We start from the raw sequence: 57,671 nt of genomic DNA, 5'->3' as shown, positions 1-57,671 counted from the left end.
AGCGAAACAACATCTGGAGGCGAAAAAGCTATCGATTTTCAAGAGGCGAGATTTGCAGGAAATAACGAAACTTTTTTAACTATTCCTTTAAGTCAAGTCGCTGCTGGAGATTATGAATGGGTTCGTGTGTCTTTGGCGTATCAAGAAGGAGATATTGATTTTTTAGGAGAAGATGGAAATGATTATACCGGAACACTGGCGAGTTTTGTTGGCTATAACACCTATGTTTCTACTTTGAATTTAAACGGAAGTACTATTGCAATAAACGCAAACAGATTACAAGGTTTTTGGGCTTTTGAAACTTTAGGGTTTACGGCACAAGGTCAAGCACCGGAAGGAGCGACAACAGTTCCTAATCCGTTGTTCGATTCGTCACCAATTCCGCAAGGTTCTTGTGTGGTAACTGGAGAATTTGAAAACGGTTTAACTATTTCAGGTAATGAAACCGAAGATGTGGTGGTAACCTTATCCTTTTCCACAAATAATAGCTTTGAGTGGACTGAAGTGCATGCCGACGGGAAATACGAGCCAAGTGCTGGAGAGCAAGTAGTAGATATGGGGCTTCGTGGCCTGATACCTAGCGTCAATTAATTAAATCCATTCTAAATAAATTTATAAAAAGCATTTTCACTTGCTTGCGTTAGCGTTGCTTGTTATATTTGTGTAATTATAATCTAACTACACAAAATAATGAGCGGAATTTTAAATTCTTCGATTGGAAGAAAGTTTGCCATGGCACTTTCGGCACTCTTCCTAATGATTTTCTTATTACAACATTTTGCAATTAACCTGTTGTCTGTCTTTAGTGCAGATACTTTTAATGAAGTTTCTCATTATATGGGAACCTTTTGGGCAATTCAATATGTGATGCAACCTGTATTAATTTTTGGTGTTATTTTCCATTTTGTAATGGGATTTGTTCTAGAGATTAAAAACAAAAAAGCACGAACAATAAGCTATGCCAAAAATAATGGTGCTGCTAATTCTACCTGGATGAGTCGTAATATGATTTACAGCGGACTAGCAATTTTAGCTTTTATCTGTTTACACTTTTATGATTTTTGGTTGCCAGAAATAAACACAAAATACATTCAAGGCGATATGTCTGGATTACTTGCCAATGGCGAGTTTAGATATTTTGAAGAGCTACAGCATAAGTTTGTAGATATCTGGAGAGTAGCATTATATTGTATTGCTTTTGTATTCTTAGCATTACACTTATTGCACGGGTTTAGTTCGGCATTCCAATCGGTTGGAGCAAACAATAAATATACAAAAGGATTAAAAGGATTCGGAAAAGCATATGCGATTATCATTCCATTAGGATTCATTTTCATTGCATTATTTCATCATTTTAATCACTAAAAAATATCTAATATGGCTTTAGATTCAAAAATACCAAAAGGTCCAATTAAAGATAAATGGACAGACTATAAAAATCATATCGACTTAGTAAATCCTGCAAACAAGCGTAACATAGATGTTATTATTGTTGGTACAGGTTTAGCTGGTGGATCTGCTGCTGCTACGTTAGCAGAGCTTGGTTATAACGTAAAAGCATTTTGCTTTCAAGATTCTCCAAGACGTGCACACTCTATTGCAGCACAAGGAGGAATTAACGCAGCAAAGAACTACCAAGGAGATGGAGATTCTACATATAGATTGTTTTACGATACTGTAAAAGGTGGTGATTATCGTTCGCGTGAAGCAAACGTATACCGTTTGGCTGAGGTATCTGCAAACATTATTGACCAATGTGTTGCACAAGGGGTTCCTTTTGCAAGAGAATATGGTGGATTATTAGATAACCGTTCGTTTGGTGGTGTATTAGTATCTCGTACTTTTTACGCAGCTGGACAAACAGGACAACAATTATTATTAGGAGCCTATTCTGCTATGAACCGTCAAATTGGTCGTGGTAAAATCAAAATGTACAACCGTCACGAAATGTTAGACGTTGTTAAAGTAGATGGAAAAGCTCGTGGAATTATAACACGTAACTTAATTACTGGAGAAGTAGAACGTCATTCGGCACATGCTGTAGTTCTTGGAACTGGTGGTTATGGTAATGTATTCTTCTTATCGACTAATGCGATGGGAAGTAATGTAACAGCAGCTTGGAAAGCACATAAACGTGGTGCTTACTTTGCAAACCCTTGTTACACACAAATTCACCCAACATGTATTCCTGTTTCTGGAGATCATCAGTCTAAACTAACGTTAATGTCTGAGTCTTTACGTAATGACGGACGTATTTGGGTGCCAAAACACATGAAAGATGTGGAGGCTATTCGTAATAAAACGTTACAGCCTAAAGATATTAAAGAAGAAGACAGAGACTATTATTTAGAACGTCGTTATCCTGCATTCGGAAACCTAGTACCTCGTGATGTTGCCTCTCGTGCTGCAAAAGAGCGTTGTGATGCTGGTTTTGGTGTAAATGCAACAGGTGAAGCTGTATTCTTAGATTTTGCTTCGGCAATTCAACGTTACGGAAAAGAAACAGCACACGTTAAAGGATTAAATGAAAATGATGCCGCTCTTGTTAAAAAATTAGGACAAGAAGTAATCAAAAATAAATACGGAAACTTATTCCAAATGTATGAGAAGATCGTAGATCAAGATCCATACAACACGCCAATGATGATTTATCCAGCAGTACACTACACAATGGGTGGTGTTTGGGTAGATTATAACTTAATGACAACCGTTCCTGGTTTATACTGTATTGGAGAAGCAAATTTCTCTGATCATGGTGCAAACAGACTTGGTGCTTCGGCATTAATGCAAGGTTTAGCAGATGGTTATTTTGTATTGCCTTATACGATTGGTGATTATTTATCAGATGATATTAGAACAGGACCAATTTCTACAGATTCGAAAGAATTTGAGGATGCGGAAAAAGAAGTAAAAAAGACTTTAGATTTCTTCGTTACTAATAAAGGTTCTCACTCAGTAGATTATTTCCATAAGAAATTAGGGAAAATCATGTGGAACAAAGTAGGAATGGCTAGAAACGTTAAAGGATTAACCGAAGCTATTTCAGAAATTAAAGAACTCCGAGCAGAATTCTGGAAAGACGTAAAAGTTCCTGGAACAAACGAAGAATACAACGAAGAATTAGCAAAAGCTGGTCGTGTTGCAGATTTCTTAGAATTAGGAGAATTATTCGCTAAAGATGCTTTAAACAGAGAAGAATCTTGTGGAGGACACTTTAGAGAAGATGCAGTAGAATTAGATGGGGAACAAAAAGGAGAAGCAAAACGTGATGATGAAAACTTCGCATATGTTGCTGCTTGGGAATACAAAGGAGAACCTAGCGATGCTGTTTTACATAAAGAGGAATTAGAGTTCAAGGATATAGAATTAAAACAAAGATCATACAAATAAGGAAAGCTATGAATTTAACACTGAAAATTTGGCGTCAAAAAAACGCAAGTGATAAAGGGAAAATGGTGGATTATAAAGTCACCGATATTTCTCCAGATATGTCTTTCCTTGAAATGTTAGATGTATTAAACGAACAATTAATTAACAAAGATGAAGAGCCAGTAGCTTTCGATCACGATTGTCGTGAAGGAATTTGCGGAATGTGTTCTTTATATATTAACGGAGAAGCACATGGACCTGATCGTGGTGTAACCACTTGTCAGTTACACATGCGTATGTTTAAAGATGGCGATACCATTACTATCGAGCCATTTAGAGCAACAGCATTTCCAGTTGTAAAAGATTTAATTGTAGATAGAACTTCTTTTGATAGAATTCAACATGCAGGAGGATTTATTTCGGTAAATACTTCAGGGAATACTATTGATGCAAATACAATTCCTATTAATAAACACGATGCAGATACGGCTTTTGATTCTGCAACTTGTATTGGATGTGGTGCTTGTGTAGCTTCTTGTAAAAACTCTTCAGCAATGTTATTTGTTGGTGCTAAAGTATCTCAATTTGCATTGTTACCACAAGGTCAAATTGAAGCTACAGATCGTGTTTTAAACATGGTAAAACAAATGGATGATGAAGGTTTTGGTAACTGTACCAACACTGGAGCTTGCGAAGTGGAATGTCCTAAAGGAATTTCTTTAAAAAATATCGCTCGTATGAATTCAGAATACTTAAAAGCATCCTTAAAAGGATAATATTTTGTCATACTGCGCTTGTCGAAGTGTAGTTTAAGGATCTCATTATAAATTAAAATCTCAAGAGCAATCTTGGGATTTTTTGTTTAGCTTTAACCTTTAAATTTTGAATATGAATTATAGATATATCACCAGTTTATTTTTAATGTTTTTTTCATTAGCAAGTTGTAAAGGTCAAACGGAAACGCCAAAGGTTGCAGTCGAAGTATTGGAACAAAATTGGTTCCACGCAGATTCTTTATTGCATCATGTGGAAGTTTTATCTTCCGATGTTTTTGAAGGTAGACGTACCGGAACCGCTGGAGCAGAAAAAGCAAAAAACTATATCATAAATAAATTTCAAGAGTTACAAGTGGTACCGCTTACTAAAAACTTTGAACAGCATTTTTCCTTTACACGCAGAAGTAAAGAATATGCAGGTACTAATGTTCTCGGACTTATAAAAGGAAGTGTAAAGCCAGAAGAATACATCGTGCTTTCTGCGCATTATGATCATGTAGGTGTAAAAGGTGGAAAAATTTATAATGGTGCAGATGATGACGCTTCAGGTATTTCAGCATTGTTCGCTTTCGCGGAATACTTCCAGAAAAACCCACCAAAGCATTCTGTTATTTTGGCTGCTGTAGATGCCGAAGAACTAGGTTTGGTTGGTTCTAAATATTTTGTGAAAAATTCTATTATTCCACTAGAAAATATCAAATTGAATATCAATATGGATATGATTAGCCGAAATAATAAAAACGAATTATTTGCAGTTGGATCTTTTCATTATAAACAATTAGAACCAGCAATTAAAAGTATACAGCCTTCCGAAAATATAAAACTTATTATTGGTCATGATGGTAGTGATACATTAGATGATTGGACGCAATCTTCCGATCATGCCCCGTTTCATGATGTAAACATTCCCTTTATTTATTTTGGCGTAGAAGATCATAAAGATTACCATAAGCCTACAGACGATTACGAAAATATTCACCCTAATTTTTATCAAAATGCAGTAACTACTATTATTACTGTTTTTAAAAAATTAGACACTACAGAATTATAAAAAATGCAAGATCCAAATACATTTTATAAACAAGAATTAGAAGCGCATCAATTAGAAGTTAAGTCTTTGTATAAGAAACTTACTAGCTTGAGTTTTGCTAGAATATCGGTTTTTATTGCTACAGGTATTGGAGTTTATTTTGCTTTTAGTAACCTGCAAATAGCCATAGGAATAGCAATTGTTGGTATTGTTGCTTTTATCTATTTACTTTCTAAATACACCGATTTAAAATACCAACACAATCTAAAAAAAGCATTAGTTGCGATTAATGAAGAAGAACTAAAAATTGCTTCTGGAGATTTTAAAGGAAGAGACGAAGGCTTGCAATTTCAAGACCCAAATCATGCTTTTAGTTTAGATGTAGATTTGTTTGGCAAAGGCTCTTTTTTTCAATTTATAAATCGAACAGCCACAGAAGAAGGTACAAAGTATTTAGTAAAGGAACTGACGGCAAATAATATTGAAGGGATAAATTCACGTCAAGAAGCGATCAAGGAATTAGCCGGTAAACCAAAATGGCGACAACATTTCTCGGCAGTGGCAAGCTTGATTCAAACGGAAACGCCAGCATCAAAAATTACAGATTGGTTGAAAGAGCATAAATCCTTTTTACCAAAAAGCATGCGTTTTATACCTCTTGCTTTTACTATAGGTTCTGGAATAATTCTGTTTTTAGGAATCTTTGAAATCATCTCCTTTTTGTTTTTAGTTTTTTGGTTGCTTTTGGGTTCTGGTATCTCTGGAGTATATTTAAAAAGAATAAACGATTTAGCGGCTAATACCGATCAGGTTAAGGATACTTTTAAACAATATGCTTCCTTATTAGAACAAATGGAAACGGAAAATTTTTCTTCAAAATTATTAAGAGGAAAACAAGAATATATTCAGCAAGAAGAAAAAAAAGCGTCTTTAATTTTTAAAGAATTTTCAAAACACATTGATGCTTTAGATAATAGAAATAATTTAATTTCTACCATTTTTGGTAATGGTTTTCTTTTAATTGATATAAGAAATTCTTATCAAATTGAGCAATGGATTGCGCAATACAAAACAACGGTTTCGCATTGGTTTGAAGTGGTTTCCTTTTTTGACGCGTACAATACTTTAGGTAATTATACTTTTAATCAACCGGACTTTGTATTTCCAGAAATTGTGAAAGAAAAGATTGTCATAAAAGCGAAAAATTTAGGACATCCTTTATTAGATAAAAACAAAAGAGTTACTAGTGATTTAAATATTAATGACCAACAGTTTTTTATTGTTACAGGAGCAAATATGGCGGGAAAAAGTACTTTTTTAAGAACCGTTTCTTTGCATATTGTGATGGCTAATGTTGGCTTACCTATTTGTGCCACCTCTAGTATTTACAATCCTATAAAATTGATCACAAGCATGCGCACCAGCGATTCCCTTACAGATGATAGCAGTTATTTCTTTAGTGAGTTAACGCGCTTAAAGTTTATTGTAGATGCCTTACAAGACGATTCTTATTTTATTATTCTAGATGAAATTTTAAAAGGGACCAACTCTACAGACAAAGCTATTGGTTCTCGTAAGTTTGTTGAAAAATTAGTTTCTAAAAATGCTACTGGAATTATTGCAACCCACGATTTAAGTTTATGCGAAATTGAAAAGGAATTAGACGAAGTAAAAAACTACTATTTCGATGCAGAAATAATTAATGATGAACTCTTTTTCGATTACAAGTTAAAACACGGCATCTGCCAAAATATGAATGCGAGTTTCTTGTTGAAGAAAATGGAGATCATTTAGAGGAGGTACTTTTTTAGAGTACTTAGTTGTCTATTAAACATTCGTTTAAAAAAAAAGGCTATATTTGAAAAGCTTCATTTATTTTATGCTTCTTTATGATATTAAAACTATACTCTTTTTTATTCCAATTAATTGATAGTTCTATTGTAAGTTTTTTCCGAATTATTTTTGGATGCTTTATGGTTTACCAAATGATTTATTATTACGAGGTAGATTATACTTTTCAGTTTATGAAAGGCCCAGAAGTATTATTTCCATACTACGGATTATCATTTTTAAAACCATTATCTATAGGTGCTTTAAAGGCTATTCATTTTGGAATGTTTATTTCGTCGATATTAATAACGCTTGGTTTTTTGTATCGTTATGCCATGATATTTTTCTTTTTAGGCTTTTCATATTTCACCTTTATTGACAAAACTTTATACAACAACCATCTATATTTAATAGCCTTAATTGCTTTTGTAATGATATTTATTGAAGCGGATAAAAAATATAGTTTACGATCAAAGTTTTCTAAAAAACAATTGGTAAAAGTAGTTCCTGCTTGGAATCAATATATACTAATATTCCTAATTAGTTTACCTTATTTTTTTGGTGGAATTGCAAAATTATCTTCTAATTGGCTAGATACTAACTTAACAAGTGTTATTATAAAACAGTCTAACGGAAGCTTCTTATATCAGCTTTTACCTGAAACAATTTTGAATAATTTAGTTACCTATGGAGGTGTTTTATTCGACCTAAGCATTGTATTTATCCTTTTAAATAAGCGTACAAGGAAAGTAGGATTATTGTTAGTAGTTATATTTAGTTTGATTAATGGAACAATTCTTTTTAGTGATATAGGAATATTTCCGTTTTTTATGATTTGTTCCACTATTTTGTTTTTAAATTCAGATAAAGTAGGAGCGTTTTTAGATGTTTTTCTAGTTAAAAAAGCAACGGATAAGAAGTTTAAAAACAAACAAGAAAGAAAGGAATTTATGGCTAAACAAAGGTTAGTTAATCAAGCCAATAATACAATCGAAAACAAAAAAGAGGGTTGGAATAATTTTAGAAGAGCGACAGCATTTTACATCTTAGTTTTTGTTGTTTTTCATCTGCTATTTCCTCTTAGATATATGTTTTTAACTACAAATCCAGAATGGACAGGGATTGCATCTCGATTTTCTTGGAGAATGAAAATGCAAACTAGAAATGTTACAGAATTTAATATGTCGTTAACGGATACAAAAACTTCTAACACTTATCATTTGGATGGGAAATCTTATGTGACTAAAAATCAATATATACACATGTTAGAAGATCCTTTTACTTTTATTCACCTTTCTAAATACATAAGTAAAAAATTGGAAAGAGAAAGTGGTATTGTAAATCCAAGTATTAAAGCAAAAATTAAAGTAGAATTTAATGGGTTGCCAAATCAATATATGATTTCTCCTAATGTAGATTTAACTAAGCTAAGTGAAAGTCCCTTTGAAGATGCTTCTTGGATACCTCCTCTTAAAAAGTAGTTGTTAATTAATGTTTTAGTTGAAGACGGACAGAATTTAAAAATTACTTCGTTTTTTTCAATTCAAATCCTTCCAGTTTTCTAATAAAAATGCCTTTATTTAATTAAAATAGAAATGTTTACTATAAAAAAGACCTGCCAGTTTTAGGAAACTTGACAGGTCATGAATTTTATTTTTAAAAACTAAAGATATATTTATTTTATCGGACAACCAATCGCTTTTGTGAAATTAGGATTTGGTTTTTCTCCTTTTTCTAAAGCTGCAATTGCATTTTCTACATACTTCACTTTTACGTTTTCTGGAGATTTTGAATTATCATCAATAGTACCAATATATTGTACTTTTAAATCTTTATCTAATAGGAATACGTGAGGCGTTCTAACGGCTCCAAATTTTGGATATACTTTTTGTCCTTCATCTACTAAGTAAGGAAATGTAAACCCTTTTTCTTCAGAACGTTTTTGCATCGCCTCATAACTTTCTTTTTCGTTTTCATGATTATTACCATTAATAGCAATTACAGGATATCCTTTTGGTGCATAGGTATTGTTTAATGCAATCAAACGGTCTTCGTATAATACGGAAAACGGACATCCATTACAGGTAAAAGTTACAATGTATCCTTTTGCATCTTTATAGCTAGCTAAAGAAACCATAGATCCGTCTACGTTTTTAAGCGAAAAATCTTCTGCTACATCTCCAATTTTATAACCTCCAATTTCTTCTAATGTTCTTGTTTGTTCTGGTGATCCTCCACGAGGTGCTCCTTTATGATCTCCTTTTTCACCATGTGGTGGTGGTCCTTTATGATCTCCTTTTTCACCATGTGGTGGAGGTCCTTTATGGTCTCCATGTTCTCCATGACCTTTTTCGTCCTGTTTGTGTTCTGTGTGTTCTCCTGTTTTTTTACTTGTATCGTTTTTACAAGAAGTTAAAACCCATGCAGATATGCAGATAATTGCAATTAGTATACTAATCTTTTTCATTATTGATTTTGGTTTATTTATTATTAAAAATTTGTAGTTATTTGATTTTCTAAATCTTCTAAGTTTTCAAAAGATCGTTCGTAATATTTACGGGTTTTATTATTGAATATAATGGTAAAAGGAATCGCTCCAGACCAATCCGGATTCACTTTATCAATCCAACTATTGGCATCTGGATCGTCTAATAAAACAACTTTGGAAGTAATATTTCTTTCTTTTAGAAAAGGCTTAAGTTTTGTATCTATATCTTTTATAAAATCCATACTTACCAATAAAACTTCTACGTCCGGATTTTTGTCTGCATATTCCTGAATATATGGAAGCTCTTTTACGCAAGGAGCACACCACATCGCCCAAAAATTTATGATATAGGTTTTATTCGTGTTTGTGTATAGAAGTGGTTCTAGGTCGTTAAAATTGTAAATAGGTATATCACCGATTGTCGTTACCGAAGGTGTAGTCGTTTTGTTTGTTTCCGAATGTTTTTCTTTACAACTAAAGCACAAATAGAATAGTATCGCTAAATAAATAGCGTTTTTATTTATTAGTGGAATCATTTAATAAAAAGCAAGTTTTGTAGTTAGACTTGCTTTTTTATTAAAGGTTTAATAGGAATTATTTATTTTTTTATTCAAGAAGATGTAGAATCTTCAATCTTAATAATTCCTTCCCTTTTTTTAAGGGAAGGTGGTTTCCACTTTTTTTAGTGGTAGACGGAAGGGTTTTAAAAACCACCTCGTCTTTCCATTTTTTATTAAATGGAAATCCACTCCTCCTTGAAAAAAGGAGGAGAGTTTGCTTACTCCTATGTTATTTGCTAAAACTGAAAATCGCTTTGCTATTTTTGCTTCAAACTCTCCGAATTTTCTAAAGAAAATCCACCTCTCTTTAGCTAAAGAGAGGAACACATATTAACTAAATTATTATTTGTTATAAGCTCTCCTCTTATTTTAAGAGGAGAATGAATTATGATTTTTTTTAAAATCATAAGAAAGAGGAGTTAAGACTTATCATCCTTATTCCCACTTTCTATTTCAGATGTAATCTTAGCAATCATTTCCGGAGCATTTTTGTCTTCCGGATGTATACTTAGTACTTTGTAATAGGTTTTAAGTGCTTCGGAATAGTTTTTAGTTTCAAAATAAGCTTCCGCTAAACTATCGTATACATTGTGTTTGTATGGAAAGATTTTAGTGTTTAAATCGAAAACATACATCGCTTTATCCAATTCTTTCGCTCGTAAATACACATAACCTAAAGTGTTTAATTCTCTACTTCCTTCTACATATTCTGACAACATAGAAACCAGATTGGCTTCTTCTATTTTTAAACTATCTATAGTTTTACTTGCCAATAAATTTTGCACATAATTTGCAGCTATATAATTTGATGAATAACGTTCTCCATTCACTATTTTAAGCATATCACGTTCTAAAGTTTCTTGTGGATGTTCTACAATTCTATTCGCTTCTTTTCCGTTTTTATAAAAAATAAAAGTAGGTACTCTGTGAATATTCATGCCTTTTTCTTCGCCATTCGGACCTTGTTTATAGGCCTCACTTTTTCTATCTAAAGCAATAACTTCTAACTGATTTTCTGGAAAATTAACAGTTTCTAAAACACTGTAAAAATGCGGAACTTCCTTTTTACTATCTCCACACCAAGTACCAAGAAATACTTTAATAGTGTAATTGTTTAAAGAATCTTTTAGTTGATTGGCTATTTTTTTATTCACCGCATAATCGTCCTGATTTTTGTTAAACCATTCGCTAAAAGGGGCTTTTTGTAAACCTTTTTTATTGATGGTTCCTAGTAGCATTTCGTTTCCTTTTTCATCTAAAACTTGCTGGTTTAGGCTTTGTGAAAATGTTGCTGAAAAACTTAAAATTGCGATTAATAGAATAATTGTTCGAGTCATGATTGTTGATGTTTTTGTTATTCAAACATAATACAGAATTCCAATTTTCACCAATAAGTAGTACCAACAGCATACTTAAAACAACAAACAGCAATTTTTAGGTCGTTTGCAATACTAAATGAGGTTTTTGTACTTAATTTTTGAGGATTAAGTCATTTCTGAGTACTTTCAACAAAACTTAAGTCGGTATGAGAACAATCACTCCTAGTGACCATTAAACTTTAAACTTGATTACACTTAAAAAACATACTTCACAAATATTGGTACACATCTTATTCTGGATGCTTTTTATATTTGTGTCTCTTTCTGTTTTTTCGCAATATTATTGGCGTGAAAACCCGTTTTTACAGTATCTGTCTATTTTAGTGGTTATCGTTTATGTAAATAATCTATTGCTGCTACCTTTCTTTATAAAAAAGCGATTGTATATTATTTACGTTTTTGTTTTTGTGGCAATCTCCTTTTTTGCAACCCAATTATACTGTAATGTATTTGCGCAATGTGGTTGTTCTATTATGAAATGTTTGAGTGACTATTTATGGCAAACCTTGGTTCCGCTTATTTTCTTTTCATTTATATGGATGTTATATCGTTTTTTAGAGAAGCAAGACGAAGTAGAAAAAATAAAGCAAGAACACTTAGAAATGGAGTTGAAGTTTTTGAAATCGCAGATAAATCCGCACGTGCTTTTTAATAATCTGAATACCATTTATTCGTATGCTTTAGAAAAACCGAAGGAAACTCCGGAGCTTATTTTAATGCTGTCTGATAACCTAAAACATGTGTTATATGAAAGTAACGCCAAAACCGTTTCGCTAGAAAAAGAATTGCAGTTTATAGATAATTACATGACTTTTCAAGGGATTAGAACCGAAGGTGTAAAGCATATAAATTATAATAAATCGATACAATCTTCAGAAAAACAAATTGCGCCTTTATTGCTGATTTGTATTATTGAAAATGCTTTTAAACATAGTACTTTGGGAAGTGATATTTCGGTTTCCATTACGGAGAAAAATGGCGTTTTAGAATGTGTTTGTCTCAATGATTATGATAAAGAAAAAGTAACTACCGAAGATTTTAAGATTGGTCTACGAAACCTAGAGAAGCGTTTACAGCTCATTTATAAAGAAGATTATAAGCTTGAAGTTTTTAAAGACGAAGTATATAAGGTTTATTTAAAACTTAAGTTACATTAATACTAATGTCTCCTCGAGCGCAGTCGAGAGGTTTATTGAGGTCTCGACTGCGCTCGACCTGACAATTCATGAAGAATAAAACATATGACTTGCATTATAATAGAAGACGAAATTCCTGCTCAAAATATTCTAAAGAACTATTTAAGCAAATTACCAAACTTAGAGCTTTTGGGTGTTTTTAATGCTGCGATTGAAGCAAATACTTTTTTAAAATGTAATACAACCGATGTGGTTTTTTTAGATATTAATCTGCCAGATATTTCCGGAATCGATTTTATTAAAACCATTAAAAATCCGCCAGCAATTATTATGACTACTGCGTATCCAGATTACGCAGTTAGTAGTTTTGAGTTAGAAACTATTGTCGATTATTTAGTAAAACCGTTTGGGTTTGATCGCTTTTTGAAAGCAATTAATAAAGCCGAAAATAGCGTCGAAAAATCGGCTCTTTCTTCCGAAGAAAATATAGAAGAAACCCTCTTTTTAAATGTAGATAAAACACTTCATAAAATTATAATTAACGATATTTTGTATTTAGAATCCGATAGAAACTATATTACAATAATTACAAAAAACAAGAAGCTTTCATTTATTGATTCGCTTAAAAATTGGAATGAAAAACTATCCGAAGCAGATTTTATACAAGTGCATAAATCGTTTATAATTAATAGAAGGTATGTCGATAAAATTTCTGGGAACGAGATTTATGTGCAAGGGAATAGACTTCCTATTGGTAGAACCTATAAGCAAGAGTTGTTGAAATTGTTGAAGATTGTTTAATTTTTAAAATTCGCTTCGCTCTTTTTGCTTCAAATCTACCTCTGTTTAACTAAAGAGAGAAACTCTTTCTGTTCCTGATTTTGTAAAAAAGAAAGAAATAGGAGTTAAAAAAAGACCTCACAGATTTTAAAATCTGTGAGGTCTAATTAACTGTAAAATGTGACTGAATACTTTTTTATTGCTTATCCGTTTTAGGATGTACCAATTTCATTTCATCAATTAAATGGGTTGCTCCAGCATATTTATCTACAATAAATAATACATAACGTACATCTACCATAATGTTTCTGCAAATCTCAGGATCATAATTCATGTCGCTCATAGTACCTTCCCAAACGCGATCAAAGTTTAAACCTACTAAGTTTCCGTGTGCATCAATTGCAGGACTTCCAGAGTTTCCTCCAGTAGTATGATTGGTTCCTAAGAAACAAACCGGTACTTTCCCATTGCTATCTGCGTATTGTCCGTAATCTTTGTTTTTATATAGCTCCAATAATTTTTCAGGAACATCAAATTCATAATCTCCAGGAACATATTTTTCAATTACACCATCTAAATAACTTACCGGATTGTAATACACCGCATCTCTTGGCGAATAACCTCTAACTTGTCCGTACGTTACTCGTAATGTACTATTTGCATCTGGAAAATATCGCGCTTCAGGAAGAGCTTTCATTAAAGCAGTCATGTACTTAGTTTGTAAGGCTGTAATTGGTTCGTTTTTTGCTTCGTATTCTTTATTTATGGTGTTGTAAAACTCCGCAATCATAGGTTTTGCATATTTATATGCAGCATCTTTGTTTAGTTTTTTAAGTACACTTTTAGCATCTCCATCTAAAAGTTTTAAAGCTTCATCCAGATTGGTAAAAGCTGTTTTATCATAAATAGAAGCGTCTACATTTTTATTGTAAAAAGGCATCACGTTATTAAAAACACCTTTATCTACATCGACATCATAATTTTTATGAATGCTCTTTAGCGTTCCTGCTAAACGCTCTTTGGCTTTATCAAAAGCTTCCGGATTAGCTTTAATAGCCTCTTCCATTTGATAAGCTCTAAAAGTCATTTGCATCAGCTCATTGGTTACCAAGAACACTTCAATAAAGTTTCTTCGTTTAATATTTATTGGTGCAAAATCTTTATATAGTTTATCAAATTCTGGCAAAATATTTCCATATTTCGCATCTAAGCCTTTTTCTTTTAATGCTTTGGTAAACGTAGCTTCAAAAGCACGTCGCTTTGCAACAGCATCACTTTTTTCAATTCCTAGATTTTCACCTATCCATTTTTTCCAAGCATTTGCAATACGTGCTTGTTTGGATGCGTATTTAATGCGAATCGCATCACTCGTTTTCATTTTTGCGTCGATAACTTTTAAAGCAGCTTCGCGAATGGCAATATTTGTTGGATTAAATTCTTCTGTAATATGCTCTATTGCAACTGCTGGTAAATATTCGTTGGTACTTCCAGGAAAACCAAATACCATAGTGAAATCGCCTTCTTCAACGCCATCTAAAGAAACAGGTAAAAAGTGTTTTGGTTTATATGGTTGGTTGTCTTTGCTATATTTTGCAGGTCTGTTATTAGCATCTGCATAAATACGAAACATAGAAAAGTCACCGGTATGTCTTGGGAAAACCCAGTTGTCTGTATCGCTTCCAAATTTACCAATGCTTGTTGGAGGAGCACCAACTAAACGAATATCTTCAAAACGTTCTGTAACGAATAAGAAATATTGGTTTCCATTATAAAAAGCTTTTGTTTTAACATCTTGCCAAGGTTCTCTAGGCCAATTTTTCATTAAACCATTAGCGTTTTTATCGATAACAGATTGCTTTTCTTTTTCGGTCATGTCTTCATTTACAACCGCAAGCACTTCTTCAGTTATATCTGTAATGCTAACAATAAACTCAATATATAAACCTTCGTTTGGTAACTCTTCTTCTAGAGACATTGCCCAAAAACCATCTTTTAAATAATCATTTTCTAATGAGGAATGTGCTTGTATTTGTCCGAAACCACAATGATGATTCGTCAATATTAAACCTTTATCACTAATAACTTCACTAGTACAACCTCCGTTAAAATGTCCAATAGCATCTTTTAAGCTAGAATTGTTTACATCGTATATGTCTTGAGCGGTAAGTTTACTACCTAGATTTGTCATTTCGGTTTCGTTCATACCTTCTAATAGGGAAGGAATCCACATACCACCTTGTTGTGCCGAAAGATTCAGCGAAATAAAAAGTAAGAGGAATTTAAATAGTTTCATAAGTCTTGTTTTTTAATGCTTTCAAAGATACTCAAAACAAATAGTTTTTGGGAATTTTAGAGGTAGTTATTGTTTTCTTTATCAAGGCAAAATTTTCAATCATAGCACAGTTATGGTTGAAAATTTTAACGCAGAAAAAGGGAAGAAGAACTTGTGTAAAAACCGAAGAACTATTTGTTTTGAGTATAAAAAAAACCAAGAAGTAAAAATTGTTAAAAAGGACTAAATTTATGTTCTAATAACTGACTATATTTACTATATGCAACATACATCTAAACTGCCTAACGTAGGCACCACCATTTTTTCTGTAATGAGCGCTTTGGCAAACCAACACAATGCTATTAATTTATCGCAAGGATTTCCTGGTTTTAGTAGTGATAAAAAACTAATGGATTTGGTGACAAAGGCTATGCATTCCGGTTATAACCAATATGCGCCAATGCCTGGAAATATGGAATTAAGGCAACGTATTGCTAATAAATTTGACTTCTTATATGGCACGAGCTATAATCCGGAAACGGAAATAACAGTTACAGCAGGAGCAACGCAGGCTATTTTTACTATTATTTCGGCATTTGTAAGACAGGAGGATGAAGTCATTATTTTTAAACCAGCTTACGATTGTTACCAACCAGCAATAGAATTACAAGGTGCAAAAACGATTTCTATACAATTAAATGCGCCAAATTATAAAGTAGATTGGAATGCTGTAGAACAGAAAATCAACAGGAAAACCAAGATGATTATTATTAATTCACCGCAAAATCCTAGTGGTAGTATTTTTTCGGAAGCCGATATGTTACAGCTTCAAGCGCTTACTGAAAATACAAACATAATTGTATTGAGTGATGAAGTGTACGAACATATTATTTTTGATGGTGAAAAACACCAAAGCGCCTGTTTGTTTTCAGATTTAAAAGCCAGAAGTTTTATAACGGCGTCTTTTGGGAAAACATTTCATAATACAGGATGGAAAATCGGGTATTGTTGTGCGCCAAAAGAACTGATGGAAGAGTTTAGAAAAGTGCATCAATTTAATGTGTTTTCGGTAAATCATCCGATGCAAAAAGGATTGGCAGATTATCTGAAAGAGCCAAGTCATTATTTAGAGCTTTCGGGCTTTTATCAAGAGAAAAGAGATTTGTTTTTAAGTTTGGTAAAAGATTCGCGTTTTAAGTTTAAAGCTGCAAAAGGAACGTATTTTCAGGTTTTAGATTTTTCTGAAATTACACAAGAATACGATGTGGATTTTGCAAAGCGATTAACTATTGAAAATGGTTTAGCGTCCATTCCATTATCGGTTTTTAACGATAATAATAAAGATGATAAGGTATTGCGTTTTTGTTTTGCGAAAACGGAAGACACTTTAAAAAAAGCTGCCGAAATATTAAATAAAATGTAACCCAGCGAAATTCATTTGGCAATATATTTGCTAACCATTATTGAACAATAAATATAAAACGATGAAAAAATTAATTACACTAACATTCCTTTTTGCTTTTAGTTGCATTATGAATGCTCAAGAAGTTCCAGTAGATGTAAAAACATATACGGTTAAAGAAGGTAAGATTTATCAAGCTGAAAAAGACGTTACAGCTATGCTAAGTGAGGAAAAACGTAATGCCGTTTTTGCTACGCATGAAATGGAGCTGAAGGTGCAAGAAGAAAAAGAACAAGCAGAAATAGCGAAACAAAAAGCAGATCAGTTAAAAGAAGCGAAGGAAAAGGAGTTAAAAAAAATTCAAGATGACAAAGAAGATGAAATAAAGAAAGCTCAAAAAGAAGAAGAAAAACGTCAGAAAGAACAAAAAAAGAACGAAAAAGACTTAAAAAAAGCAGAAAAGAAACAAAAACAGGCGGAAAAGGCTTTAAAGAAAAAGGAGAAAGCACAAAAATCTTTTGATAAATCAAATAGCAAGTTAGAGAGCTCTCAAAAGAAATATGACAAACTGAAAAAGAAAGGAAAACTATCTCCAGAAGATGAAGCAAAATGGTTTAAAAAATTGGAAGGTTTAAATAGTGATATTAAAAAGGCAGAAAAGAAATTAAGAAAAGCTTAATTATAAAAAGCTTTTAATTATTTGAAATTCCAGAGTTGTTCCTTAGAAAAATTCTGGAATTTTTTTGTTTTACAACTTTACAAAAAACAAGTATCTTTATAAAATGCAAGAAAAATTAAAAATAGCACTTATACAGTCCGATTTAGTTTGGGAAAACCCAAAAGAGAATAGAATGCATTTTACGGAAAAAATCACATCTATTTCGCAAGAAGTAGATCTCATTATTCTTCCAGAAATGTTTACTACAGGCTTTACCATGCATGCTTCCAATCTTGCAGAAAGCATGGAAGGAGAAAGCGTGAAATGGATGCTAGAAATGGCTAAAACAAGTAATGCTGCTATTGTTGGAAGCTTAATAATTACAGAAGACAACAAATACTACAACCGACTTTTATTTGTACATCCAGAAGGGAAAATAGAAATCTATGATAAGCGACATACCTTCACGCTTGCTGGAGAAGATAAAGTGTATCAAGCAGGAAATAAAAAAATAGTAGTAGCTTATAAAGGTTGGGAAATTTGCCCTTTGGTGTGTTACGATTTGCGTTTTCCGGTTTGGGCAAGAAACACCGAAGATTATGATTTATTATTGTATGTTGCCAATTGGCCAAAACCTAGAATTACTGCTTGGGATGCTTTGCTAAAAGCTAGAGCAATAGAAAACATGACGTATTGCGTTGGTGTAAATAGAGTAGGTTTAGATATTAACAATTACGAATATTCAGGAAGCTCGGCTGTTTACGATGTTTTAGGTGAAAAAATATCGAATATCGCTTTAGGTAAAGAGCAAACAGAAATAGTTTCTCTAGACAAAAATCATATAAAAAAATATCGAGACAGATTGCAGTTTTTAGGGGATAAAGATGCGTTTAATCTAATAGCGTAAATTCTTCTATTAAATCCCAACTAGACCTTATTTCTAATGCATTAGGGAAATGACTAATACGTTCTGCTTGGCGCTTTTTTAAATAGTTTCCAGAATCATATTTTTGATTTTTATTAGCATCAAAAATAACACGCAAATAATATTTTGCAGGATCTAGATGTCTAAAATCCAAAGGTTCTGGTTCTGTGCTATAAACTTCTGCTTTTATTTCACCTTTATCATCTGTTAATTGCGCTATTACAGGGTATTTAGCATTATTTAAAGTTATTCTTACATTACCATAATCCGCAAAGTTTTTTGTGCTTACTTTATAATTTAAAGTATCGTTTTTATTGTTAAAAAAATCGGTAAAAGCTTCTGGTAAAACTTGAATAGCATATTTGTTGTCTTCCGTTTTATCAAAAGCAAAAGAATAGGTGTTATTAAGTGTGTCTAATGCTGTTTTATATGCTACTTTTAGGGAGTCTTTATCTAAAATAGTAAGCTTTTGTTCGTTAAAATTTACCAACGGAATATTTGCTGTTAATTTAAAATCGTCTTTAAAGTTTAAACTTCCTTTCGTTATTGCTTCTATTTTTAAAGTATCTCTTGGCTGGTCGCTAATTTTAACTGTAAAATCTTCGCTGTAATTTTTGTTTTTCACAGTAAAAAGTAAAGAATCCGTATCTTTTAGTCTTGGTTTGTACCAGTAGTTTAAAGAATCTGTTTTGGCGTCTTTTGTAATGGTATGAATAAAATCTTCTGGCACTACAGAAGTAATATTAATTGCTGTGTTTTTATAATCTCCGCGGTAACCAAAAGCTATTTTTTCGCCAGCAACTAAACGTGGTCTAATTATAGTGAAATCTGCTTCTTCTTTAAATAGTTTTAGAGAAAAAGTAGAATCTGTTGGTACCGTAATATAATTTTTATAAAAACCTATTTTGTCTGTTAATTGCTGAAATTTATTGTCTTCATTAGCATCTTTTAAAGCAATAAGCATATACTTTCCTGCTTTTATGTTATCGATACTAAATGTAGTTGTGCTATCTAAAGTATTGGTTACATATTTTGGTAGTTTATTGTAAACAATAGAATCGTTAAAAGTAGAGTCTATCTCGTATAGACGTACAGAAACAAAATCATCTGGCTTACGTAAAATAGCATCAGAAATTTCACCTTTAACAGAAAGGGAATCGATATAACTTCCTGTCGATAAAATATATTTATAATAAGAATATGGGTTTTCTTCGTTGTTATCTGTTATGCTATTTCCAAAGTTAAAAGCATAGGTTGTATTATCTAGTAAGGTGTCGTTAATTTTAATAGTGATGTATTTACTTGCTGTACCAAGAGGCGTAACTTCTGGAGCAGGATCCATTGGTGGTGATATAATAAGTTGTTTGCTTAGGTTTTTAATTTTTACATACTCATCAAAATAGATCTTAATTTCTTTACCATTAAAATTTGTAGAATAATTTTCTGGAATAGATTTTACAATTTGAGGAGGAGTAACGTCCTTTGGTCCACCACTAGGATTTCCTCTATTAGCACAACTAACTATAATGAAGCCTATGGTTAGAATTAAAATTAAATTGGATAAGGTATTACGCATTTTAAATTTCATGATTTAGCACAAAGTAACAACATATTTATCATTGAACTCCTTTAAGCTTTTTATGTTTAAGCAAAATTTAACTTCAAAAGAACAATTTTTTAGTAAATAGAAAAAATTTAAATGCCCTACATCCATAAAATACTTAAGGTACTATTGCCATGGTTGCTATACTTATTTTAACATTTTGGGCTTTATTTAACACTTGTATGCAAGACTCTAACGTTGCTCCAGTAGTAATAATATCATCCACAAGTAAAATATGTTTGTTTTCTATTAATTCGGGATTTTCTAATGCAAAAAGTTCATGGTCTGCTTGCCAACGTGCAAATCGTCTTTTAGTCACTTGAGATTTTGTATTTGTTATTTTTATTAAAGATCTGTCATTGTAATCTACTTGCAAAGATTTTGCTATTTCTTGTCCAAATTTAGATACTTGATTATAACCTCTTTTTTTTAGCTTCTTTTTATGTAAAGGCACTGGGATAACAACATCTACTTCTTTAAAAGTATCTAATTCTTTTAATTCGTTACCAAGCCATTCTCCTAAAAAGGTACCTATTTCTTCATAACCTTTATATTTTAAATTATGAATAAGCTGTTGCACAACGCCTTTTTTTTCAAAACGAAGCAATGCTGTGGCCTGTTCTACTTTTGCACGACCATAAAACACTTTTTCTACAGTGCTATTTGCGTTAAAGTGATAATTCGTTACAGGAAAGTTGTGTCTGCAAGAAGTACAAATATATATTTCAGAATCTTGTAAGTGGGAATAGCATGCATAGCACACCTTTGGAAAGAACAAATCTATAACAGCCTGGAACATAGTATTAAACTTACAAAAAAATATTGTAAACGGTTAGAATAAATTACTTCAACAATTATTTCACCTACTTTATCGATTAAAATAAATTATACCAATCTAAATATCTAGCTTCGTATTGTAAAATAAATAATATGTTAGTTTTCCCTCAAACTTTTAACTACAGATTAATTATTGGTACATTGGTAATAGCAATTGCTGTTTTAGGATCTTATAGTCTTTCAACTTTTAATTCCTTTAAAAATCAAGAGGAATTTTTAGAACAAGAAATGAAACTTGTTCAACATGAATTAACAGAAATGATTTCTCTTTATAATGATGTTTCTATTGAAAACGACGTTGTAAATACAAAATTAAAAGATTCAAAGACAAAAATACAGGGCATTTTAAGTGCTGTAAAAAATACAAAAACCGATTTATCTTTAATATCTAAATATAGAAGTCAAATAAACGCTCTTAAAAACGAAAGAGAAGTTATTTTTGATCAAATAGATGCGCTTGTTCGCGATAATAATTCACTACACTCTCAAGTAGATTCTGTTTCTCAAAAAGTTGAAAATCAAAAGATCCAATTAGCTAGTTTAACAAAAAAGAATGAAAAGTTAAACACTATTATTAGTACAGCTGGAACGCTTAAAGTTGGTAATATAACTGCTGTAGCATTAAACACAACACATGCAGAAGTATACGAAACGGATAAATTAAGCGAAGCAGACCAAATTGAAGTGTGTATTTTATTGGAAGGTAATGCGTTGTCTAACAAAGGAAATAAAAATATTTACGTTCAAATTTTAGATATTAAAGATCAAATAGTTTCTGAAAGAGGTGTTCTTAATTATCAAGGAATGAAAATTGGGTATAGCGGAAAAACAACCATTAAAAATGTTTCCGAAAAAATTACAGCTTGTCTTAAAATTAGCATTAGAGACAAAGAAAAACTAAAACCAGGGAGTTATAATGTGGACGTATTTCAAAATGCTACCTTTTTAGGAAGCACATCAATAACACTAAATTAAAAAATAACTTATAATTTTATTAAAACCATTCCATTAATATGGAGTGGTTTTTTACTTTTGCAACCTATGGCAAATCAAGACGATCAATTTAAAAAAGTAATCTCTCATGCAAAAGAGTATGGTTACGTTTTCCAGAGTAGTGAAATTTACGATGGATTAAGTGCAGTATATGACTATGCTCAAAATGGAGCAGAGCTTAAAAAGAACATTCGCGACTACTGGTGGAAAGCCATGGTGCAAATGAATGATAATATAGTAGGAATAGATGCATCCATATTTATGCATCCTACAACATGGAAAGCTTCTGGCCACGTTGATGCTTTTAGTGATCCATTAATTGACAACAAAGATTCTAATAAAAGATATCGTGCAGATGTTTTAGTGGAAGATTATTGCGCTAAAATTGAAACGAAGATGGAAAAGGAAGTAAAAAAGGCGGAAAAGCGTTTTGGAGAATCCTTTAATAAAGAAGAATTTATTTCTACTAACGGAAGAGTTTTAGGATATCAAGAAAAAATAGATACGATTTTAAAACGCTTAGGGAAATCTCTGGAAGCGGAAGATTTAGCAGATGTGAAATTGCTAATTGAAGAATTAGAAATCGCAGATCCTTTAACGGGAAGTAGAAATTGGACAGACGTGAAGCAGTTTAACCTTATGTTTGGAACCAAACTAGGTGCTTCTGCAGAAACTGCAATGGATTTATACTTGCGTCCGGAAACAGCACAAGGAATTTTTGTAAACTTCTTGAATGTGCAAAAAACAGGAAGAATGAAAATTCCTTTTGGTATCGCACAAACAGGAAAAGCATTTAGAAACGAAATTGTTGCAAGACAGTTTATCTTTAGAATGCGTGAGTTTGAACAAATGGAAATGCAATTCTTTATTAAACCAGGAACACAAAAAGAATGGTTTGATAAATGGAAAGAAACCAGAATGAAATGGCATCTTTCTTTAGGAATGGGAGCAGAGAACTATCGTTTTCATGACCACGAAAAATTAGCACATTATGCAGATGCTGCAACAGATATTGAGTTTAAATTCCCTTTCGGATTTAAAGAATTAGAAGGAATTCACTCGCGTACCGATTTCGATTTAAAACAACACGAAGAATTTTCAGGTAAGAAGCTTCAGTATTTTGATCATGAAGAAAACAAAAGCTATACACCTTATGTTTTAGAAACTTCTATTGGTTTAGACAGAATGTTTTTAGCGGTGTTTTCTAATGCTTTAATGGAAGAAGAACTAGAAAACAATACTACAAGAACCGTTTTAAAATTACCAGCAGTTTTAGCTCCTGTAAAAGCAGCAATCTTTCCTTTAGTAAAAAAGGATGGTTTGCCAGAAGTAGCAAAACAAATTGTAGAAGATTTAAAATGGGATTTCAATGTTTTTTATGACGAAAAAGATGCCGTAGGAAAGCGTTACAGACGTCAAGATGCGAATGGAACACCATTTTGTATTACTGTAGATCATGAAACTTTAGAAAATAACACGGTTACTATAAGACATAGAGATACTATGGAACAAAAACGTGTAAAAATCGAAGATTTAAAAGACTTGATTAAAGCAGAGATCGATGTGAAACATTGGCTAATGAAAATGAAATAATCTCATTCCTTTGAAAAAAGGAATCTTATAAATAGAACGCTCAAGCAATAATTGTTTGAGCGTTTTTTTTTACTCCATCAAAGATTCACGAATATAATTTTTTGAAATTAAATAAAAAAACCAAGCCTGAAAGCTTGGGTTTTGTTTTGTAAAATATTCTTGTGCTTAAAATCTCCAACCAAAAGTTGCACCTAAACGTGGTACAAATTCACTTGCAATTATCTCGTTAGATTGAATAATATTTCTACCTACACCTCCAAATACTTCAAATAAGAATCCTTTTTTGCTAACAAATTTTCCGCCAACTGCCATTCCAAAAGCTAGATTGTTAGAGGTTTCGTCCGATGTGGTGTATTCGTATTGGTCAGAAATCATATTGTAATTGTATTCTTCATAGACATCATCTTGTACGTTATACATTCCAAAAGCTTCTAAGAAAAATCCCCAAGCATATTTGCTTGAAAAGTAACGTCTATAATATGGCGTGATGGCAAGTTTTTCGTTATAATAAATATCTTCCCCAGAATCGGTATCTCTTAAATTGATTAATACAGAAGCGCCTATAGAAGATTCTGAATCTAATAAATATTCATAAGAGACATCTATAGATTTAAACAAAATAAGATTAAAAGCATTTATCTTTATTTCACTGTGTTTTACTTTTTCTTCTTGTACATCTTCTTGCGCAAAAGTTGCAAAAGAGGTAAATAACAATAATCCTAAAAGGGCTTTTTTCATTTGTTTATTTTTAAATTATGTATTTGGTTAATCAAAAGTCATACCAACAGTAGATGCTGAAAAGATGAAAAGGTTGCGTCAAAAAGCTGTATTTATATTTGATCTTTGTACGCTAATAATCGTAATGCATTTATAACCACTATAACTGTGGATCCTTCATGAAACAAAACAGCGATTCCAATATTGGTTAGTCCTAAAATGGTAACAGGCACTAGTACGGCAACAACAGCTAAGCTTATAAAAATGTTTTCTTTTATAATTCGTTTGGATGCTCTACTTAATCCAATAACAAACGGTAAATTCTCAATTTTATCCGACATTAGTGCTACATCTGCAGTTTCTAAAGCGACATCGCTTCCTGCTGCTCCCATAGCAACACTAACGGTGCTTAAAGCCATGGCTGGAGCATCATTTACGCCATCACCAACCATAGCAATTTTTCCGTCTGTTGCTAGTAAGTTTTTAATAGCAGTAACTTTATCTTCTGGTAATAAGTTTCCTTTTGCTTCGGTTAAACCAATTTGTTTAGCAATAGCATCTCCAACATTTTGATGATCTCCAGTAAGCATAATCATTCGTTTTATACCAATAGCGCGCAGTTTTTTAAGTGTGTCTGCAGCTGTTTTTCTTGGGACATCCATTACGCTAAGGATACCAATAATTTCCTTTTTAAAAGCCACAAGCATTACGGTATGTCCGTTTTGTAATAGGCTATTCATTTTAGTGGTGACAATATTCGTTACTGTAATGCCTTCGTCCTGCATCAATTTTAAATTACCAATAAACACTTTAGAGGTGTTGTATGTGGCTGTAATTCCTTTTCCTTGTATTGCTTCAATGTTTTTTGCAATGCCTTTAAAACTTATGCTATGTAATTTCTCGATGTCTTTTGCAATTGCTTTTGCTAATGGATGATTACTTAAGCTTTCCACTTCTAAAACGATTTGTAAAAACTCCTGTTCTTCAAAATCATTTAGTGGGATGACGTTAGTCAATTTTGGTTTTCCTTCCGTTAAAGTTCCTGTTTTGTCAAAGGCAATAGTGGTAATACTTCCTAAATCTTCTAAAGCCTTTCCGCCTTTAATTAAAACCCCTTTTTGTGCAGCTCTTGCAATACCACTAAGTACAGCACTTGGTGTTGAAATGGCCAACGCACAAGGACTAGCGGCTACTAAAACCGTTATTGCTCTGTATAGACTTTCGTTAAAGGTTTCGTCTATAACTAGATATGCAAAACATAATAATACCACTACAATGATCACAATGGGAACGTACCATTTTTCAAATTTTTTGGTTAATCGTTGTGTTGGTGATTTCTGCGTTTCTACCTCACTTACCATTTTAATTAATCGGGCAACGGTAGAGTCTTGACTTCGTTTTAAAACAAGTATTTCAATGGTACTATCTCCATTTATTGTTCCAGAAAATGCGATATGTTTTTTGTCGATGTCTTTAAATTCTGGTAACTTATCTAAAGTCGTAATGGCAGTTTTATCCACAGGCATACTTTCTCCAGTAATTGGTGCTTGATTGATGCTACTGTTTCCGGTTATGATTACACCATCTGCTGCTATTTTGGTGTTTGGTTTTACAACGATTATGTCGCCAATTTTTAAACTTTCAATTGGTATTTCCATTAGCTGATTTCCTTTTTTAACCAATGCTGTTTTTGGCGATAAATCACTTAAAGCTTCAATAGATTTTTTAGCTTTATGCATCGCATAGTGTTCTAGGGCATGACCTAAACTAAATAAAAACAAAAGTAAAGCGCCTTCTGCCCAACTACCAATATAGGCTGCTCCAATAGCGGCAACAATCATTAAAAAATCAATATCAAAACCACCTTTTATGATTTTTTGATACGCTTCAATAGTTATAAAATAACCACCAAAAAAATAAGCGATAATATAACTGAAAACCGATGTCCAAGAAGGAGCATCGGTTAGCTTTTCAACAGTAAAACCAGTAATTAAAAAAACACCACATAGTATAGCGAAATACAGTTCTGTTTTTTTTCCAAAAATTAAATTATGGCTGTGGTTGTGTCCGTCATGGTTATGGTCCTCCATAGTATCTATTTTAAGTTTTGATTAGTGACTATGTCCGCTTTCACTATCATTTAAAAGCATGCTGTTGCCTTTTACTAAGATTTGTTTGTCTTTTAAAACTTCAGCATTTAGAATTTCGACATGCATTTCGGTTTGCTTTCCAAGCTCTAATTTAACTTTTTCTAATTGAAATTCTTCAGCATGTTGTTCTTCTAAAACTAAAACATAAAATGCGTCGCCAACTTCCATAATAGCTTCTTTTGGAAGTCCCATACTTTTCGTGCTATCCACAATAATATCTGCATCGACAAACATCCCAACAATAAAGTTTTCTTTATCATTATCTACGTGTCCATGCACTTTTACACGTCTCGTTTGTTCATCAATAGTGGTCCCAACTAAATGTACTTCTGCTTCAAAGGTTTTATTGGAAGCTTCAGGAATTGTAAACAGAATTTTCTGATCTTTTTTAATTTGCATAATGTCCTTTTCAAAGACCGATAATTCTAAATGAATATGGTCAATATCTACAATTTCCATAATAACATCGCTTGGTGAAACATAGGTTCCATTACTTACATAAACCTTAGTAACGTGTCCAGAAATTGGTGCATATAAATTTATAGTGGAAGAAATTCGTCCTTGTTCTACACTACTCGGATTCAGATTTAGCATTTGTAATTTCTTACGTAAACCATTATAATGCGCCAGGTTGCTTTTATAAGCACTTTCCGCTTTTAGATAGTTTTTTTCGGAAGTAATTTTTTCTTCAAACAATGTTTTTTGTCTGTGGTATTCCGATTTTAAATAATTTAATTGCTCTGCAACTTCCAAATAATTTTGCTGAAGCTCTACAAATTCTGGATTTTCCAGGGTTACTAAAAGTTGTCCTTTTTTTACACTATCTCCAATTAATAATGGTGTTTTTGTAATATAACCACCTGTAAAAGTCGTAACGCTAGATTTGTTTTTTGGCGGTACATCTATCATGCCGTTTACTTTTATGGTTTCGTTAAAATCGTACTCGGATAAGGAGCCAAATGCCATTTTTTCGCCTTCAAACTGTGCTTTTGTAATGGTAGTTTTGTTGTTATATGTTTCTGTTTCCGGAACTATTTCTGCTTTTTTTTCTGAATTTCCGCAGGCTACTAAAACCATTGAAAATAATAGGATATATATGTTTTTCATCTTTTTATAATGTTAAGTTGTTGATGGTAATTACGGTTTGGTTGTATTGATTTAATTGCTCTAAATAATTCAGCTGAATATCTTTTGCAGTCTCTAAACTTTGTATGTATTGAAAGAAATCGATTTCTCCTTCTTTAAAGGTTCTATTTGCTGTTTTTATAATTTCTTCGGAAAGCGTTTGTCCTTGCGTTTCATGATAAGTTATCGCTTCTTCATACTGCTGAAGCTTTGCTAATAAAGATTGATACTCCGCATTTAATTGCGTTTGATAATCTTGTTTTTGTTCTGCAATAACTTCTTGCGCAATTTTGGCTGCTTTAATTTTAGAACGTTGACCGCCAAACAGAATAGGAATTTTAATCCCTAATTGATAGCCTTTAATGTTATCGTTTAAACCACTGTTGGTACCTTGAAAATATTCGGCATTTAAGTCTGGAAGTACGCTTTGCTTTTCTAGTTTTGTTTGCGCTTGTTGATAATCCATAGACGCATCAAAAACGGATAAACTAGCATTTTTAGTGACCGATAATTGTTCGACTTCTAGTTTTTCAAGCAAACCATCTGCAATAGTAATAGAATCTACTTGTACTATTTTTTTAAGTTGCTCCCTATATAAAACAACTTCTTGAAGGGATTGTTTATAGCGTGTTTCTAGTTGTTTTTGTTTGGATTTTGCCGTAATCATTTCTAGATAATTCGTTTCTCCTAACTCAAAACGACGGGCTGCTTTTTTTGCAAAATCCCGATACAAACTATCTAAATATTTATAGTTTTCCGCTTTGTTTTTAGCATAGCTTAACTGGTAATAATTAGCATAAACTTGCTTTTTTAATTGCTGTAATTGCAAACTAAAATTGGCTTCTTGTACCTTTACTTTAGATTGGTTTACTTTCTTTTCGGCAAAATAAACCGTTGGAAATTTAAAACCTTGTGAGACGCCAAAAACTTTAAGTGGTTCGTTATTTATAGCTAAATTACTTTCATCATAATTATAATAAATACTGGTTTTGTCAAACAAAAAAGCCGAAGTTACCAAAGCATTGGATTGATCTATTTTTAAGTTTTCCGCTTTTAAATTTGCGTTATTTTCTATTGCTAATTCTAAAGTCTGTGCAATATTTAATGGTTTGTTTTGCGCCTGAATACTAAAAGTAAACAGCAAAACAATTACAGAAGCTATTGCTTTCTTATTCATTTTAAGTTCCTTTTTTTCTTCAAACCAAGCATATAAAATGGGCAAAACAACTAAGGTTAATAGGGTTGCAGTAACCAAACCACCAATAACAACCGTTGCTAAAGGACGTTGTACTTCTGCTCCAGCATTTGTAGAAATAGCCATAGGTAAAAATCCTAAAGCTGCGGCTGCTGCTGTTAGTAAAACAGGGCGTAAGCGCTCAGAGGTTCCTTTTTTGATGCGTTCATTAATATTAGAAAAACCTTCCGCTTTAAGCTCTTTAAAATGCTCGATTAATACAATTCCGTTTAGTACTGCAATTCCGAATAATGCTATAAAACCAACCCCTGCCGATATACTAAAAGGTAAATCTCTAATCCATAATAATAGAATACCACCTACTGCAGATAACGGAATCGCAGAATACACGATTAGTGCTTCTTTTATGGAATTAAAGGCAAAATAAAGTAATATAAATATTAAAACTAAAGCCACAGGAACTGCAACTAATAAGCGGTCTTTTGCACTTTGAAGGTTTTCAAATTGTCCGCCATAAGTAATGGTGTAACCAACAGGTAATTTTAACTTGCTCTCTATAATTTGTTGCACATCATTTACAACAGATTGTAAATCCCTGTTTCTAACATTAATACCAACCACAATGCGACGTTTGGTGTCGTCTCTAGATATTTGTGCAGGTCCCGTAGTGTAGCTAATTTCTGCTAATTCGCTAAGCGGAATTTTATTTCCGTTAGGCGTGTCTACATATAAGTTTTCTAGGCTTTCTATATTTTTTCTGTTATTTTCTTGAAGACGAAGTACTAGATCAAAACGTTTTTCGCCTTCAAAAACACTTCCTGCAGTTTTACCCGCAAATCCCATGGAAATCACATCGTTTAAATCGGAAATATTAAGTCCGTAACGTGCAATTTTACTTCTATTGAATTTTACACTCATTTGTGGCAATCCCTCTACTTTTTCCACCGAAATATCAGCAGCACCTTCCACATTTTCAATAAGTGTTTTAATTTCATTTGCTTTGGTGGCTAAAACAGTTAAATCTTCTCCAAAAATCTTAATGGCAACATCTGCACGAACACCAGTAACCAATTCATTAAATCGCATTTCAATGGGTTGTGTAAACTCTACTTCCATTCCTGGAATTACTGCCAAGGCTTCTTTAAATTTATCCGCCAATGCATCTTTGCTTTTAGCAGAGGTCCATTCTTTTTTAGGTTTCAGTTTAATAATCACGTCACTTTCTTCCATAGACATTGGATCTGTTGGTACTTCTGCAGCTCCAATACGCGTTACTACTTGGTCTACTTCTGGGAAATTATCTAAAAGAATTTGTTCTATTCTTGTTGTGATTTCTATCGTTCTTCCAAGCGATGTTCCCGTTTTTAAAACAGGTTGAATTACAAAATCGCCTTCATCTAAAGTAGGTACAAATTCACCTCCCATTTTACTAAAAATCCATACGCTGGAGGCTAATAAAATTGCGGATAATACAACGACTATTCTTTTATTAGATAAGGCCCAATGAATAACAGGTTGGTAGCCTTTATTTAAAAAGTTCATTAACCTAGCCGAAATGTTTTTTGCGGATTGCTTACTTGGTTTTAAAAACATCGATGAGACTACAGGAACATAGGTTAAACATAAAATCATGGCGCCAATTAAAGCAAAGCTGAAAGTCATTGCCATAGGCTTAAACATTTTACCTTCAATACCACTTAAAGATAGAATGGGAATAAATACGATTAAGATGATTAATTGTCCGAAAATAGCGGAATTCATCATTTTTGAAGCACTTTTTAGTGTTATTTGGTCAATTTCGGCTTGTTTTTCATTTTTGCTGATTTCAGAAAGATGTGCAGATTTGGACATGATTTGAAACGCAATAAATTCGACAATAATAACTGCGCCATCAATGATAATTCCAAAATCGATGGCACCTAAACTCATCAAGTTAGCATCTACTCCAAATTGACGCATCAAAATAATAGCAAATAATAAACTTAACGGAATCACCGATGCAACGACTAAACCAGAACGCCAATTACCGAGTAATAAAACCACCACAAAAATTACGATTAGCGATCCTAAAATTAAGTTTTCGGCAACGGTAAATGTGGTTTTGGCAATCAGTTCACTTCGCTCTAAAAAACCATTAATATAAACACCTTCTGGTAATGTGCTTTGTATGGATGCTACACGTTCTTTAACGGTATCAATAACTTCTTTAGAATTACCGTCTTTTAGCATCATGATTTGTCCTAATACTTTTTCGCCTTCTCCATTTCCGGTAATGGCCCCAAAACGGGTTGCACTTCCAAAGCCAACAGTAGCAACATCTTTAATGTAAATAGGCGTGCCGTCATTTTTAACAACAATGTTTTTAATATCTTCTAGTGAAGTTACCAATCCTTCACCACGAATAAAAAAGGCTTTGTTGTTTTTCTCAATATAACCACCACCAGAAACACTGTTATTTTTTTCTAACGCTTCATAAATTTCTGCGATAGTAATTTGCATAGCGGTTAGCTTGTTTGGGTTGATGGCAACTTCATATTGTTTTAAAAATCCGCCCCAAGTATTCACTTCAACCACTCCAGGAATTCCGGATAATTGACGTTTTACAACCCAATCTTGAATGGTACGTAAATCGGTTGTGGTGTATGTATCTTCATAACCCGGTTTTACGTCTAAAATGTATTGGTAGATTTCCCCTAAACCCGTAGTTATTGGTCCCATTTCTGGAGAACCAAAACCTTCAGGTATTTGCTCTGTAGCTGATTTGATCTTTTCAGCGATAAGCTGTCTTGGTAAAAAAGTGCCTAAATCATCGCTAAATACAATAGTAACAACAGATAACCCGAATTTGGAAACCGAACGAATTTCTTCAACTCCTGGTAAATTGGCCATTTCTAGCTCTACAGGATAGGTAATAAATTGCTCTACATCTTGTGTAGATAAATTGCGTGAAGTGGTAATAACCTGTACTTGGTTATTGGTAATGTCTGGCACTGCGCCAATTGGAATTTTGGTTAATGAAAAAATACCAAAGCCTACAATAAAGGCTGTAAATAGAAATATGATCAGCTTGTTTTTTAAGCTGAATCTTATGATGTTTTCTAACATAATTCATAATAATTAAGAAATAATAAATGCCTGTTTTAAGTTAACAGGGTTAAGCTCTAAATTAAATTATGCGTGTTTGGGTGGCTGAAAAACAGAGGTTTTTTCGGAATCTGTTATCGTTTCGTTGTAGTGAAAGTTAAAAGGAATTTCGATAAATTCGGGATAGGTAAACTCAAAATGATTAGCAATGCTAATAAAAGAAGTGTTGATGTGTGTGCACATGTGATGACTGTCCTTAAATGGTAAGCCTTCATGTTCTTTATGATCGTTTCCATGTGCTTCTTTAGCATCTCCATAATGTTCTGCTAAAAATTGAAAAAACGAATCGCCGTACATTTCTTTATGAAATTCGGCATGGTCTAGCAATACATTAAACTTAGAAAAATCTTCTAGGTTTATGTTGAAACTCTGAAAGAGAATCAAAAATGAATATGTAATTGCTAAAACTTTATTCATAATACATGCTAAATTACAAAATTAGCAGAATCAAACGGTAACAAAGGTTACAAAAGGTTAAAAATAAGCTTTTAACTGAATATTTCCGGTGTGTATGGTTTTACTAGTTTCTGTGTTTCTACCAAAATAGCTTAGGTTTAAATCTAGATATTTGGTTAGTTTTTTTTGTGCTAAAAAGGACCAAGTAAAGTTTTTTCCAGGTTGTAAACCTTCTAGCATTTGGTAGGCCACGGGAGAATTAGCATTTCCAGTAAATGTATTGGCAAAATAGTTGAACTCTCCAGATATTGCCATTTGTTGCTTGCTTGAAAAAGAGAAGGAAGCACCATATTTTTGTTGTTGTAACGTCTCTAAATCACCGATGGTATTGTCTTTGTTGGTGTATTGGTAAAATATATCAAAACGAGTATTGTCATTTAATAAGTAAGAAAGCTTCGGGTTTAATTGTGTTTCTTCAATCGTGTAATTTTTACTTGTATAGTTTTCGCTTTTACTTTCGTTGGTATTAAAACTCGTTAAAAGATTTGCTAGCCAATTGGTTGCGAATTTATGATTAAAAAGCAGTTGATGACTTTTAGATTTTGCTTCCAAAGAGCCTATGGTTAGAAGGTTCCTAGCGCTATTGGATAAAAAAGTATACGATGTTGTGTACTGCTGTTTTCCTCTATTAAAAAAGAAAACGTTTCTAAAATTAGACTGCAAACCTAGACGTTTTTCTTTATCATCACTAAAAGGGTTGAGGTTAAAAGAATTACCATCGCGTTTTTGTTTGTTATCTGTTAAATACGAGGTTTGATTATAAAAACGGGAAAGAATTTTCTTGAAATTATTTTCACTTGTAGACCATTGTTGTGGGTTAAGCGTAAGTGTTTGACTAAATCTATTTTGATGGGTTTTTACAAACACTTGGTTAGGAAGTAATACTCTTATGTAGGTACCTTGATCGGTAAATTGTGCAATTTCAAATTCCTCTAATTCTTGAATTCCATTGTTGTTATAATCAATCCAAGTATAAGCACCTTGTCCAGCTTCTACTTCAATATAGGTGAATTCTTGTTGTGCTAAGGTTCCAGAATTGGTTTCGTAAACGGTATTCCAGTGTATTATGTTTTTGAATAATTTCTGACTGAATTGCATTCTAGAGTTTAAAGATTCTTCGTTATCTAAAGCAGCATCCACATTTTTTAGTGTTCTGTAATTTGCGTAAAGCGATAGATTGGTATTCCTGTTTTGAATAATTCTAGAATCTATATAATAGGTGTTCGAGCTATTTACTTTTTGAAGATTGGAAGCTACTAAACTATCATTGATCCTGTGTTTGTAACCAACTTCTGCAAAAATTTTGGTGCTATCTCCAATTCCGGTAAAAACTTCATACGATTTGTAGCGCTGACTTAATGCAGTAAAAGAATCGGTTTCAATGCTTTTTTGTTCGTTGTTTTCGAACGCTAGTTTTGTGCCAACCCAAGCATTTTTTAAACTATAAGTAATGCGATTATAGCTTCGTAAAAAAGTAGAAGTATTTATGTTTGATTCTGCATTTAATACACTAGAGTTGGAAAGTATTTGCCATTTATTAAGTTTTAAGTCCCCAAAAAGGATGTGTCTGCTTCCGTTAAAGTTTTCCGAATAATTTAAATACTCAAACTGGTATTTTCCGAATCCTTTTTCATGATGTAATGCTTGTACTCCGGAAGCAAAAAGAGTTTGATTCCCATTATTAATTACATTTTGATTGCTGGTTGGTTGTTCAATATTCCAATCGCGAATAAATTCGGCATTATACAAACGCTCAATGGTTCTAAAATTTTCTTGAATGTAGTTGGCATCTGCAAATGCGTTATAATTCCAGAGGCTATCTTTTTTAACAATGGCTTGTTCTACTTTTATTTTGGCAGCAAAACCATCATTATTAGCATCATCAATATTAGAAAATAGGTTTAAATCGTTTTTACTTCCAGCAACTTCAAAACCAATATTTGTTTTTTCGCTTGGTGCATAAATTCCGTTAACAACGGCGATTTGTAATTTATTGGGAGCAACCAGTTTTGTAATAGGTTGGTAATTTCCTTGGCCTATGCCAATATATTCATAAATAGTGCTGATGGCATTTATACTACTCACTATATAATCTCCTTGATTTTCTCCAACCAAAGAAAAGTTTACGCTAAATAATTCATCGTCTTCATTATTAGAAAACACAAAGGTTTCCACGCCATTTACGATTTCCTTTTTATATAAAATCCTGTTTTCGTTATAGGCTTCAGGAGTTGCAGAAGGAGCATTCATAAGTGTTTCATCATCTCCAGCATTTGCTAGGATTTCTACTTGTTCTGTAGATAGATTTTGCTGTAGCGGATTGTTTTTTGCATCATTTTCGCTATAAATAGAAACACCAAGTTTTAGTTTTTCGCTTTCGTAATTACTTCCTCCATAAACCACTAATCTAGAATAGTTTCGTTCGCTATATTGATAATCTACAGTAATTCGCATTTCGCTGGTAATAGGAAATGTGGAGTTGAAAATAATTTCGCCAGCATTATAGTTTATAATGTAATCGTTGTTTTCTCCGCGTTCTAGAGCAATTCCGTTAACGTAAACAATTTCACTACCAGAAACTACAAGTACAAATAATTCGCCACTAGGACCACGAAGTTTATACGGACCTTGATTCCCTTCTTGTGCGGTAAATTGGCTAGAAGTAAACTGTCCTCTAACAATGGCACCTGCGGCAAAAATATTGGTTTTAGAATCGGAATGATTTATAGTTGCGCCAAGCGAAAGCCCTTGTACGCGTTTCGAAAAATTAGTAAAAGCAGATCGTGTATTTTGAAGATCTACGTCACCAGCGCGAATTTTCCAATTATCACTAAAAAGTTCTACAAAAACTTGATCAAATTCATCTAATCGTTGGGAGTAACCACTTTCTTGTAAAGGTATATTCGCATCTTGAATAGAAGCTCTTAAGGAAACTTTGTCATTCAGTTTTCCTGTGATTTGTAAGTCTAATTCGCTGTTTAAAACCGAGTTTTGATTGTTTCCAATAATAACACCACGAGAAATACTTCCGGAAGTGGTTAAACCATCAAAAGGGGTAAAAGTATTGGTTTCGCTAGATTGCTTTATTTTGTATAATTGCTGTTGGTTTTCGGTGCTTTGTACAATGATTTTATCGTCTAGCTGCTTATAGGTTTTAGTTAAAAATTCTGGGTATTTTAAATAATCAATAATTATAGAATCTGTTTCTATCGGTTTTTTAAAAGTAAGGACGGCTTTTTCAAAATCTATGGTATAGTATGTAGAATCTATTACCGAATTGTCTTTTCTTTTAATACTAAAGTGCGCCGAATTTATACTCACACTATCTATGGCAATAGTATCTTTTACCACAACGGTTTTCGTTTTGTAGTTAGATTCTTGATCTTGTGCAAAAGCAGCAAAACCAATAAAAAATATAAAAAGAAAGTAAATAAACTTCATGCGATACTAAAACTGCAAAATACCTAAAATATTTTGTTGATAGTTTTTTGTTAAAAGGACATTAATATAATAGTGTAAATGTAAAGCATTATTTATTTTAGCTGAAACATAACTTTTTTAAAATAAAAATCTCTTGAAAATAATCTCATACAACGTAAACGGAATTCGTGCAGCACTAAAAAAAGACTTTATAGGATGGCTTAAAGCTGCAGATCCAGATGTGATTTGTTTGCAAGAAATAAAAGCAATGGAAGAGCAACTGGATATAGATGTTTTTGTTGAAGCTGGTTACAAGTATAATTATTGGTTTTCTGCACAAAAGAAAGGATATAGTGGAGTTGCTATTTTAAGTAAAACCGAACCAGATCATGTGGAGTTTGGAACCGGGATAGAATCTATGGATTTTGAAGGGCGTAACATTCGTGCCGATTTTAACGGTGTTTCTGTAATGAGTTTATATTTGCCGTCGGGAACCAATAATGCAAGATTGGAGCATAAGTTAGAATATATGGACATGTTTCAAGACTATATAAATAACCTAAAAAAAGAAATACCTAACCTAGTTATTTGTGGTGATTATAATATATGTCATGAAGAAATAGATATTCATAACCCAAAGATGAAAGGAGTTTCTGGTTTTCTTCCTATAGAAAGAGAATGGATTGGTAGTTTTATTGATAGCGGATTTACGGATGCTTTTCGTTTTATTCATCCTGAAAAACAAGCATATAGCTGGTGGAGTTATCGTGCAAATTCTAGAGCAAATAATAAAGGATGGCGATTAGACTACATGATGGTTTCTAATCCGATAAAAGAAAAAATAAAAAGAAGCGTTATCCTTCAAGAAGCTGTGCATAGTGATCATTGTCCAGTTTTAGTAGAAATAGAAAATTAGTTGTCCGTTTACAGTTGCAGTTATCAGAATAACACTTCTGCAAACAGGATACGGAGACTGAAAATTTTATAATTAGTAAACCCAAATATAATATGAAAAGTAAAATAGTATTAATAGCAATTGCCACAATTTTAATCTCATCATGTGTTTCGCCTAAAGTCTATAAAGATTTAGAAAGTAAGTATGCACACTTGAAAAAGGAGAACAGAAAACTTTCTGATGAAAACGAATCGCTATTAGGAGCAAATAATAAAACCGAAAACGACTACGCAAAATTGAAAAGCGATTATGATGCAGCTATTGCAAATCGAGATAAATTGCAAGCAGATTACAATGCGTCTAAAACGAATCTTGAAAATTTAAAAGCTTCTTATGATGCTTTAGAAAAAAATAGTTCTGCTTCATTAGCCGAAAATTCTCAAAAAAACAGAGAGTTATTAGCGCAATTAGAGGCTAAAGAACAAGCTTTACAAGCAGAAAATACTAGACTTGAAAAATTGAAAAGCGAATTAGAACAACGTTCTAATAGAGTTGCGGAATTAGAAAATGTGATAGCATCCAAAGATGCAGCAATGACGCAATTAAAAAATGCAATCTCTAAAGCTTTAACCGATTTTGAAGGAAAGGGTTTAACCGTAGAACAACGTGACGGAAAAGTATATGTGTCTATGGAAAACAAACTGCTTTTTCAATCTGGTAGTTGGGCAGTTGGTGTACAAGGAAAAAAAGCCGTACAACAATTAGGGACTGTTCTAGGTGAAAATCCGGAAATAGCAGTTTTAATAGAAGGACATACAGATAATGTGCCATATACAGGAACTGGTCAGATTTCTGGAAATTGGGATTTATCTACCAAACGTGCTACAGCCATTGTAAATATATTAAGAGAAAATAATGCGATTAATCCGGAAAATTTAACCGCAGCTGGAAGAGGAGAATTTGCTCCAATTGCAGGTAATGATACTGCCGAAGGTAAAGCAAAAAACAGAAGAATTGAAGTTATTTTGACTCCGAAGTTAGATGAAGTATCAAAACTTTTAAAAGATATTTAGTGTCATTGCGAGGAGTATTAACGACGTGGCAATCTGTTAAAATAAACGTTTAATTAAAATGAGATTCCTGCTTTCGCAGGAACTAAAAGATGAAATACACAACACTACCAAACACCAATATTAAAGTAAGTAAAATTTGTTTAGGTACCATGACTTGGGGAAACCAAAACACCCAAGATGAAGGTTTTGAGCAAATGGATTATGCCTTAGATCAAGGAGTCAACTTTTTTGATACTGCAGAATTGTATCCGGTTCCGGCAACAGCCGAAACCTATGCCGAAACAGAACGTATTATTGGTAACTGGTTTAAGAAAACAGGAAATAGAGATAAAGTAGTCTTGGCATCCAAGATTGCGGGCCCTGGAGATTATACGGCACACGTTAGAACCAATGGGTTTCAGCCCGAAGCGATTAAAGATGCCGTAAATAAAAGTTTAGAGCGTTTGCAAACAGATTATATCGATCTGTATCAATTACATTGGCCAGAAAGACAAACCAATACTTTTGATACTAGAGATTATGTGCATAACCCAAATGACAAGTGGCAGGATAATTTTAATGAAGTCTTACATACTTTAGATGAAATAATAAAAGAAGGAAAAATTCGTCAAGTAGGAATTTCTAATGAAAAAGCTTGGGGAACCATGCGTTATTTAGAAGAGTCTAAAAAGCATAGTCTACCAAGAATGGTAACCATTCAAAACGCATACTCTTTACTTAATCGTGTTTTTGAGGGAGATATGGCAGAAATTGCAATGCGAGAAAATATAGGTTTATTAGCATATTCCCCAATGGCTTTTGGTGTGTTATCTGGAAAGTATATAAAAGGTACAGCGGCAGACAATGCAAGGCTGAAATTATTTCCAAGATTTAAAAGATATAGTAGTGATTCTTGTACAAAAGCTGCTAAGCAGTATTTAAAAATAGCAGAAGAAAATAATATGAGTCTCGCGCAAATGTCTTTAGCGTTTGTAACACAACAGCCTTTTGTTACCAGTAATATAATTGGAGCTACTACAATGACGCAATTAAAAGAGAATATTAATAGTATTCATGTCGAGTTAAATAATGATATTTTAAAGCAGATAAAATCGGTTCATGATGCAATTCCAAATCCAACGGCATAACCTGTTTGCAGAAACCCCTTACTTGTTAATATTTTAAACTTTTTATCGTGAAAATAGGTATTTAATCTATTAAAGTAAAGTTAATTTATTAGGGATAATCTTTTTTTATACTTTAGGAAATTAATTGAGACATCATAGTTTATAAGGTGTTTTGTTAAAAAAAAATCAATTAAACATAACGATTTGTAAAACAACAAATTGAGTATTTAATAACTAACCTTAATCATAAAATGAAAAAAATTACCCTTTCACTCTTATTTGGGCTAATATCCTTTTTAGGATTTTCTCAAATAGGCCTTGTAGAAAATTTTGATTCTGGCTTTACTTTGCCTGCGGGCTGGATAAGCCCAGGTAATATCTACGCTGTTTCATTTGATGCAAATTCAAATTGTGACGGTAGATCAATTAGAGCTATTTTAGATGATACCACTCTAAATGCACAAATCACATCGCCAAATGTGTTTGGACAATCTAATGGGACAGATTTAACAATCTCGTTCGATTATAAAATAGTAGATTGGTCGGAAGCAGTAACAGCAACTCCAACAGGTTGGGGAGAAATGTTCATTCAGTATTCTACAGATAATGGAGCGACTTGGATAACTCTTGAAACTATTAATGATGCAAATCACGTGACTTCAAATGCCTGTGCAAATTGGTCAATAGTGGTTCCAGCAGCAAGTTTGCCAGTAGGTTCCGATTTTAAATTTCGTATAGATACAAACAGATTTGCACATGCTTATTTTGTGTATCTAGATAATATTTCAGCAACTCAAGTAGTTGCAGATGCACCAGATTGTGCTAATTTGATTACTCCTGCTAATGGAGCCATTGGGGTAACTGTTAATACCGATTTAGAATGGACTAATGCAACAGGTATTCCTACAGGTTATCTTTTAAATGTAGGTACAAGTTCTGGAGCTGTAGACATTGTAGATGGAGAAAACACTGGTTTGTCAACAACATATGATTTACCAGTTTTAGAATATGCAACCACGTATTATGTAAATGTTACTCCTTTTAATGCTAGTGGAGAAGCAGTAGGTTGTCCTGAATTTTCATTTACTACAGGAGCAGATCCTGACGGACCAGTAAATTGTGCATCAGGAGTACCTATTAATACCGTTTATTGTTATGAAAGTTTAGATACTACTTTCTTTAGTTATACTAGTTCTGATGGTTCCCCTTTATTTTTACAGTTTAATGCTGGTGAAATAGAAGTAGGAGATGATGGTATTACTATTTATGATGGTACAAATACTTCGGGACCAGTATTGTTCTCCGGAGATAATGGTGGTGATTTTACAGGGTTATCTGTAACTGCTACTAGTGGAGATATTTATATTACAATTCAATCTGATGGTTTTACCAGTTGTCAATCTGGTATGGTATTATGGGATTTTGATGTATTCTGTGTAGATACAACAGCATTACCAAATTGTGATGCAGTATTAAATAATCCGAATAATGGAGATATTAATGTAGATCCAGATACAGATATCAATTGGTTGCCTGCAAGTATTTTGGTTACAGGTTATGAGATTTCTGTAGGAAGCACTCCAGGTGCAACAGATATTGCTAATGGTATTGATGTTGGAAATGTTACTTCTTGGAATCCTCCAGCGACATTAGCATTTTTAACTACCTATTATGTAACTATAAGACCATATAACAATAATGGATATGCAGAGAATTGTAATGAGCAAATCTTTACAACTAGTGATGATCCAAATGCACCTATAGATTGTGATTCTGGTGCACCTAAAAATACCGTGTTTTGTTATGAAAATAATGATACTACAGAGTTTACTTTTGTAAGTAGTTCTGGAGCGCCATTATTTTTGATTTTTCACTCCGGAGAGACTGAAAATAATTACGATGAATTAGTGGTTACAGATTCTGATGGATCTAATCTTTATTCCGGTTATGGAACTAGTGGAAATCTAGCGGGACTTACATTTACTTCTTCTGGTGATACTATAACTGTCGGAGTAACCTCAGATAGTAGTGTTATTGGATGTGGTGGTAATCCATGGAATTTCAGCGTATTTTGTGTAGATACTACTATTCCTCCAAATTGTGACGCTGCTTTAACAAGCCCTGCAAATGGAGAAATTGGGGTAGAAATTGATACCGTAATAAGTTGGACTCAAGCTTCAATATTTGTTACTGGTTATGTGCTTTCAGTAGGAACTACTCCAGGAGGTACAGATGTTATAAATAATTTAGATGTAGGAAATGTTTTAACGTATACTCCAGCTGCAGATTTAAACTATGAAACAACATATTATGTAAGCATTATACCATATAACACAAATGGGAATGCAACTGGTGGTTGTGTCGAAGAAAGTTTTACAACTAAAAACGACCCAAATCAGTTTATAGACTGTTCTACAGACCAAGTGGTTAATACCGTATTCTGTTATGAAAATAATGATAATTCAGAGTTTAGCTTTACTAGTTTAGATGGTTCACAAATAGTGATTACATTTAATTCTGGTACAACGGAAAATAACTGGGATGAATTAGTCATTACAGATTCTGACGGAACTATTTTATATAATGGTTATGGAAATAATGGTGATCTTTCAGGATTAGTATTTGTTTCTTCAGGAGATAATATAACTGTAGGAGTAACTTCTGATGGTGTTTTTGTAAACTGTACAAATGATCCTTGGGACTTTGATGCTTTATGTTTAGATACAACGGCTGTGCCAAATTGTAATTCTGTATTAACAGCACCTGTAGATGGCGCTTTTGATGTAGCACTAAATACAGATATTAGTTGGTCTCCAGCAAGTATTTTTGTAACTGGTTACAATGTTACTATTGGGTCAACACCAGGAGGAAATGATATCGCAAATAATGTAAATGTAGGAGACACTACAACATATACACCTACAACCGCACTAGATTATGAAACAACATATTATGTTTCTATTGTACCTTATAATGCTAATGGTCCTGCCACAGATGGATGTATCGAAGAAAGTTTTATTACAAAACCAGACCCTAATACAATAATAATTTGTGATGAATGTCCATTAGTTCGTAACTATTGTTATGAAAATAATGACACGAATGTTTTTATGTTTACTAGTCAAACAGGCGAGCCTGTAGTGATTACATTTAACTCTGGTGAAGTAGAAAATAACTGGGATGAACTTATTGTTTTAGACTCTGATGGTGTTACAAATTTAAATGCAGCTACTCCTTATGGAAATGGCGGTGACATTAGTGGTTTACAATTTACCTCTACAGGTAGTTCATTATCTATACAGGTTCAATCGGATGGTTTTGGAAGTTGTTCCAGTGGAGGACAAGACCCTATGGAATACACGGTGAGATGTCAATCTTATATCGTTCAAGAAGCTAACTATACTATTGTGCCAAATTGTGAAAATGGAGAGTTTTATGTGGATGTAGATGTAACTACTTTAGGAAGTAATGGTCCAATTACCGTAACAGATAATCAAGGAAATCCGAGTCAGGAAGCTACAACAGAAGGTGTTTTAACTTTCGGTCCTTATCCTGGTGGTGGCGTAACTCAGGTAGTTTTCTCTATGGCACCTACAAGTAATTTAACGTGTACCACAAGTAGTGATCCGTTATCTTTTGTATGTCCGTTACCAATAGTAGAATGTCCTATTATTAATGCAGGAGATGATATAAGTGTCACTTGTGCGAATAACGAGGTAGAATTGTCTGCATCTTTTATGGCTTTTGGTCAAGACACGACTTCTTACCAAATAAATGCTTTAGACTGTCCTACACCACCAGCTTCTGGAGGTACACCAACAAGTTTAACTATTGATGATGCATGGACAGACCCTATCAACTTAAGCTTTGAATTTTGCTACTTTGGAGATGTATATGATCGTATCCAAATTGGAGCTAATGGGTTACTGCGTTTTGAAATTGATGCTGCCGATGTTGGAGGCGGATCTAATGGATACATCTTAAATGACGGTCAAGGATTGCCTAATAATACCAATACTACTTTAGCAGAAGGTAATATCTTTGGTGTTTGCCATGATACTAATCCAGATCCTGCCGTTTCGGGAGGTTGTGGTGATATTAATTATACTATTGCAGGAACAGCACCAGCCAGACAATTCATTGTGAATTTTTCAGGTATGTGTCACTTTGGAACGCAATGTAATCACCTAACATCTACAACTCAAATTATATTATACGAATCTTCAAATGCTATTGATATTAATATTTTTGATAAACCAGCTTGTTTAGATTGGAATGACGGTTTAGCAGTTACAGGAATTCAAAATAATGCAGGTGATATTGCTTATGTACCACCAGGAAGAAATACGGGTGTTTGGGAAGCAACTAATGAGTTTTGGAGATTTACACCTTCTCAAGGGGATCCAAATTATAGCTTCGAATGGTTTGATGGTACTACTTCTTTAGGTAATGAAGAAGTAATTACAGTTTCACCAACAGAAACAACTACATATACTGCAGCAATTACTTATGAACTTTGTAGTGGAGGAACTGCTACAATTACAGATGATATAGTTGTTAATTTTTTAGGAGATCAAGCAGATGAAGCTACTATAGCTATGGATGCTACATGTGATGGAGGTACAGCTACAATTACTGGTACTCTAGGTGGAATATTTACTTTTAATCCAGTACCGGGAGATGGTGCACAAATTGATCCAGCAACAGGTTTAGTAACAGCTGGTGTTGCAGGAACAACATATACCGTAGAGTACACAACAACTGGAGCATGTCCAGATACAAGTACAGCAGATGTTACTGTTTTACTTACAGATGATGCCACATTTACAATGTTAGATACTTGTGATGGAGCTACTGTAGATACAGTAACAACTCTAGGAGGAACTTTTGCTTTCCAAGCGCCAGCACCAACAGATGGAGCAGTAATTAATGCTACCACTGGAGTTGTAACCGGAGGAACCTCAGGAGCAACCTATATTATAGAGTATACTACGTCTGGTGTTTGTCCGGCAACAAGTATGCAAACAATAACTGTTTTACCATCAGAAGATGCTTCATTTACAATGACAGCAACATGTGACGGAGCAACAGCTACTATAGATGGGGATACAGGAGGAACATTTGCTTTCAACCCAGTACCAACAGATACAGCAGTAATTGATGGTGCAACAGGAACAGTTACTGGATTACCAGGAACTACTTATACGGTAACGTATACAACGTCTGGAGTTTGTCCAGAAACTACTATAGAAACGGTAACTGTTTTACCAGAAGAAGATGCTTCCTTTACAGTGATAGCGTCTTGTACAGGAGGAACAGTAACAATAGATGGAGATACAGGTGGAACATTTGCTTTCAACCCAGCACCAAGTGATGGAGCTGTGATTAACAGCATGACTGGGGAAGTAACTAATGGAACAACTGGAGCAACATACTCTATAGAGTATACAACTGCAGGAGCTTGTCCAATGTCAAATATCGAAAATCTAACCTTACTTACAGATGTATTCGACTTTACCGTAACTGGTGATTGTAACGGAGCTATTTATGAGTTAACTATTGACCCACTAAATAACGGTTATGATGCTAATACTGTAACTTATGCGCTATATGATGATATGAACACTTTATTACAAACAAACACCGTTGGTGATAACGTATTTGTAATAGATGAAAGTATCTTTACAGAACCTATGTCTGGAAGTGCATACAATTATGTTGTAGAGGTTACAGATAATAGTGGTTGTGTGGAAACAAATGAAGTACTTGTAGAAACTATTAACTGTGTTATCTCACAAGGTATATCTCCTAACAATGATGATAAAAATGATAGTTTCGATTTAAGAGGATTTGAAGTAAGTCGATTAGAAATTTTTAACAGACATGGTGTAAAAGTATATTCAAAAACAAACTATACAAATGAATGGCATGGTCAGTCTGATGCTGGAGATGAACTTCCTGTAGGAACTTATTTCTATCTAATGGAGTACCAAGGAAACAAGACCAAAACATCTTGGATATATTTAAATAGAGAAAACTAATAAACTAATTAATTAAAATGAAAAAAATATATATTATTCTCGCTTTCTTGTTTGTGGTTCAAATGCAAGCACAACAAGATCCGCAGTACACACAGTATATGTATAACATGAATGTTGTTAATCCAGCATATGCAGGTTCTTATGAAGGAGTTGCTATTGGTATGCTTTACAGAAGTCAATGGGTTGGATTAGAAGGTGCTCCTAAAACAGGAACATTCGCAATTCATTCTCCAGTTGGTAAAAATGTAGGTTTAGGTTTGTCTCTTATTAGTGATCAAGTTGGACCAGTAAGAGAAACAAATGCGTATGCAGATTTCTCATATACTTTACCAATGGGAGCAAATAATAAATTAGCCTTTGGTTTAAAAGCAGGAGCTACATTTCACGATATTGGTTTAAGTGATTTAGTATTAACAGATGCTGATGATGATCTTTTTCAAGATATCAATGAAGTAACACCTAATATTGGAGCTGGAGTTTATTTTTACAAACCAAACAAATATTATATCTCTGCTTCTATGCCAAATATTTTAAATGCAACTCATTTAGATGCTAACGGTTTAAATATAGGATCAGAAACACAACACTTATTTGCAGCAGCTGGTTATGTGTTTAATTTATCTGAAAACTTTAAATTAAAACCACACGCTTTACTAAAAACAGCATTTGATGCTCCTACTAGTTTTGATGTAAATGCAAATGTATTTATGTATGATATTGTTGAGGTAGGAGTGGGATATCGTTTAGAAGATTCTTTTAGTGGTATGATCAACTTTATGGTAACACCTCGTTTAAGAATTGGATATGCTTATGATGCTATTCAATCTGATTTAAACTATACAACTAGTTCATCACATGAGGTATTTATTAATTTCGACATTGCGTTTCCAAAACGTGTATCTCGTTCACCTCGTTACTTCTAATCCCTTAAGCTAAAGAATTATGAAAAACATTAAAATATATATTACTTTACTATTATTGAGTAGCTTAAGTTTAACTGCTCAAAATAAATCTACTAGTACTGCAGATAAGCACTTTTCTAGATTTGATTTCAATAAAGCAATTGAGTCGTATCAAAAATTAGTGGAAAAAGGAAATGCAGACGAGTATGTTTACAAGCGATTGGCAGAATCAAACTTCAATATTTTTAATACGGTTGAAGCTGAAAAATGGTATGCAAAAGCACTGGAAACTTCTCAAGATCCAGAAACAATGATTAACTACGTACAAATGCTTAAGGCAAATGGTAAGTACGATAAATCAAACCAATGGATGACTAAATTTGCTAGTATGAGACCAGCAGATGTTAGAGCAATCGCTTTTAATGAGAATCCAGATTATCTTCCTAAAATATTAGAAAAAGGAAAGAAATTCAATGTACAGAATTTAGAAATTAATTCAGAAGTTTCTGATTTTGGAGGAACGCTTAAAAACGGAAAACTGTATATTACTTCAGCAAGAAATAATGCAAGAAGAGAATATGGTTGGAATGAACAACCTTTTCTAGATCTATATGAATTTACTGTGGAAGATGATGGTACCTACCAAAATGAAAGTTTATTAGGTAATGATATTAATACAAAATATCATGAAGGTGTTGTTGCTTTTAGTCCTGATGGAAATACCATGTATTTTTCTAGAGAGAGTTTTTATGAAAAACAATATCAAAAAGATTCTTTATCTAACACTAGATTTAGTGTATTAAATTTATTTAAAGCTACTAAATCTGGAAGCGATTGGTCTAACGTGCAACCATTACCTTTTAATAGTAATAACTATAACACAGATCATCCTTCTGTAAGTGCAGATGGTAAAACACTTTACTTTACTTCAGATATGCCTGGAGGATTTGGTCAAGGAGATATTTATAAAACAACTATTAATAGTGATGGTAGTTTTGGTGAAGCGAAAAACCTTGGACAAAAAATCAATACAGAAGGTCGTGAAATGTTTCCATTTATAAGTGATAATGGAACCTTGTACTTATCTTCAGATGGACATTTAGGTCTTGGTGGTTTAGATGTTTTCTATACCAAAGAAATAGATGGTAAAATGTCTAAAATACGTAACGTAGGACTTCCTGTAAATAGTAATGCAGATGATTTTGCTTTTAGTATTGACGAAGAGTCAGGTGAAGGATTTATTTCTTCTAACAGAGAAGGAGGAAAAGGTAGTGATGATATTTATGCAATTAAAAAATTACAACCTTTATGTGATGTAGAAATTACTGCTACGGTAACAGATAATAAAACAGGAGAAATTTTAGTTGGAGCGATGGCAACTTTATATGATGCTAAAGGAAATAAAATAGCTTCTAAGCCTACAAACGCTGAAGGTAGTGCAGAATTTATTATAGAGTGTGATACAGAGACAGAGTTAGAAGTAACTATGGATGAATACGAAAGTAATAGATTAAGTATTAAAGGTACCGATGAAGAAGAATTAGCAGTTGCTATAGCTTTAGATCCTATTGAAAAACTAATTGTTGCAGATCGTGTAGAGTTAGATCCTATTTATTTTGACTTTGACAAATCTAACATTACAGCAAGAGCTGCTTTTGAGTTGGATAAATTAGTACAAATAATGAACAAATACCCAGACATGGTTATTAATGCTAAATCGCATACAGATAGTAGAGGTCCTAGTTCTTATAACGAAAGATTATCTAACAGAAGAGCACAAACAACAGTGCAATATGTAATATCTAAAGGTATTGATGCTGCACGAATTTCTGGAGTAGGGAAAGGAGAAAGCGAACCAGCAGTTAATTGTGGTACAGGTTGTACAGAAGAAGAACACCAATTAAATAGACGTAGTGAGTTTATTATTGTAAGTGGTGGACCAAACAACCAATAGTATTAAAATAAGCTTAAAAACCACCTCCCTAGAGGTGGTTTTTTTATGACCTAATTTTAAATATATCGTAGTCCTTTTTATTATTTTATAAAAAGGTATAAAAACAAAAAAGCCTTACTTTATAAAAAGTAAGGCTTTTTTAATTATTTAATTTGTTTATCATCTTTATCAAAAAAATGATATTCTAAATACGTGTAAGCATCTCTTGGTAAAATTTTCACCCATTTTTTATGTTCAAAAAACCATTTTGAACGTATAGATGGAAAACCTTTTGTTAAAAAGGCTGCTATAAAAGGATGTGTGTTTAAGGTCACCTTAGTATAGTCTTTTTTAAATAGTTGTTCCATATCATGTTTGATCTTTGGAACAATATTTATTGGAGCTTCAACTTCAACGCCATTTATACCATCAGGATTATCCTCTCTGGTTTTAATGTTCATTTCTGGTCTTACTCTTTGTCTGGTTATTTGTATCAATCCAAATTTGCTTGGAGGTAATATTTTATGTTTAGCTCTATCATCCTTCATTTCATCACGTAGATGATTGAAAAGCTTTTTTCTGTGTTCAGCAGTATTTAGGTCAATAAAATCAACAACAATAATTCCGCCCATATCACGTAAACGCAATTGTCTGGCCATTTCTGTTGCTGCAATTAAATTAACTTCAAGTGCTGTGTCCTCTTGGGAATTTGCTTTATTAGAGCGATTTCCACTATTTACATCTACAACATGAAGCGCTTCGGTATGTTCTATTACCAAATATGCTCCTTTTGCCATGGAAACAGTTTTTCCAAAAGAGGTTTTAATTTGTCTTTCTACTCCAAATTTTTCAAATATTGGAACGTTTGACTGATACAATTTAACTATCGATTCTTTTTTTGGTGCAATTAATTGCACATAATCTTTAATCTGCATGTAAAGCGCTTCATCATCCACATGAATGCCCGTAAAGGAATCATTAAATATGTCTCGTAAAATAGAGGAAGCTTTATTCATCTCTCCTAATACTTTACTTGGATGTTTTGCTTTATGTAGCTTTTTACACATTGCGGTCCAACGACCCATCAAATTTTGTAAATCTTTGTCTAGTTCAGCTACTTTTTTGCCTTCTGCTACTGTACGTATTATTACACCAAAACCTTTTGGAGTAATACTTTTAACCAAACGTTTTAGTCTTTCTTTCTCTTCTTTACTTTCTATTTTTTGAGAAATAGAAATACGATCAGAAAAAGGTACTAAAACAATATATCTACCAGCAATAGAAAGCTCAGAGCTTATTCTAGGGCCTTTTGTAGATATCGGTTCTTTTACAATTTGTACGAGTAACGATTGATTTGACTTTATAACGTTAGCAATGCTTCCGTTTTTGTCAATATCTTTTTCAAATGGGAAATTCTTTAATGAAAAATCATTTAGTTTACCTGTGCTTACACTTTTTGTGAATTTTAAAAGGGAAGGTAGTTTTGGTCCTAAATCATGATAATGCAGAAATGCATCTTTCTCATAACCTACATTAACAAATGCAGCATTTAAACCAGGAACGGCTTTTCTTGTTTTGGCAATAAACACATCACCAACAGAAAAATCGTTACTATCTTCATCTTTTTGTAATTCAATAAGTTTTCCATCTTTTAATAAGGCAAAATCAACGTGGTTGGAACTAGATCTAATGATCAATTCTTTATCCATTTTGTTAATTTTTATCCATACGCTTTAGTTAATAGTTACGATTTATAAGTTAGAAGTTGAAAATCTTTTCAGAATAACAACCAACAACAAAAAACCAATAGCTAAAAACCAAATTATACAGATGGATTATACATTATTTATTCTAATCATAGTTAAAATTAACTATGCTAAATCTAACTATGATTAGAAATCACAGGATTTTTTTAAATCCGTGGAGTCCAAACTACGCAAGGTAATACGTGTTTTTATAGAACTCATTTCAAAGAACGTTTGCTATAAACTAAAAAAGTAGCTATTAACTACTTTTTTAATCTATTTCTTCTTTTTGTGTCGATTAGCGCGTCTTCTTTTTTTACGCTTATGCGTAGCAACCTTGTGTCTTTTGCGTTTTTTACCACTTGGCATAAGTTTGATTTTTTTTAAATTAATATTATTTTAGCGTCTTACTTAACGTCTACATTTGTTTTCACTCCTTCTACAAATACTTTAGCAGGTTTAAATGCCGGAATATTATGAGCAGGTATTTTTATAGTTGTATTCTTAGAAATATTTCTACCAGTTTTTTCAGCTCTTGTCTTAATGATGAAGCTTCCAAATCCTCTTAGGTATACATTATCTCCACCTTCTAAAGAAGTTTTTACTTCTTCCATAAAAGTTTCAACTGTTGCTTGAACATCTCCTTTTTCAATTCCTAATTTCTCAGAAATTTTTGCTACTAAATCAGCCTTAGTCATTCTCTATTATTTTTAATTATTGTAATCAGTTATTAAGGGATGCAAATATAGGAATTAAAATTTCAATATTTCAAACCTAATTCACTTAAATTTAACCTAATAAACGTTTATTTTTGCAGATACTATATATAATAAATGACTATAAACAAAACTTTAACAGATTGGTATTCAGTAAATAAGAGGGATTTACCATGGCGAAGAACTACCAATCCATACTTTATATGGTTGTCTGAAATCATTTTACAACAAACAAAAGTAGAGCAAGGATTACCTTATTATGAAGCTTTTGTTACTAATTTTCCAACAATTTTTGACCTTGCTAGTGCAAATGAGAGCGATATTTTGAAATTATGGCAAGGTTTGGGGTATTATTCTAGAGCTAGAAACTTGCATGCAACGGCAAAACATATTGTAGAAGAACTCGATGGTGCGTTTCCTAATAATTATAAAGATTTATTAAAACTAAAAGGAGTTGGCGATTATACCGCTAGTGCAATTGCTTCTATATGCTTTAATGAGGTTTGTGCTGTTGTTGATGGAAATGTATATAGAGCGTTTTCTAGATATTTCGGAATTGCTACTCCTATTAATAGTTCTCAAGGGCAAAAAGAGTTTAAAGCTTTAGCGCAAAAACTGATAGATAAAGAAGATCCTGCAGAGTTTAACCAGGCTATTATGGAGTTTGGCGCAAGACAATGCAAACCTAAAAATCCCGATTGTACTATTTGTCCGTTACAAAATAGTTGTATGGCTTTACAAAAGAACCTAATTACCGAGTTGCCTGTTAAGAAAAAGAGCTTAAAGCCTAAAAAGAAACATTTTAATTTTTTAGTACTCGTTTCAGAAGATGGCAAAACCATTTTAGAAAAAAGAGAAGGAAAAGGTATTTGGCAAAACCTATATCAGTTTCCTTTAATAGAGAGTAATGAGGTAATGGATTTTAGTGCAATGTCTTTGCAATTAAAAAAGCACGATGTAATCAATGGTTCTTCCTATAATTTGTCTTTATATAATGAAGAAGCAATTATTCATAAATTATCGCATCAGCATTTACATACTAAATTTTGGATTATAGAAATAGATGCACTTGCCAGTAAAGGAGTTTCTATAAGTAAAATAAAAGAATTTCCTGTTCCAGTATTGCTTTCTAACTTTATAGAAATTTTTAATTTTTAAAGGTTTAGAGTATATCAAGTGTCTTTATTATTTGTTTTTTATTGGTCACATGGTGCTTCCATATTAATCATTCCTTTAGGTATCTTTAACATGTTATGGAAGTTTCATATTTTTTTATTAATTTTAAGTTTATCAATTGCAAAAGCGTAATTTTGTAGCTCAAATTTCTCTTGATTTTTGTTTTAAAAGGGAAGAGGAATTGGTTAATACTAAAAATTAGATATTATGTCAGGTACATTAAATAAAGTAATGCTAATTGGGCATTTAGGAGATGAAGTAAAAATGCATTATTTTGAAGGTGGAGGTTGCGTTGGTCGTTTTCCTATTGCTACAAATGAAACCTATACCAATAAGCAAACCAATGAACGTGTTACTAACACAGAATGGCATAATGTAGTGGTGCGTAATAAAGGTGCCGAAATTTGCGAAAAATATTTAAGCAAAGGAGATAAAGTATATATAGAAGGTAGAATTAAAACTAGAAAATGGCAAGACGAAAGTGGTAACGACCGTTTTTCTACTGAAATACAATGTACCGACTTTACTTTTTTAACTACAAAAAATGAAAGTGGCGTGGCAAATAGTGGTCAGCCACAACAACAACAACAAAAGCCACAAGTAGCACAACCAAGTGCTAACCAGCCAAAGGTAGAAGAAGGTAATGATGATCTTCCCTTTTAACGTTTAACTAAAATTATAATCCTTGGACCCTGAACCCACGAGTTTTTTATTAATAAATTTAGCCATTGATTTTTCAATTGTAAGTGGTTTTGTGCTCTTATTTGTACTATTGCTTTGTTCTGCGTTAATCTCTGGAGCAGAAGTAGCTTTTTTTTCCTTAACAGATTCAGATATAGAAGAAGGTTTAGAACAAAACCTGAAGCCAATTAAGATCATTTCCTATTTATTAGAAAAACCAAAGAAACTATTAGCAACTATACTTGTAGCGAATAATTTTATAAATATTGCAATCGTAATTCTGTTTGCTTATTTGGGTAACTTTATATTTGAAAGTATAAACTCCTCGGCTGTAAAGTTTGTTTTAGAAGTTGTTTTAGTTACCTTTTTAATATTGTTATTCGGTGAAATCTTACCCAAAGTGTATGCCATTAGAAATAAATTAAAGTTTGCTACATTTATGGCGTATCCAATACGTTTTTTAGATGTCGTTTTTTCGCCAATAAGTTTGCCAATGCGAAGCGTAACAATAGCAATAAACAATAAGTTTGCTAAGCAAAAATCGAATTTAAGTGTGGATCAGCTTTCCCAAGCTTTAGAACTAGCAAGCGATGAAGATACCACCAAAGAAGAACAAAAAATACTGCAAGGTATTGTCTCTTTTGGAAATACAGATACCAAGCAGGTAATGCGACCAAGAATAGATATTTTTGCATTAAATGTGGAGCAAAAATATGCAGATGTTATTCCGGAAATCATTAAAAATGGCTATTCTAGAATTCCTGTATATCAAGATAATATAGATACTGTTATTGGCGTTTTATATGTCAAAGATCTGTTGCCTTTTATAGATAGAAAACAATTAGATTGGAAAACCTTATTGCGTGAGCCATTCTTTGTGCCAGAAAATAAAAAGCTAGATGATTTAATGGCCGAATTTCAAGAAAAGAAAGTGCATTTAGCTGTGGTTGTAGATGAATATGGAGGAACCTCTGGGCTTATTTCTTTAGAAGATATTATTGAAGAAATTGTTGGAGATATTAGTGATGAGTTTGATGATGAAGGATTAGTTTACTCTAAATTGGATGATAAAAACTATGTTTTTGAAGGCAAAACAGCGTTGAAAGATTTTTATAAAGTTATTAGATTAGATGAATATGTTTTTTTCGAAAATAATAAAGGTGAAGCGGAAACTGTTGCTGGCTTTGTTTTAGAAATATCTAGAAGTTTCCCAAAAGTAAATAGTAAAATACTTTTTGAAGATTACATTTTTACAATTGAAGCATTAGATAAAAAAAGAATTACAAGAGTTAAAGTAACCCTTCCTTGATAACTAAAAAAACGACAATTTACAAGTCTCTTTTTTTAATAGGAATATATCGCGAACCTATATTAATAATATTTATGAAACATCCATAACTCATTCTTAATACTTAAGAGGAAGGATTGAGTGGATGTCCAATGTCATCAATAAAGAACAATAGATAATAAACACATGAAACAGTTTTTAGTTTTACTAATAGTCATTATTTGTTTTTCCTGTGGAAAGGATGCTACTCCAAAACCAGAAGCAAAACTACGTTTAGAATATCCAGAAGCTAATTATAGCGAAACGAATTTAAAGATGCCTTTTTCTTTCGAAAAAAATGCATTAGCAACCAATGTGAAAACAAGAAAGTTAGGTGGAGACGATAGTTATGGTATAGATTTAGAGTATCCAGCTTTAAAAGGAACGATTTACTTAACGTATAAATCTATAAATAAAAGCGAGGAGAAATTAATTTCTTATTTGCGTGATGCACAAAATTTCACACAGGAACATACACAAAAAGCAGATGAAATTTTTAGTGATTTGTTTGAAAACCCTAAAAACAAAGTGTACGGAATGTTTTATGAGGTAGGAGGAAACGCAGCATCACAATCGCAATTTTATGTAACAGATAGTACGGATCATTTTTTAACAGGCTCTTTGTATTTTTATGCAAAACCTAATTTCGATTCTATACTTCCAGCGGCAAGCTATTTAAAAAAGGATATTAAACATATCATGGAAACAATTACTTGGAAATAAAAAAAGCTTCTCATAGAGAAGCTTTTTCTATAATACGTTGTTTGATCGATTAAGCTTTAGCCTTACCTGCACAACACGCTTTCTTGCAGTCTTTAGAGCAAGCTTTCTTTTCTGCATCTGTTTTGTTTGCACAACATGCCTTTTTACAATCTGTATCGCAAGCTTTTTTTCCTGAAAAAGACTCTACCGTTTTCATTTCTTTAACCGTATAGGTGTCTCCAACTTTAGTTACTGTTTCTTCTAAAGAAGTAGTAGTAACTTTAGCATTGTCATATTCAACCATAGCTAATTTTTTGTCGTAATCTACTTTTGCAGATTTCACACCTTCCATTTTAGCTAGTTTCTTTTCAATAGTTCTTGCACACCCAATTGCACAAGTCATACCTTCAATAGTGAATTCTGCTTTTGCATACGTTGCATTTGGATCTAATTCCGCTTTAGCTGTTTCTACAGCAGTCTCTACAGTAACCACTTCTGCTTTAGTTTCGTTTTTACAACTAAATGCTGCTAAGGTAATTACAGCTATTGCAGCTATTTTTTTTATTTGTTTCATCGTATAAGTTTTTATTATTCAACTGTTTGCAAATCTAATAATTATTTGCTGTTAATTGTGTTAAAAAGTAGCACATTTGTACTACTAAAAAAAAGAGGTATGTTTCGAGATAATAAAAAATGGGTATATCTTATCGTTTTATCGCTAATTTGGGGAACTTCATTTATACTTATTAAAAAAGCGCTTATAGGTTTAAATCCTTATCAACTAGGAGCTTTAAGAACTATAATTACAGGTTTATTTTTATTTGCTGCAGGCTATAAAACCATAAAAACGATTAAAAATGAAGATTGGAAATGGATTGCTATTTCAGGTTTTTTCGGATCGTTTATTCCAGCGTTTTTCTTCGCCATAGCAGAAACAGAAATTGATAGTGCTGTGGTATCTGTGTTAAACTCTTTAGTACCTTTAAATACTATATTACTTGGTTTTGCTGTGTTTAAAATAGCTTCTACCAAAAGACAAGTTTTAGGAGTTATTGTTGGTTTTATTGGTACTGCCATATTGATTTTAAAAGGTGCCGCTTTAAATCCGGAACAAAACTATATGTATGCTGGTTTTATTATTGTTTCTACCTTAATGTATGCGGTAAATGTAAATATTATAAAAAGATATCTACAAGATGTTAAGCCTTTGGCTATTGCAACGGGTAACTATGTTGTTATTTTTATTCCAGCTATAATTGTCTTGTTGTTTACTGGTTTCTTTACCGACGCAACGTTTAGTAAGCCTGAGTTGGGTATGTCTATATTTTATGTAACGCTATTATCCTTTTTTGGTACGGCTTTAGCTAAAGTGCTTTTTAATACATTAGTGCAAATTTCTACTCCTGTTTTTGCTTCTTCTGTTACCTATGTTATGCCAATTGTAGCATTGATTTGGGGAGTTTTAGATGGCGAAGGTTTTAGTTTGTTACAAGCTTTTGCTTCTGGTATTATATTAATAGGTGTTTATTTATCGCAAAAAAGAACTGGTAAAAGGGTACTTTTTAAATAGTTTGCATAAAAAAACCACGCAATTTGCGTGGTTTTAATATTTTATAGGATGTCATTTTTATTGTAGTCGAAAAATCTAATTGGTAACTAATGAATAGTTTTCTCCACTTTGGTCGAAATGACAATTGTTTTAATTAGTTAAAATCAGCATCGGTAACCCCTTCGTTTACTTTGATTTCTTTTACAATGAAATCAAATTTTCGTGGTCCATTTGTTTGTCCGATTTTAAACGGGAATTTTATACCAGATATTTCTTGGTATTCTGTTAAGTAGGTTGAAGCAGAACCCATTGGAGACGTTTTTTCAACTTTTATTTTTAATCCAGTTTCTACACTGTAAAAGTTTGTTTGCGTATCAGAAATTTTAATTCTGTAAGCTTTTTCTCCGTCAATATCTTCAATTTTTTCTAAAGTAACTCCGCTCTTTAAGTAGTTTACTTCTGGAAATGGAGAACCTTCTTCTTGTGTGGTCTTCACTTCTTCAGGGCTCATTTCAGAACGTTGTCCTTGTTGTACTTTATAACCAGCTTCACCGTCAACAACTGTTTTCATCATAGATTGTCCCATAGCAAAAATTTCTGTTGCAAATTGGTCTTTAGATGTTTTCTTCATTTCTAGAAGCATCATCATACCTGGTTGTAATTCCGCTTCAGCAGTCATAAAAACAGAGTTTACTTTGTCTAAATTGATTTTTCCACCAATAGCATCAATATACTTGTTAAGTACCGAGTTTGCATCTACATCACTTGGCATTTCTATGTTGTAGTTCGGTTTTTCAACTTTATTAGCATAGGCATCATAATATTTGATTGGTACATTTTCACCGTTAAAGGTTACTTTTTCTAAATTTTCTAGTACTTCGCTACCTTTTCCAACAACAACAATTCTAGCGCTATCTGTACCAAAGTATTTGTTTGCTACTCTTTGTACATCTTCTACCGTAACTGCTTTTATTTTTTCTAAATAGGTAGTATAAAAGTCTTTTGGTAAATCATTTAGTTCTATGTTTAATGCATAACGAGCAATGTTTTGCGGATTCTCTAGAGCTAATACAAAGTCACCAAGATATTTTGCTTTTGCATTTTCTAATGCTTGTGCAGAAACTGGTTCTTCTTTAATACGTTTAATTTCTTTTAAAGTTTCAACAACAGCACTATCTGTTACGGCATTACGAACTGCTGCTCCAGCTTTAAAACGAGACACGTATTTGTCTGAACCTACACTTGAACGAGCACCATAAGTATACCCATGAGCTTCACGAAGATTCATATTTAGGTAACTATTAAAACCGCCACCTAATATTTTGTTAGCGATTAAAACAGCATGGTAATCTGGATCGTTCATTTTTAAATCTACATTACTCGTTAAAGAAATGTTAGACTGTACCGCATTTGGCATATCCACAAAATTGATTTGCGTGTATTTCACATTTGGCATTGCTTCAGGTACTGTAGAAACCACTTTTAAATTGCTTTCCCAAGCAGAAAAGTAATTTCTAATTTGTCTTTCTATAGTGGTATAATCTACATCACCAACTACTACTAAATATGCGTTTGAAGGTGCGTAGTATCTTTCGTAAAAAGTTTTAACATCTTTTAAAGTTATTTTTCCAATAGTTTCTTCGGTTACAAACTCTCCGTAAGGATGATGTGTACCGTAAGCTAAAGCGCTACCAACACGGCTAGCAACAGCATCTACACTTTTTTTGTTTGATTTTAAACCTTCAATAGCTTTCTCTTTTTCTTTTTGAAACTCTTCTTCTGTTAATAAAGGATTTTTAACAGCATCTGACATTAGATTTAGAATTCTATCTGAATATTTAGATAGTGAACTTGCGTAACCACCATTAGATCTAAAGCTCATTCTAGCTCCTAAAAAGTCGATTTCTTCATTGAAGGCATCTTTAGCGATGTTTGTTGTTCCGTTACCTAACATACTTCCTAATATTCCAGATACACCAGCGATGTC

The 57,671-nt window shown here is 32.8% G+C and carries 41 protein-coding genes (2 of these 41 running past the window's edge); 25 read left to right on the top strand and 16 right to left on the bottom strand.

Annotated elements, in window-relative coordinates; translation table 11 throughout:
- From FG167_RS04240 to FG167_RS04210, 7 genes are all read left to right on the top strand, one after another.
- Window positions 1–591, top strand: the 3' portion of a protein-coding gene (locus tag FG167_RS04240; protein ID WP_203460181.1) for a hypothetical protein. It extends 279 nt beyond the left edge of the window; only the last 591 of its 870 coding nucleotides appear in the window; the start codon falls outside the window, past its left edge; it ends in the stop codon at window positions 589–591.
- Window positions 592–690: 99 nt separating this feature from the next.
- Window positions 691–1,365 (top strand): succinate dehydrogenase cytochrome b subunit, encoded by a 675-nt coding sequence (locus tag FG167_RS04235; protein WP_203460180.1) that lies wholly within the window; start codon window positions 691–693, stop codon window positions 1,363–1,365.
- A 12-nt stretch (window positions 1,366–1,377) separates the two neighbouring features.
- Window positions 1,378–3,390 (top strand): fumarate reductase/succinate dehydrogenase flavoprotein subunit, encoded by a 2,013-nt coding sequence (locus tag FG167_RS04230; protein ID WP_203460179.1) that lies wholly within the window; start codon window positions 1,378–1,380, stop codon window positions 3,388–3,390.
- An 8-nt stretch (window positions 3,391–3,398) separates the two neighbouring features.
- Window positions 3,399–4,145: a succinate dehydrogenase/fumarate reductase iron-sulfur subunit gene (locus FG167_RS04225; protein WP_203460178.1), complete on the top strand. Its 747-nt coding sequence runs from the start codon at window positions 3,399–3,401 to the stop codon at window positions 4,143–4,145.
- A gap of 112 nt (window positions 4,146–4,257) precedes the next feature.
- Window positions 4,258–5,196 (top strand): M28 family peptidase, encoded by a 939-nt coding sequence (locus FG167_RS04220; protein WP_239004441.1) that lies wholly within the window; start codon window positions 4,258–4,260, stop codon window positions 5,194–5,196.
- A gap of 3 nt (window positions 5,197–5,199) precedes the next feature.
- On the top strand, window positions 5,200–6,969 hold the full coding sequence (locus FG167_RS04215; protein ID WP_203460177.1) for a DNA mismatch repair protein MutS: 1,770 nt from the start codon (window positions 5,200–5,202) through the stop codon (window positions 6,967–6,969).
- A 95-nt stretch (window positions 6,970–7,064) separates the two neighbouring features.
- On the top strand, window positions 7,065–8,486 hold the full coding sequence (locus tag FG167_RS04210) for an HTTM domain-containing protein (protein ID WP_255564183.1): 1,422 nt from the start codon (window positions 7,065–7,067) through the stop codon (window positions 8,484–8,486).
- A 194-nt stretch (window positions 8,487–8,680) separates the two neighbouring features.
- On the opposite strand, the gene FG167_RS04205 is transcribed toward FG167_RS04210, so the two are convergent.
- The 3 genes from FG167_RS04205 to FG167_RS04195 form a co-directional block, all read right to left on the bottom strand.
- Window positions 8,681–9,472: a thioredoxin family protein gene (locus FG167_RS04205; RefSeq protein WP_203460175.1), complete on the bottom strand. Its 792-nt coding sequence runs from the start codon at window positions 9,470–9,472 to the stop codon at window positions 8,681–8,683.
- A 23-nt stretch (window positions 9,473–9,495) separates the two neighbouring features.
- Window positions 9,496–10,029, bottom strand: coding sequence for a TlpA disulfide reductase family protein (locus FG167_RS04200; RefSeq protein WP_203460174.1), 534 nt, complete (start codon window positions 10,027–10,029; stop codon window positions 9,496–9,498).
- A gap of 443 nt (window positions 10,030–10,472) precedes the next feature.
- Window positions 10,473–11,390 carry a thioredoxin family protein gene (locus tag FG167_RS04195; protein WP_203460173.1) on the bottom strand — a complete coding sequence of 306 codons (918 nt, stop codon included), beginning with the start codon at window positions 11,388–11,390 and terminating at the stop codon, window positions 10,473–10,475.
- 227 nt (window positions 11,391–11,617) lie between these two features.
- Between FG167_RS04195 and FG167_RS04190 the strand changes: the two genes are divergently transcribed.
- Together FG167_RS04190 and FG167_RS04185 are read left to right on the top strand one after the other, a co-directional pair.
- A complete protein-coding gene (locus FG167_RS04190) occupies window positions 11,618–12,589 on the top strand; it encodes a sensor histidine kinase (RefSeq protein ID WP_239004440.1) in 972 nt (323 codons plus the stop codon).
- Window positions 12,590–12,673: 84 nt separating this feature from the next.
- Window positions 12,674–13,369, top strand: coding sequence for a LytTR family DNA-binding domain-containing protein (locus FG167_RS04185; RefSeq protein WP_203460172.1), 696 nt, complete (start codon window positions 12,674–12,676; stop codon window positions 13,367–13,369).
- Between the two features lie 175 nt (window positions 13,370–13,544).
- Here the strand turns inward: FG167_RS04185 and FG167_RS04180 are convergent, their stop codons facing one another.
- Entirely contained in the window at window positions 13,545–15,641 is a 2,097-nt protein-coding gene (locus FG167_RS04180) for a S46 family peptidase (protein WP_203460171.1), read from the bottom strand.
- A 259-nt stretch (window positions 15,642–15,900) separates the two neighbouring features.
- Between FG167_RS04180 and FG167_RS04175 the strand changes: the two genes are divergently transcribed.
- The 3 genes from FG167_RS04175 to FG167_RS04165 all read left to right on the top strand — a co-directional run bounded on the left by FG167_RS04175 (window position 15,901) and on the right by FG167_RS04165 (window position 18,587).
- Window positions 15,901–17,043: a methionine aminotransferase gene (locus FG167_RS04175; protein WP_203460170.1), complete on the top strand. Its 1,143-nt coding sequence runs from the start codon at window positions 15,901–15,903 to the stop codon at window positions 17,041–17,043.
- A 61-nt stretch (window positions 17,044–17,104) separates the two neighbouring features.
- Window positions 17,105–17,701: a hypothetical protein gene (locus FG167_RS04170; RefSeq protein WP_203460169.1), complete on the top strand. Its 597-nt coding sequence runs from the start codon at window positions 17,105–17,107 to the stop codon at window positions 17,699–17,701.
- Between the two features lie 103 nt (window positions 17,702–17,804).
- Window positions 17,805–18,587, top strand: coding sequence for an amidohydrolase (locus tag FG167_RS04165; protein WP_203460168.1), 783 nt, complete (start codon window positions 17,805–17,807; stop codon window positions 18,585–18,587).
- Here FG167_RS04165 and FG167_RS04160 read toward each other — a convergent pair.
- Together FG167_RS04160 and FG167_RS04155 are read right to left on the bottom strand one after the other, a co-directional pair.
- Window positions 18,571–20,193 carry an Ig-like domain-containing protein gene (locus FG167_RS04160; protein WP_239004439.1) on the bottom strand — a complete coding sequence of 541 codons (1,623 nt, stop codon included), beginning with the start codon at window positions 20,191–20,193 and terminating at the stop codon, window positions 18,571–18,573. The two genes, FG167_RS04165 and FG167_RS04160, sit on opposite strands and share 17 nt — an antisense overlap.
- 133 nt (window positions 20,194–20,326) lie before the next feature.
- A complete protein-coding gene (locus tag FG167_RS04155) occupies window positions 20,327–21,007 on the bottom strand; it encodes a ComF family protein (protein WP_203460167.1) in 681 nt (226 codons plus the stop codon).
- A 131-nt stretch (window positions 21,008–21,138) separates the two neighbouring features.
- On the opposite strand from FG167_RS04155, the gene FG167_RS04150 reads away from it, so the two are divergent.
- Entirely contained in the window at window positions 21,139–22,020 is an 882-nt protein-coding gene (locus FG167_RS04150; protein ID WP_203460166.1) for a hypothetical protein, read from the top strand.
- A 66-nt stretch (window positions 22,021–22,086) separates the two neighbouring features.
- Window positions 22,087–23,631 (top strand): glycine--tRNA ligase, encoded by a 1,545-nt coding sequence (locus tag FG167_RS04145; RefSeq protein ID WP_203460165.1) that lies wholly within the window; start codon window positions 22,087–22,089, stop codon window positions 23,629–23,631.
- A gap of 165 nt (window positions 23,632–23,796) precedes the next feature.
- Here FG167_RS04145 and FG167_RS04140 read toward each other — a convergent pair whose 3' ends face one another.
- The 6 genes from FG167_RS04140 to FG167_RS04115 all read right to left on the bottom strand — a co-directional run bounded on the left by FG167_RS04140 (window position 23,797) and on the right by FG167_RS04115 (window position 35,859).
- Entirely contained in the window at window positions 23,797–24,369 is a 573-nt protein-coding gene (locus FG167_RS04140; RefSeq protein ID WP_203460164.1) for a DUF3575 domain-containing protein, read from the bottom strand.
- Between the two features lie 92 nt (window positions 24,370–24,461).
- A complete protein-coding gene (locus FG167_RS04135) occupies window positions 24,462–26,438 on the bottom strand; it encodes a heavy metal translocating P-type ATPase (protein ID WP_203460163.1) in 1,977 nt (658 codons plus the stop codon).
- Between the two features lie 21 nt (window positions 26,439–26,459).
- On the bottom strand, window positions 26,460–27,605 hold the full coding sequence (locus tag FG167_RS04130) for an efflux RND transporter periplasmic adaptor subunit (RefSeq protein ID WP_203460162.1): 1,146 nt from the start codon (window positions 27,603–27,605) through the stop codon (window positions 26,460–26,462).
- Window positions 27,606–27,609: 4 nt separating this feature from the next.
- Window positions 27,610–31,923: a CusA/CzcA family heavy metal efflux RND transporter gene (locus tag FG167_RS04125; protein WP_203460161.1), complete on the bottom strand. Its 4,314-nt coding sequence runs from the start codon at window positions 31,921–31,923 to the stop codon at window positions 27,610–27,612.
- A gap of 66 nt (window positions 31,924–31,989) precedes the next feature.
- Window positions 31,990–32,379, bottom strand: coding sequence for a hypothetical protein (locus tag FG167_RS04120; RefSeq protein WP_203460160.1), 390 nt, complete (start codon window positions 32,377–32,379; stop codon window positions 31,990–31,992).
- Between the two features lie 57 nt (window positions 32,380–32,436).
- Window positions 32,437–35,859, bottom strand: coding sequence for a hypothetical protein (locus FG167_RS04115; RefSeq protein WP_203460159.1), 3,423 nt, complete (start codon window positions 35,857–35,859; stop codon window positions 32,437–32,439).
- 133 nt (window positions 35,860–35,992) lie between these two features.
- On the opposite strand from FG167_RS04115, the gene FG167_RS04110 reads away from it, so the two are divergent.
- From FG167_RS04110 to FG167_RS04085, 6 genes are all read left to right on the top strand, one after another.
- On the top strand, window positions 35,993–36,754 hold the full coding sequence (locus FG167_RS04110) for an exodeoxyribonuclease III (protein ID WP_203460158.1): 762 nt from the start codon (window positions 35,993–35,995) through the stop codon (window positions 36,752–36,754).
- 92 nt (window positions 36,755–36,846) lie between these two features.
- Window positions 36,847–37,806, top strand: coding sequence for an OmpA family protein (locus FG167_RS04105; protein WP_203460157.1), 960 nt, complete (start codon window positions 36,847–36,849; stop codon window positions 37,804–37,806).
- Between the two features lie 89 nt (window positions 37,807–37,895).
- Entirely contained in the window at window positions 37,896–38,933 is a 1,038-nt protein-coding gene (locus FG167_RS04100; RefSeq protein WP_203460156.1) for an aldo/keto reductase, read from the top strand.
- A 230-nt stretch (window positions 38,934–39,163) separates the two neighbouring features.
- A complete protein-coding gene (locus tag FG167_RS04095; RefSeq protein ID WP_203460155.1) occupies window positions 39,164–44,953 on the top strand; it encodes a gliding motility-associated C-terminal domain-containing protein in 5,790 nt (1,929 codons plus the stop codon).
- Window positions 44,954–44,970: 17 nt separating this feature from the next.
- Window positions 44,971–45,876 (top strand): type IX secretion system membrane protein PorP/SprF, encoded by a 906-nt coding sequence (locus tag FG167_RS04090; RefSeq protein WP_203460154.1) that lies wholly within the window; start codon window positions 44,971–44,973, stop codon window positions 45,874–45,876.
- Window positions 45,877–45,895: 19 nt separating this feature from the next.
- A complete protein-coding gene (locus FG167_RS04085) occupies window positions 45,896–47,809 on the top strand; it encodes an OmpA family protein (protein ID WP_203460153.1) in 1,914 nt (637 codons plus the stop codon).
- 143 nt (window positions 47,810–47,952) lie between these two features.
- On the opposite strand, the gene FG167_RS04080 is transcribed toward FG167_RS04085, so the two are convergent.
- Both FG167_RS04080 and FG167_RS04075 read right to left on the bottom strand, forming a co-directional pair.
- Entirely contained in the window at window positions 47,953–49,497 is a 1,545-nt protein-coding gene (locus tag FG167_RS04080; RefSeq protein WP_203460152.1) for a ribonuclease E/G, read from the bottom strand.
- A 443-nt stretch (window positions 49,498–49,940) separates the two neighbouring features.
- Window positions 49,941–50,231 (bottom strand): HU family DNA-binding protein, encoded by a 291-nt coding sequence (locus FG167_RS04075; protein ID WP_055442767.1) that lies wholly within the window; start codon window positions 50,229–50,231, stop codon window positions 49,941–49,943.
- Window positions 50,232–50,366: 135 nt separating this feature from the next.
- On the opposite strand from FG167_RS04075, the gene mutY reads away from it, so the two are divergent.
- The 4 genes from mutY (at window position 50,367) to gldD (ending at window position 54,156) form a co-directional block, all read left to right on the top strand.
- Window positions 50,367–51,407 carry an A/G-specific adenine glycosylase gene (gene mutY / locus FG167_RS04070; RefSeq protein WP_203460151.1) on the top strand — a complete coding sequence of 347 codons (1,041 nt, stop codon included), beginning with the start codon at window positions 50,367–50,369 and terminating at the stop codon, window positions 51,405–51,407.
- 225 nt (window positions 51,408–51,632) lie between these two features.
- On the top strand, window positions 51,633–52,088 hold the full coding sequence (locus tag FG167_RS04065; protein WP_203460150.1) for a single-stranded DNA-binding protein: 456 nt from the start codon (window positions 51,633–51,635) through the stop codon (window positions 52,086–52,088).
- Window positions 52,089–52,110: 22 nt separating this feature from the next.
- Window positions 52,111–53,415, top strand: a complete 1,305-nt coding sequence (locus FG167_RS04060) for a gliding motility-associated protein GldE (RefSeq protein ID WP_203460149.1) — start codon at window positions 52,111–52,113, stop codon at window positions 53,413–53,415.
- 165 nt (window positions 53,416–53,580) lie between these two features.
- Entirely contained in the window at window positions 53,581–54,156 is a 576-nt protein-coding gene (gene gldD / locus FG167_RS04055; protein WP_203460148.1) for a gliding motility lipoprotein GldD, read from the top strand.
- A gap of 49 nt (window positions 54,157–54,205) precedes the next feature.
- On the opposite strand, the gene FG167_RS04050 is transcribed toward gldD, so the two are convergent.
- A complete protein-coding gene (locus FG167_RS04050) occupies window positions 54,206–54,709 on the bottom strand; it encodes a heavy-metal-associated domain-containing protein (protein WP_203460147.1) in 504 nt (167 codons plus the stop codon).
- A gap of 99 nt (window positions 54,710–54,808) precedes the next feature.
- On the opposite strand from FG167_RS04050, the gene FG167_RS04045 reads away from it, so the two are divergent.
- Window positions 54,809–55,705 (top strand): DMT family transporter, encoded by an 897-nt coding sequence (locus FG167_RS04045; RefSeq protein ID WP_203460146.1) that lies wholly within the window; start codon window positions 54,809–54,811, stop codon window positions 55,703–55,705.
- A 133-nt stretch (window positions 55,706–55,838) separates the two neighbouring features.
- Here FG167_RS04045 and FG167_RS04040 read toward each other — a convergent pair whose 3' ends face one another.
- Window positions 55,839–57,671 carry the 3' portion of a pitrilysin family protein gene (locus tag FG167_RS04040; RefSeq protein WP_203460145.1) on the bottom strand. 231 nt of this gene lie beyond the right edge of the window, so the window shows 1,833 of its 2,064 coding nt (coding positions 232–2,064); its start codon lies beyond the right edge, outside the window — the gene reads right to left on this strand; it ends in the stop codon at window positions 55,839–55,841.

Origin of the sequence: Lacinutrix sp. WUR7 (assembly GCF_016864015.1) — a bacterium.
GTDB lineage: Bacteria > Bacteroidota > Bacteroidia > Flavobacteriales > Flavobacteriaceae > Oceanihabitans.
Note: the sequence above shows the minus strand (reverse complement) of the source record. Positions and strands in the feature narration are given on the sequence as shown.

Bases quoted from the DNA above. Each gene is read 5' to 3' on its own strand.
- FG167_RS04235 (WP_203460180.1), top strand. From the start codon at position 691: ATGAGCGGAATTTTAAATTCTTCGATTGGAAGAAAGTTTGCCATGGCA.
- FG167_RS04230 (WP_203460179.1), top strand. From the start codon at position 1,378: ATGGCTTTAGATTCAAAAATACCAAAAGGTCCAATTAAAGATAAATGG.
- FG167_RS04225 (WP_203460178.1), top strand. From the start codon at position 3,399: ATGAATTTAACACTGAAAATTTGGCGTCAAAAAAACGCAAGTGATAAA.
- FG167_RS04220 (WP_239004441.1), top strand. From the start codon at position 4,258: ATGAATTATAGATATATCACCAGTTTATTTTTAATGTTTTTTTCATTA.
- FG167_RS04215 (WP_203460177.1), top strand. From the start codon at position 5,200: ATGCAAGATCCAAATACATTTTATAAACAAGAATTAGAAGCGCATCAA.
- FG167_RS04210 (WP_255564183.1), top strand. From the start codon at position 7,065: ATGATATTAAAACTATACTCTTTTTTATTCCAATTAATTGATAGTTCT.
- FG167_RS04205 (WP_203460175.1), bottom strand. From the start codon at position 9,472: ATGAAAAAGATTAGTATACTAATTGCAATTATCTGCATATCTGCATGG.
- FG167_RS04200 (WP_203460174.1), bottom strand. From the start codon at position 10,029: ATGATTCCACTAATAAATAAAAACGCTATTTATTTAGCGATACTATTC.
- FG167_RS04195 (WP_203460173.1), bottom strand. From the start codon at position 11,390: ATGACTCGAACAATTATTCTATTAATCGCAATTTTAAGTTTTTCAGCA.
- FG167_RS04185 (WP_203460172.1), top strand. From the start codon at position 12,674: ATGACTTGCATTATAATAGAAGACGAAATTCCTGCTCAAAATATTCTA.
- FG167_RS04180 (WP_203460171.1), bottom strand. From the start codon at position 15,641: ATGAAACTATTTAAATTCCTCTTACTTTTTATTTCGCTGAATCTTTCG.
- FG167_RS04175 (WP_203460170.1), top strand. From the start codon at position 15,901: ATGCAACATACATCTAAACTGCCTAACGTAGGCACCACCATTTTTTCT.
- FG167_RS04170 (WP_203460169.1), top strand. From the start codon at position 17,105: ATGAAAAAATTAATTACACTAACATTCCTTTTTGCTTTTAGTTGCATT.
- FG167_RS04165 (WP_203460168.1), top strand. From the start codon at position 17,805: ATGCAAGAAAAATTAAAAATAGCACTTATACAGTCCGATTTAGTTTGG.
- FG167_RS04160 (WP_239004439.1), bottom strand. From the start codon at position 20,193: ATGAAATTTAAAATGCGTAATACCTTATCCAATTTAATTTTAATTCTA.
- FG167_RS04155 (WP_203460167.1), bottom strand. From the start codon at position 21,007: ATGTTCCAGGCTGTTATAGATTTGTTCTTTCCAAAGGTGTGCTATGCA.
- FG167_RS04150 (WP_203460166.1), top strand. From the start codon at position 21,139: ATGTTAGTTTTCCCTCAAACTTTTAACTACAGATTAATTATTGGTACA.
- FG167_RS04145 (WP_203460165.1), top strand. From the start codon at position 22,087: ATGGCAAATCAAGACGATCAATTTAAAAAAGTAATCTCTCATGCAAAA.
- FG167_RS04140 (WP_203460164.1), bottom strand. From the start codon at position 24,369: ATGAAAAAAGCCCTTTTAGGATTATTGTTATTTACCTCTTTTGCAACT.
- FG167_RS04135 (WP_203460163.1), bottom strand. From the start codon at position 26,438: ATGGAGGACCATAACCATGACGGACACAACCACAGCCATAATTTAATT.
- FG167_RS04130 (WP_203460162.1), bottom strand. From the start codon at position 27,605: ATGAAAAACATATATATCCTATTATTTTCAATGGTTTTAGTAGCCTGC.
- FG167_RS04125 (WP_203460161.1), bottom strand. From the start codon at position 31,923: ATGTTAGAAAACATCATAAGATTCAGCTTAAAAAACAAGCTGATCATA.
- FG167_RS04120 (WP_203460160.1), bottom strand. From the start codon at position 32,379: ATGAATAAAGTTTTAGCAATTACATATTCATTTTTGATTCTCTTTCAG.
- FG167_RS04115 (WP_203460159.1), bottom strand. From the start codon at position 35,859: ATGAAGTTTATTTACTTTCTTTTTATATTTTTTATTGGTTTTGCTGCT.
- FG167_RS04105 (WP_203460157.1), top strand. From the start codon at position 36,847: ATGAAAAGTAAAATAGTATTAATAGCAATTGCCACAATTTTAATCTCA.
- FG167_RS04100 (WP_203460156.1), top strand. From the start codon at position 37,896: ATGAAATACACAACACTACCAAACACCAATATTAAAGTAAGTAAAATT.
- FG167_RS04095 (WP_203460155.1), top strand. From the start codon at position 39,164: ATGAAAAAAATTACCCTTTCACTCTTATTTGGGCTAATATCCTTTTTA.
- FG167_RS04090 (WP_203460154.1), top strand. From the start codon at position 44,971: ATGAAAAAAATATATATTATTCTCGCTTTCTTGTTTGTGGTTCAAATG.
- FG167_RS04085 (WP_203460153.1), top strand. From the start codon at position 45,896: ATGAAAAACATTAAAATATATATTACTTTACTATTATTGAGTAGCTTA.
- FG167_RS04080 (WP_203460152.1), bottom strand. From the start codon at position 49,497: ATGGATAAAGAATTGATCATTAGATCTAGTTCCAACCACGTTGATTTT.
- FG167_RS04075 (WP_055442767.1), bottom strand. From the start codon at position 50,231: ATGACTAAGGCTGATTTAGTAGCAAAAATTTCTGAGAAATTAGGAATT.
- mutY (WP_203460151.1), top strand. From the start codon at position 50,367: ATGACTATAAACAAAACTTTAACAGATTGGTATTCAGTAAATAAGAGG.
- FG167_RS04065 (WP_203460150.1), top strand. From the start codon at position 51,633: ATGTCAGGTACATTAAATAAAGTAATGCTAATTGGGCATTTAGGAGAT.
- gldD (WP_203460148.1), top strand. From the start codon at position 53,581: ATGAAACAGTTTTTAGTTTTACTAATAGTCATTATTTGTTTTTCCTGT.
- FG167_RS04050 (WP_203460147.1), bottom strand. From the start codon at position 54,709: ATGAAACAAATAAAAAAAATAGCTGCAATAGCTGTAATTACCTTAGCA.
- FG167_RS04045 (WP_203460146.1), top strand. From the start codon at position 54,809: ATGTTTCGAGATAATAAAAAATGGGTATATCTTATCGTTTTATCGCTA.